Source organism: Rhodococcus sp. 3258, from assembly GCF_031456475.1.
GTDB lineage: Bacteria > Actinomycetota > Actinomycetes > Mycobacteriales > Mycobacteriaceae > Rhodococcoides > Rhodococcoides fascians.
The window spans coordinates 1-56,558 of the sequence record NZ_JAVDUT010000012.1; the positions used below are offsets into that span (position 1 = coordinate 1).

Sequence of the window (56,558 nt, forward strand, 5' to 3'; positions counted from 1 at the left end):
CCCATTCCGAACCCGGAAGCTAAGCCCTCCAGCGCCGATGGTACTGCACTCGACAGGGTGTGGGAGAGTAGGACACCGCCGAACACAACATCCCAGAATGCCCCTGACCCTCCACGGTCAGGGGCATTCTGCATTCGAAACCAACACCCACACAACACAATCGAAAGAAGGCGTGCGCACTGTGTACCGCGCTGGATTCGTGTGGCACAGTCGTGTTCGATGAAACTTCCCGTCGACGGCCAGCGCGTCCACAAGGTTCTGCTCGATTTCGACCTGACCATCGAATTCGACGGCGGTGCCACTGTCGCGTTCAGTGAAGTCGTCGTCGATGATCTTGTCGTCGACGAAGACAATCAATTCGAGGGACTTCGTGCGTTCGCCGTGTTGCTCGGTCTCGTCTGCGATGATGCCGAGTTCGACGAATCCGGTGTTCTCCGTCTGACTTTCGACGGACGGACGCGAGTTGTGGCTCATCCACGACCGGAGGTCGAGTCGTGGGAATTTTGTGCGGCCGACGGGTCGACCGTTCTGTGTGGTGCCGAGGGCACCGTCGAATCGTGGCCGGCACCGCCGCACCGAAGCGACGAAGTAACCACTCGGGAGGGTCTGCCCTCGATCGGTGCGACCGTCGTTCGTATATCTACCGGCGACGATGCTTCCGTAGAATTCTCCGACGGAACTTGCCTGAATTTCGATCTACCGCTCGACGCGGGTTACTTGGTGCTTCGGGAGAGCGTTACTGCCAGTTCCGACGCGGGCGGGGACTGGGTCGTCGAGTTGTCGTCGGGGCACGTCATCTTCTACCGACCACGCAGCACATAGGGCTTGCCGAACTGAGTTGCGACCCCGTCCGAGTACAGCACCGAGTCGGGTGGTCGAGTACTGACCCCCGGTAGACCCGCAGCCTCAACCAACTGATCCGAGCAGTGGGTCAGTTCCGCGTCCACCAGGGCCCAATGTCGATGCACGTTCGGCACGTACAGCAGGCGTCCGCCCAGCGCGGTGTGCAGTCCCCACCGTGCGGTGAGGAAGACCGCCAGCGGGTCGTCGGACATGTCGCGTGTGCCCCGGACGATGCCGAAGTCCGTCGTCGCACCGCGTTTCGGCGGTGCCAGCCGCCGGCTTCGGTAGGAAATTGCTCGCTTGTCGTCGTCGATATCGATCGATGCCCACCGGTAGGGGATTCTTGCGGCATTGGTGCCCACGACGACTGCGAGTCGGGTCGCCTCGAGGGAGCGAAAGACGACACCGCGTCGGCCTTCTGCGTCGATCGAGTACAGCCGTACATTGATCTCGCCGAAGGTCCCGAAGTACGGCACCGGGTGCCGATATCCGAGACCGGCACCGACCATGTGGAACCCGATGAGACCGACCCACGACGAACCGTCGAACTCGTCCGGTACGCACCCGTCCGGTAACAGCGGCGCTACGACCGAACTCGGTACTCGCCAGTGCAGGAAGACGAGTCGTTCCCACCGCTGGTCCATCAGAATCGGACGAGGCAACAGCGGTGGCCGGGGCCAGAGGCGTCGGGCATCGTCGCGGTTCATGATGTCGAGGGTAGGCGCGCCACGTCAGGAGGCGGTGAACCTGGCGTGCACGCTGGCGGAGATCGTGATGTTCTCGGGCTTCAGGGCGAACGCGGCGGGCCCGGATCGTGCGGCAAGCATGCGGTGGGACGGCTCGGTGACGCCGCGTTCGGCAGACCCCGTCAGCAGCCCGGGATCGGCAACGGCCACAGCCTTCACATTTACCCTCCCCAGGCTCGACGCATAGGCCTCTGCCTTGGACACAGCGTCTTGCACTGCACGTTCGCGAACCTCATGGGTGTGGGCTTTCCTGCTCGGTTCGGTGAGGTCCCAATCGAAGTGCTCGATCGAGACCCCGTCGAGAGCGGATGCCGCGTACACGAAGGCATCCACCAGGTCGAGTTGGCTGAACTTCACTTCGACGGACGCCTCGGCCTGGTAGACGTACGGAAGTTGTTCGCCATCCTGGTTGAACGGGCGGTGACGGGAACGCCGAACCTGATCGATGGTCCATCGATCGATCGGCCCGTGTTCACTGTTGTAGAGGGGTTCGATGAGGCGAGTGAGCTCACGTACGAGTTGCCCCGCCGGCTCCGACGCGGACTCGGCGCTGCGGCCGTCGGTACGCACCGTCAGGGACAACGTGCATTGTTCGGGTGGGTAGGTCACCTCGCCGTGACCGACGACGGTGATGTCGAGTGCTTCCGGGCTCATGACGTCCAGGCTGGCATCCAGGCACGGGGATTCATCGAATCTCAACACTGCTGGCCGATGCGTCAGGTGCGGAGGACAATCGGGTCATGCTCCCTGTTCTCGATCTCGAGTCGTCCGAAGACGACCCACAGACCTTCCGACGGGCTCTGCGCGAGGCAGCCCACGACTCGGGGTTCTTCTACCTCGTCGGGCACGGCATCGGCACCGACCGGATGGCCGACGTGTTGCGTTCGGCGCGGGCATTCTTCGCGGTGCCCGACGCCGTCAAGGACGAGATCAGTCAACTGAAGAGCCCACACTTTCGCGGCTATTCGCGAGTGGGCGGCGAGCTGACCAACGGTCGGGTCGATTGGCGCGAGCAGATCGACATCGGTCCCGAGCGGCCGGCGATCGAGCATGCGCGGGGCTACTGGAATTTGCAGGGACCGAACCTGTGGCCGTCCGAACCCGAGGGCTTCCGCGAGACGTTCGAGCAGTGGGAGCGATCGGTGTCGCAGATCGGACTCGCGCTGCTCCGACATTGGGCGGCCTCTCTCGGCGCGGACGAGCACGTGTTCGACGACGCGTTCGGCACCGCGCCGGCAACGTTGATGAAAGTCGTGCGCTACCCGGGGACGCCGGATCACTCGCAGGGTGTGGGTGCGCACAAGGATTCGGGGGTGTTGACGCTGCTCCTGGTCGAACCGGACTCGGCCGGTTTGCAGGTGGAGACGGCAGCGGATACCTGGGTCGATGTACCGCCTCTGGAGGGCGCGTTCATCGTCAACATCGGTGAGCTGTTGGAGGTGGCGACGGGCGGCTACCTCCGCGCGACACGGCATCGGGTGATCGCCCCCGGGCCGGGTACCGACCGGGTATCGGTGCCGTACTTCCTCAGTCCCGCACTCGATGCCGTCGTACCGATCATCACGCTGCCACCGGAACTGGCACGGCACTCACGTGGCGTCGAGGACGATCCCGACAACCCCATTTACGACACCTACGGGGAGAATGCCTGGAAATCCCGTACGCGCGCACATCCCGACGTGGCTCTGTTGCACCATGGAATCGTTCCGGCCGGGCACAGCTCCGCTCAGTGACGCCGGCTGCGACGCCCACTCGAGGCGCGCCATTGTGCCCAGGCACCGGTGCACCACAGCGCCCACACGATCAGAAGGGGTTGGAACAGCAGTCGGATGCCGCGTGCGGCATCCGAGTCGAGACCGAACGCGTCGGTGTGCGTGACGAATTGAGAGATGTTTCCTGGGAAGACGGCGACGAAGAAGGCGGCCACCACCCATCCCACGAGTGCTGAGCGAGCAGTCCAGAACAGGAGAGCAAGACCGAGAACGATCTCGACGACGCCCGAAGCCAGGACGACGAAGTCGGTGTCGACGGGCATCCATGTCGGTACCTGGGCCGCGAAGGTGCTGCGTGCCCAGAACAGATGGCTCAGACCGGCGAAGACGAGAAATGCTCCCAGCACGATCCGGCCGATGGTCCGAGATATCGATTTCGTCATTGCGCCATGAGACACCACGGGCACACTGGTGACCATGACCGGGACCACCACGGCCGAGCATGCGTCGACCGATGCCACTCGGCGGCGCTGGGTACTGCACGTCGATCTCGACCAATTCATCGCAGCGGTCGAGGTGCTGAGGAACCCCGACCTCGTGGGCAAAGCCGTCGTGGTCGGCGGCAGGGGAGATCCGACCGAGCGTGGGGTGGTGTCGACGGCGTCCTACGAGGCGCGGGCGAAGGGCGTCGGATCCGGAATGCCGCTGCGGATCGCAGCGAAGAAGATTCCCGACGCCGTCTTTCTTCCCGTCGACAAGCCGGCATACGACGAGGCGTCGGCGACGGTGATGGACACGTTGCGTTCCCTCAGGGTGGTGGTGGAGGTGATCGGCTGGGACGAGGCCTTCCTGGGCGTCGAGACCGACGATCCGAGGACATTCGCCAGGACCGTGCACGACGCGGTGTTCGATGCGACCGGGCTGCATTGCTCGGTCGGGATCGGGGACAACAAGCTTCGAGCGAAGATCGCCACCGATTTCGACAAGCCTCAGGGTATCTACCAACTCACCCAGGACAATTGGTACGAGGTGATGGGAGAGCGCGGCACCGATGCGCTGTGGGGAATCGGCAAGAAGATCTCCACCCGGCTTGCTGCACTCGGTATCACCACCGTCCGTGAATTGGCCGATGCGGACGACGCAGACCTTGCCGCGGCGTTCGGGCCGAAGATCGGGCCGTGGCTCGGTACGAAAGGTAGGGGGATCGAGCTGTCCCCGGTGACATCCGAACCGTGGGTCGCGCGATCTCATAGTCGGGAAGTCACGTTCCAGACCAACGTCGCCGACTGGACCGTGATCAGGGACGAGGTCGCGAATTTGACGTCGAAGGTGCTCGCAGACATCGAAAGCGAGAACCGACCTGCGGTCCGCGCAGCATTGAAGATCCGGTATGCCCCGTTCGAGACGCATACCGTCAGCGCGCCGATCGCGGGCCCGCCAACCTTCGATGCAGCGACTCTCACGTCGGCCGCGGTGGCCCTGGTGGACCGGCTCGACCACAGTCGAGAGGTTCGCTTGATCGGTGTGCGACTGGAAATGGTTCCGCCGCAACCGAAACCAGCGTCCTAGGTCACTTTCGGCCGGCAGCCCACTTCATTCCCCAGCCGTACTTCTTGTCGAGATCGGCTTGGCTGCCCTGGATGTACTCCACCTCGCGCGTCACGGTGATCCCGGCGGACGTGTTCTGCAGCAACGCGATCGAGCAGATCCGTGCCGAGTTCTCGGCCGAGTCCAGGCGAACCTCCACCTGTGGACCGCTGGTGGGGTACAGGGTCACCACGCCGTCGACCGCAGCCCAGTTGGGCGCGCCGTCGTAAATCATCGCGAAGATCAGAATGCGCGTGAATTTGTCGGGGTCGGCGAGATTGATGTGCATGTTCTCTCCGCCGCTGACCGAGCCCGAGCGGTCGTCGCCGTCGAGCGCGATGAACGGCGGCTGCTGCAACGACCCGAAGCTGTTTCCCAGTGCCTGAACGACGCCCTTGGAACCGTCGCGCAGCTCGTAGAGGCAGCCGAGGTCGAGGTCGACCCCTCCGGTGCCGTACGACGCGGCGGCCAGCTTCGCCAGAAAGCCCTTCTTCTTCGGTTGCGCGGCAGGTGCCCCGCTCGACCAGTTGAGATTCACCCGCATCGACCCCTGCTTCTCACCGGACTTGGTCAAACTGATGGTGGGCGACGCCTTGGACAGCGTCACCTTGCTCAGGTTGACCGACGCGGCGGGCTGGGCTGGCTGGGAGGGCTTGCGGGTGTAGTCGATGGCCATCGTGGAGCCTTCCGAAACGGTCGAGTTCCGGATCGCGATGTCCGGTTTGGGCGGTCCGTCGAGAATAACCGCAACCGGAGTCGACGACGTGGGCCGGGCGTGCACTATGGAGTTCTCACGTTCGAAACCGAAAGGAACCGATGAACCCGGTCGTAGAGGTCGCGCAAGGGAAACTCAGTGGTCGCACAGTTGCGGGGGTGAGCGCCTTCAAGGGAATCCCGTACGCAGCACCGCCCTTCGGTGCACACCGCTTTCAGGCACCACAGCAACCCGAGTCGTGGGAGGGCGTCCGGCAGGCCACCGAATTCGGCCCGACGGCTCCCAAGCCCGGATTTCCCAGCCCGATCGACCAGATTCTGTCCGAGGTGGCGATCGACGGAGACGATTGCCTGAACTTGAATGTCTGGACGCCCGACGTCGAGGCTGCGGGGTTGCCGGTACTGGTATGGATTCACGGTGGGTCGTTCACCAACGGCAGCGGCGCGGTACCCACGTACGACGGCACCGCCTTCGCCCGCGACGGAATCGTGTGCGTCACCATCAACTACCGATTGGGCGTCGACGGATTTCTGGCGATCGACGGAGCGCCCGCCAACCGCGGTCTGCTGGATCAGGTTGCGGCGCTCGAATGGGTGGCCGCCAACATTGCGGCGTTCGGCGGCGACCCCGCCCAGGTGACGGTTGCGGGGGAGTCGGCGGGCGCGATGAGTGTGGGCACGCTGCTGTCGATGCCTCGCGCGAAGGGGCTGTTCCGCCGCGCCATCCTGCAGAGCGGCGGCGGGCACCATGTGCTGACGGAGGAGACCGCGAAGAAGGTCACCGCGGCGTTGGCGTCGGACCTCGGTGTGGAACCCACCGTCGACGGTTTCGGTTCGGTGCCGGTGGTGGACTTGACGGCCGCGCAGACCGCGCTGTCGAATCGTATTGCCAAGCAACCCGATCCGCGTCTGTGGGGCGAGCTGGTCCTCAATGTCATGGCGTACGAGCCGCACATCGACGGGGACGTGGTGCCGGCCCGGCCGATCGATGCGATCGCCGCCGGCTCCACCGCAGACGTCGAGATCATGGTCGGATCCAACTCCGACGAACATGCGCTGTTCTTCGTACCCAGCGGGGTGTTCCGGCACATCGACGAGAATCTGCTGCGCATGGCCATGGCGGGCATGGGCGCCGACGCGGACCGGGTGCTCGAGCTCTACCGCGCCGACACACCCGACGCCACCGCAGGTGAGGTCATGATGGCCGCGATGACCGACTGGTTCTTCCGAATTCCTGTCATTCGTATCGCCGAGGCTCGTTCGGGTTCCGCGACGTATATGTACGAATTCGCTTGGCCGTCACCGTCGTACGAGGGCAAGCTGGGTGCCTGCCATGCAATCGAGATCCCGTTCGTCTTCGACAACCTCGCCGAGGGCACCGGTGGGTTGCTCCTCGGGCCGAACCCTCCGCAGAAACTCGCCGACCGGACTCACCGCGCCTGGGTGGACTTTGTCACGGCAGGCGACCCGGGCTGGGCCCCGTACGGGTCGGAGCGAACGGTCATGACATTCGACGAGGAGTCGGCTTCGGTGCAGGATCCTCGTGCGGCGCAGCGGGAGCTGTGGGACAAGATCCGGTAGACGACAGCACCGGTGGTATATGCCGTACCACCGGTGCGGGGTCTCGATCAGGGACGCGGAACGTTACGCAGGTTCGACTTCGCCATCCGAACTGCTTCTCCTACACCGCCGTTGAGAACCACCTTGCTCATCGCGAGCGCGAAGCCCTTGAGCTGCTCGCCGGTGAGGGTCGGCGGCACCGACAGTGCCAGCGGATCGGTGATCAGTTGCACCAGGGCAGGCCCGTCCGTGGCGAACGCGGTTTCGAGTGCGCCGCGAATATCACCCGGCTGGTCGACACGCTGCGCGTGAATGCCCGCAGCCTTGGCGATTCCGGTGTAGTCGACCTGTGGCACGTCTACGCCGAAGTCGGGGAGTCCGTCGACGAGCATCTCGGCCTTGACCATGCCCAGGGTCGAGTTGTCGAACATGACGATCTTCACCGGCAACTTGTACATCGCCACGGTGAGGAGTTCGGAGAGCATCATCGAGAATCCACCGTCACCCGAGATGGAGACGACCTGACGGCCCGGGTGCGCGAACTGCGCCCCGATGGCGTGCGGTAGCGCGTTGGCCATCGAGCCGTGCAGCATCGATGCGACGAAAGCTCTTCTGCCGGTGGGGTTGATGTATCGGGCGGTCCACACGTTGCACATACCGGTGTCGGTGGTGAACACGGCATCGTCATCGGCCAGATCGTCGAGCACGGACGCGGCGAACTCGGGATGGATCGGGACGAGCTTCTCGGCATTGCGGGTGTACGCGCCGACTGTCTTACCCATCAGATCGTTGTGCTTGTCCAACCACTTCTCTGCGTAGCGGCGATCGGTCTTGCGAGTGACCAACGGAGCCAACGCGTTCAGAGTTGCACGCACGTCTCCGTGGATGGGGTACTTCACCGAGGTACGGCGACCCAACTTGGTCGGATCGATGTCGATCTGCGCGGTCGCGACATCCTCGGGAAGAAACTGTTGGTACGGAAAGTCGGTGCCGAGCAGGATCAACAGATCCGCGTCGTGGATACCGGCGTGCGCAGCTCCGTAGCCGAGCAGACCGGTCATGCCGACGTCGTACGGGTTGTCGTACTGGATGAACTCCTTGCCGCGCAACGAATGTCCGACGGGAGCGCCGATGGTGTCGGCGAATGCGACGACCTCGTCATGGGCACCCTTGACGCCGTAGCCGGCGAAGATCGCGACCTTCTCGGCATTGTTGATGGCGTCGGCCAGCTGTTGGATGTCGGCGGCGGGCGGAGTGACGACGGGAGTCGACGGAATGGCGATGGGATCCATTGCGCCGGCAGCGGACAACTCGGCGATGTCACCGGGGAGCGTCACCACCGATACTCCGCCGCCGGTGATCGCTGCGTTGATCGCAGCGCGGAATACGCGCGGTGCTTGCTCGGCAGTGGAGACGAACTCGTTGTACAGCGAGCATTCGACGAACAGGCGATCGGGGTGCGTCTCCTGGAAGTACCCCGACCCGATCTCGCTGCTGGGAATGTGGGATGCGATCGCGAGAACCGGTGCGCCGGAACGGTGTGCGTCGAACAGTCCGTTGATCAGATGCAGGTTGCCCGGGCCGCAGGAGCCGGCGCAGACGGCGAGGGTGCCGGTGGTCTGCGCGTCCGCCGATGCCGCGAACGCCGCGGCTTCCTCGTGGCGAACATGGATCCAGTCGATGCCGCCTTTGGCCGATCCTCCGGTCCGACGCACCGCGTCGACCACCGGGTTGAGACTGTCGCCGACGATTCCGTAGATGCGCCGAACTCCGGCGTCGACGAGTCCGCGAACGAGTTGATCGGCCACTGTGGTGGACATAGTTTTTCTCCTCGGATGTAGTAGCGCGCCTCGGGGTCGATGTGCCCTGTGCGCATTCTCGACGCCTTCCCTGCGCCGAGGGTGTACGAAACATCCTGGGTAGGTACGCGTGAACCGTCAAGAGCGAAGGCCCTGGTCACAGCTGACGCGATCTTCGTCACGTGGGCTTTTTCCCGTCAGCACCCAACCGAATGTGGGGGTGGCCTTACGCCGACATCCGCAGTATCCGCACAGAAGCCACGGTTCCCAGCACCAGCACTCCGGCCGCGATGGCGAAGGCGATCGCGTACGAATCGCCGATTGCGGGCGCAACCACCAATGGCCCCACTACTTGTCCGACGCCGTAGACGGCGGTCAGTGTCGCCGCGGTACGGCCGATGGGAAGTGTGTGCGCTGTGCTCATCGTCAGCATCGTGATGCCCATGAACGTTCCCCCGAACAGCAGCGCCGAAAATACTGCGGCGACGGGGTTCGCCGTCAAGGCGGGAAGTACTGCGGCAACGGACTGTAAGGCGAACGCTGCTACCAGAGCTTCGCGCAGGCTGGTTCGGCGTGCCACCCCTTGCCACAGCACCGTCGCCGGCACCGCAGCCAATCCCACGACGATCCACACCGCTGGACCCACCGACGTGCTGCCGTGGCCACCGACCGCTGCCACGAGAAACGTGCCGACGACGATGTACCCGAGGCCCTCGAGGAAGTACGCGACGAGCAATGTCCGCCACACCGCGCGGGTTCCGGCGTTCACCTCGCCCGCCTCGGACCGCCCTGCAGGCTCGGGGTGTACCCGAAGCGTCCATGCCGGGGCGACGAGCACCGCAGTCAGTATCGCCGAGCACAACCACAGCGCCTCCCACGACAGATGTGGCCCGGCGAGCAACGTCAGAATGCCCGACGCTGCAATACCTGCACCGACGCCGCCGAACGCGATTCCTGGTGACGCACCGTCGGCTCTGTGCTTGGTGACGGTGCTCGCGCAGGCGATGAACACCGCGGCACTCGCCAGGCCGGCCAGGAACCGCAGCGCCGAAAACGTTGCGGTGGAATGCACTGCAGCCATCGCCAATTCGCTTGCGATGAGCACGAGCGTCCACAGCCTGAACGACGTCGTCGTATTGATCGACGGGCGCACCGACAACACGATCGCGCCGACGAGGTAGCCGGCATAGTTCGCGGTTGCGATGACGGCACCGCTGCTCGGGGTCACCTCCGCCGCGTCGACCATGATCGGTAGCAGCGGCGTGAACACGAATCGTCCGACGCCCATCGCGGCCGCGAGTCCGGCCGCGGCAGCGAACGATAATCGACGGCCGTTCATTGCGATCGCCCTCCTAAGTCGTTAGCCGCGCCAACGGTACGCGTTGGATCCCCGTCTCATCGAACCGAGCAGCAGGGAACCGATCGCACCACCGGTGCGTCCAATACCTGATACCGACTGTGGGGGACGCATGAGTGAGACGAAGTACACCGACGCAGAACGACCTATCTGGGTCCCGTACTGGCCGAACACGTTGGGCCGCCTGTGGCAGGCCGTCATCGCGATTGTCGCGGTGGTAGCCATTGCGATCTATCGCGGACGGCTCGAGGTGCACGGAAGCGACAATGGGCACACGATCGGATCGATCGCTCTACTTGCCCTCATGGCTTGCGTTTGGATCGGGCTCAACGACAACGTGATTCGATGGGGAATCCCCGTCCGATTCGTTCGGCGCGTCGAGGACCACGCGCTCGGTAGCGGCGTCTGCATTCCGCCTCGGACCGCCAAGCTCTGGTTGATCACGGTCGCGTCCCTCTTGGTGTCAGGAATGGGGGTCGCCCTGTCGAAGAGTGACGTGTTCGGCGCGGCCGGTATGCCGATTGCTGGAATTGCCATCGTTGTACTGGTGGCGACGCTCGGCTTCCGCAGCAGCGTCGAACTGCGCTTGTTCGCGGACGGATTTGTCAGACGCAGACGGTCGTGCATGTTCTTCTTTCCGCGCACCCACGACATCCTCGTGCGCTGGGACGATGTGGAGCAGTACGAGGCCTCGACGTACCGAACGTCAGAGAAGCGGGGGAGTGGGTTCACCGAGCCCGTACTGTATGTCCGAGCGACTGGGCTCGATATCGAGCGTCCCCGCGACCGGCTGGATCAACCGGACCGGATGGCGATTCGCATCCATTTGCTCGCAGCCGAGCCGAATGCCGTTCTGGCATTGATGAAGTGGTGCACCGACGGCCCGGTCAACCGGATCCGCATGACCGGCTACGACTCACCCGACCTGCTGGTGCCACCACCGCTTCGTGAGCGACTGGAACTGTCGCGGTCCTAGCTTCGGCACGGAACCGATAACGGGCTCGCTGCGTCAAACCCGATGACGCCGATTCACCGGGCGTCGATACGGTGCGACTCGGGGGAGCGTCATGACAGTGAATGTGGATCCAGTGATCCTGCGGCAGTTCTCGAATGTGCTGTCGGGAACGGGGGAGGTGATCGCCGAGTTGGACACCCTCGCCCCGTTCCGAGCATCCGAGAATGCGCTGCAGGGTACCGACTTTCGCGCAGCGTGTGCGGCAGCGTCCGCAGCGGCCGCGGGAGCTGTTGCCGCTCTGGCAGGCCGAGCCGAATGCGTTGCGGACATCGCCCGTGGTGTCGCGCAGAACTACGAGATCACCGACGACGACCTTGCCCGCCGCCTCGCTGCGATGGACCAGCCGAAATGACCCCGACCGTGCCGCACGTCGCCGGCTGGGAGCCGCAGTCGATGCGCAAGACGATGATCGAACTGGCCGAGATAGTCGAACGCGTCAACGGCCAACGAACCGGGGTCTTGGAAGAGCAGGACACACTGGCCGAGACGTGGACCGGCGACGCGGCACGCGCCGCAGCCGATCGCGTGGTGGCCGAATGCTCCCGGATGAGCTCCGTCTGCAGTGAAATCGACTCGCTCGGAGCCGCATTCGAAGGTGCGGCCGACATCGTCGAGGCCGCCCAAGCGCACGTGCGGGCTCAGGTGTCCGCGGCTACGACGAGCGGGTTCGCGGTACGGGCCGACGGTGTGGTGAATCCCGAAGGGATGATCGCGCTGATTCCCGACAGCCTGGGTGACGAGAAGACACGTCGAGCCGACGAACTCCGTTCTGCAGCATATCAATTGACCCAGGACATCCAGAGTGCTCTGCGCCAGGCCGCGAGTGTCGCTCTCGACGCTGCGCAGCAGCTGGCCGAGCCCACCGAGCGGTTGACCGCGCTCGCCCTCGACAATCCCACCGGAAAGTTCGTCGAGAACCCGGACGGGTCGTTCTCCTGGATGCCGGACTGGCCGTCGACCATCGCAGCGTCGGTCGTCGGAGGCATGGCCGCCGTGACGAGGCGGGCGCTGGAAATACCCGGTGTCGAATCCGTCGACGACGTTGCCAAGAACATCGGACGCGGGCTCGGGGTCTTCGGAGTCGTTGCCGGTGCGATTCCCGGAATTGCGGGAAAAATCGACGAGGGCGTGAACCCGGCCGAGGCCGTGATCGTCGAGGCGACGCCGATAGTCGCGGGAGCAATTACGACCTGGGCGTTCGGAGCCGTGGGTGGCATGGCGGGTTCCATTTTTCCGGGGCCCGGCACGGTGGCAGGCGCTGCTGCCGGGATCGCACTGGGCCAAGTCGTCAGCTACGGCGTGGAGAAGTTGTTCGAGGCGGCAGGAAAATGAGCGAGATCAGAGACGATCGCACGCCCCAGACCGAGGACGTGCTGCGTAAGAGCCTGGTAGCGCAGAAGTATCCATTGTGGGTGCGGACGTGGCGCAGTGTTCACCTGGGTTGGCTGGTAGCTCTCGGAGTTTCGTCTGCAGTCCTTGCCGCGACGATCGTGGCTCCGGTTCTCCTGTTCGGGACGCTTTCCGGGGAGACCGTTCTCCTCGTGTCGCCGCTGGTGCTCGCGGTGCTGATACCGCTCGCAGCGGCCGAGGTGTTGTCCGGCATCGGGTCTGCGCGGCTGTCGCTGTTCGTGCGACCGGTGACTGTCGCCGGAGTCGGCCGAGGCGTGGCAGTGCCGGGGCGGGGGACTGTGTTGTATCGCAGCGGAATACTCGCATTCGCGTTGGTGTCCGGCCTGTCCTACATCCACTTGGGAGGAGACGCACGGGTAAGTACAACGCGTCACGACCTGGGCGTCGTAGTCATGTCGCACTTCGGCGCTCCGATATGTCTGCTGTTTTTCGCACTGAGTGTGCTCGTCGTCAACCGGACCCGAATTTCACTGCATCCCGATGGCCTCGTGGAGGAGATCTACCGGCGCCGCGGATGGAAGGCCACCACTGCAATCACGGTTGTCCAGTGGGACGGGATCGTCGAGCTGCAGCCGCGGACGCATCCGAATCCTGCGGTATCGCATTCACATTGGTACCCCACCATCCGAGTCGTGTATCGCGACCCTGCCGGTGGAACGGATCAGGTGCTGGTCCTGATGGCGTGCGAGAAGAAGGTCGAACCCAACGCGCTGCTGTCCGTACTGCAGTGGTGTCGGGCCAATCCCTGGGGCCGTGCGCAGCTTGCCCACGACGACGCGCGAGAGCTACTTCGACCGCCTCGATTCCTCGATCGCATCGAAGCAGACCGAGCGGCGTCGATGTCGGGTCGACGGGACGTCCAGTGACAACGCGGGAGCAATCGATGCAGAGCGTTCTGCAACAGCAGGATGTCGAGCTCGTGTCCGTACATCTCGACGAATGCGCAAGGTTCGGTCTGGAGCTCTCCGCGCTGCCGGGGTGGGATCTCGTTCCTGCACACCTGTTTCCGCACGCCACCGCGGTGCTGTGTTCTCCTGCAGATGCGGTCGACGGGTTCGTTCCCAACGCGGCAGTCTTGACCGGAAAGTTGACGCGGTCACTCGATCCGCAGACCCTGCTGGCTTGTGGGTTCGGCGACTCCCGGGCACTTCCGGAATGGATCGACGTCAGCTACGACCGCGACCCGTTCTGCGGTCTACCGTCCGTTTCGATTGCGGGTCGATACGAGTGGGACGGTCGGACGCTGTTCGCTCGGACCAGGTATGTCGTGGTCCACCACATCGTCGATCAGTACCTCGTCCAATTGACGGTCACCTTGCCGGAACGGGTCAGGTCTCGATTGGCTTGGGCAGCAGACGAATTCGTGGACGAGGTTCGTATCGGGAGAAACTAGGTCGTAGGCAGCCTGCGCAGTTCACCGGCAACGTCGTCCGTCGTGCAGATGGATTCGATGATGCTTTCAAGCTCTGCTGCATCCTTTTCTCCCACCAGGCGGGCAATTTTGGCTCTGATGTCGCCGTAACTCATCGGGAAGTGGTCGACATCTCCGACGGGATTCGGGGTCGAGGCAGACATGGCAGTTCCATCTCGGAATTCGATCGTCACCTCGGCAGCCCGGCGCTCGGGTAGAAGCTCATCGAATTCTTCGGCCGAGGCGACATCGACCCGGGCGCTGAATTGTTGCGCACGAGAGAAAGCGGGACCATCCGGATCGAGCGCGTCGACGTCGATCGCGTCGGACAAGAACGCAGCAGCGACGACGAACGGTAGCGAGAACATCGCGCCGAGGCGAGTGCTCGGATTGCGTTGGAACAGCGGCTCCGCCAGTGAATGTGTACGCACGACGACCCTTGCGATGTCGTCGGCTGACCAGTCGGCATGGCTGCGCAGACTCTGCACGGTGTCGATGGCGGCATGTGTGTAGGAGCAACTCGCATGCTGCTTGGAATAACCTTCGAGAGTCAGCCATCGCTCACCGAGATTCCCGGTGAGCTTCGCCAGGTCCAGCGTGCCGATGATCGAGCCCAGTGAATGCTCGATCGCACCGGTGTTGCCCACCACGCCCGCACTGGCCAGTCGTGCGGCGTTCGTACCGGCCCGCGCCGCACCGCCGACCCAGAGGTTGCGTGCAAAGTTACCGTCGAGCACCACAGCCCACGGCGCGACCTGTACCAACGCCGCGGACGAATCGATTGCTGCAGCAACGGCATCGAGGTCGCATCCGTGAACGACGGCGGCCGCAGTCGCCGCACCGGTCGCACCCCAATGCCCATGGGTGTGCCATGCGTTGTTCCGCGTCAGCGCATAGCCGAACCTGGCCGCCACTTCGTATCCGGCAACAACGGCGGTGAGGAAGGTGCGGCCGGAGACCTGCTGGGGTGCAAGTCGCGCTGCGGCGATCGCTGCAGGCACCACGTGCGCGGCGGGGTGTCCAGCGGCGTACTTGTTTCCTTCGTCGAGTTCCAGGCAGCACGAGGCAATCGCGTCGAGTTCGGCAGCCGATTCGACCGTGGTGCCGCGGGGTCCGCCGAGCGGGTGCGTCGAGCCGGGTTCGGCGTTCCAGTGGGCGCGTAATCGTGTCATCTCTGTGGTGCGCGCCCCGGCCAGTGTCACGCCCAGTAGGTCCAACAGAACGAGCTTGGCGCGCTCGGCGAGGTCGTCCGGCAAGGGCCGGCCCCGAAGTGTGTCGACTTCCTGGGCGAGCCGCGCGACGGAGTTCTCATGTTCCGGTGAGCGAAACGATAGTGAACCGTCCATTGTTGAAGGTTAGAAGTAACAAGATCTGATCGTCAATGACGCAACCGATAATGCCTGGGCTGTTACTCTGACGGTAACGCTTCGCTGTGAACTGGGTCGCTCCACGATGTTCCGCTTAGCGAAACGAACGCATTGCTGACGTGATCGGCGCGCTCAGCGAGTAGAAGGAGACAATCAATGTCCGATCAACTCCTCGATGCCGTCCAGCAGGGCGTGCACACGGTGGATCTCGGGAGGCAGTTGCGGGTGGGAATGCCGCAGTCGCCCAATCACCCGCAGTTCTGGCACACGCTGCCGCGCAGACACGGGGACATGACACGGTCGGACGGCGGTAGTGCAGCCAACGACATGATCACCACGGGTACCCACGTCGGAACCCACATCGACGCGCTTGCGCACGTGAGTCACAACGGGAAACTGCACGGCGGTGCCGACGCGGGCCAGTCCTGCCTCGGTGGAAAGTACGTGGAGCACGGCGTGCACACCATCGCACCGATGATCCGGCGCGGTGTACTGCTGGACATCCCCAGGCTTCTCGGTGTCGGTCGCTGCGATGGAGGTTACGAGATCACGGTCGACGATCTCGAATCTGCCTGCGCTGCACAGTCGGTCGAGATCGGTACCGGCGACGTAGTGCTGATTCGCAGCGGCTGGGGTCAGCTCTTCGACGAAGGCCTGCCCTACGTCGGAGGCCCTTCCGGCGTGCCGGGGGTCAGCGAAGCCGGGGCTCAGTGGCTCGCTGCCCTGCAGGTGCACGCGGCTGGTGCCGACACCATCGCGTTCGAACGACTCGCCCCCGGCGGAGGTCACGCCCTCCTGCCCGCGCACCGAGTGCTGTTGGTGGAGAGCGGAATCTACATCATCGAAGCGTTGGACCTCGAAGAACTGTCGCGTCAGGAGATCTTCGAGTTCACGTTCCTGCTGGTGCCGCTGAACATCTTCGGTGCAACCGGCTCGCCGGCTCGCCCTCTGGCGGTGACGTCCGCATGAGTGAACTCACCCTCGCGCAGCAGGTGGCGCGGTTCGCTGTGAACACGCGATACGAGGATCTGCCCGAAGATGTGGTGGCCTCGGTCGGTATGCGCGTTCTCGACACTCTCGGAATCGCGGTCGCGGCCACGGACCTCGATACCAGCCGCGCCGCCATCGCATGGGCGTGCGAACAGGGTGGCACTGCGACGGCGACAGCCATCGGAGTCGACGTCGCGCTACCGCCCATGCTCGCCGCATTCGTCAACGGGGTGCTCGCGCACTCCTTGGACTTCGACGACACACATCTGCCCTCTATCCTGCATCCGAGCGCCAGCGTGGTTCCCGCTGCCTTGGCGGCTGCCCAAGAACACGGTGCCGACGGCCGCGCCCTGGTGCGCGGCATCGCAATCGGCCTCGAGGTCTGCGTTCGGCTCGGCATGGCAGGTTTCGACCCGGACGCCAAGAACTCAGTGTTCTTCGAGCACGGCCAACACGCAACCTCCATTTGCGGCGCGATGGGTGGTGCCGTAGCGGCTGCCGTCATCGGGGGTGCCTCCGAGACCGGGATCGTCGACACCATGGGCATTGCGGCGTCCATGGCATCGGGCATCATCGAGGCCAACCGCACCGGCGGGACCGTCAAGCGCATGCACTGCGGGTGGGCCGCACATTCCGCACTGTCGGCCGCGGGACTGTCCCGGCACGGGATCACCGGCCCGCCGACGGTCCTGGAGGGCCGGTTCGGGTTCTTCCAAGCCTGGTTGCACGAACCGGGCCGGGCAAACGAAATAGTCGCCGGCCTCGGTACCGAGTGGGCGGTTCCGGCCATATTCTTCAAGCCGTATCCGGCCAACCACTTCACCCACGCCGCCATCGACGCAGGGGCTGCGCTCCGCAAGCGCGGAATCATGTTGGAGGACATCGGCACATTGGAGCTGGGTGTCCCGGCCGCGAACCTGCGCACGATCGGTGAACCCATCGAGGTCAAGCGCACTCCTGCAACCGGTTATATGGCTCAGTTCAGCGGCCCGTACGCCGTGGTCGTCGGACTGCTGGGCGGTGGGGGACTCGGTGCCGCTCTCGAGGACTACTCCAACGAGTTGGCCAACGATCCGCAGCGGCGAGAGTTGATGGCAAAGATCTCGGTGGTGCCGGATTCACGGTGCGACGCCATTTTCCCCCATCAGTTCCCGGCGGTCCTGACGGCCACGATGACGGACGGTTCCGTACTCGTCGAAGAAGTCCTGACGACTCGCGGTGGTCCGGAAAGGCCGCTGTCGTTCGAGGAGGTGTCGGCCAAGTTCACCAGCAACGCGCAACAGTTCCTGAGCGAGCCCGAGCTCGGTGCGTTGGCCGGTCGTTGCCATGCACTCGGCGACTTGTCGAGCATCACCGAACTGCTTGCGCCCCTGACGGTATCGAAGAACCAGTAGAAGCGCTGCACCGCCCAGTTCTCGGCTGGGCGGTGCAGTAGTTCGGCTGATTACGCGCGAGCCAGGACTTCCCGAGCTCCACGAACCACGGCTTCGTCGACGAATCGGCCGGAGTCGTCGACTGTCGGTCCTCCGTGAGCTGCGTCGTACAGCTCGAGCAACCTCCGAGCGGCGTTCACATCTTCGTCGGTGGGTGTGAGTGCGGCGTTGATGATGGGCACCTGGCTGGGGTGCAGTGCTGTTCGGGCTCGAAAGCCCATCTCGACAAACCGTGCGGTGGTGGTCTCGAAGCCGGCGAGGTCTCGAAAGTCCGTCGATGTGGGTGCGATCGGGGCTGCGATACCAGCTGCAGCGCAGTCGATCACGATGCTCGTGCGGATTCCGTCGATCACCGTCGCCGTGTCCTCGGAGCGGGTGATGCGCAGGTCTGCCAAGAGGTCGACCTCGCCTATCCCGAACGTGCGAATTCGGTTGCAGCGGGCCATCTCCGGCAAGGCACGCAGTGCGTGGGCGGTTTCGACGAGACCGATCAATTCGACATCGGGGAGCCCTCTCTCGGAGAGAATTCGGTCGGCATGGGTGAGCGAATCCACCGAACATTTTGCAACCATGATGCCGGTGATCCCCACCCTGCCTACCGCGTCGAGATCCTCCTCGAGGAATTCGGGGGTGACGCGAACCCATACTTCGGTGGCGGTCGGCTCTGTGATGTCGAGCCACTGCGCGACGTCGTGGCGAGCTCGTTCCTTGTACGGCAACGGAACTGCGTCTTCGAGGTCGATGATGACGGCGTCGGCCGCGCCTCGTACTGCCTTGTCGAACAGCTCGGGCTTGACCGCAGGAACATAGAGAAACGACCGGGCGGAGGACAGTGTCATCGGCTTGTACGAGCTTCCAGGATCTGGGTGATCGATGTCGCGGCGGCGACCACCTGGCGGGCATGAATCATGTGTTCGTCGTCCGCCGAGGACGAGTAGCGGAAGGCCGGACCGGACGAACTGACAGAGCCGAGTACATGTGCGGCCCCGTCGAAGAACGGTGCCGCAATGGAGGCAGCTCCGGTGTTCCGCTCGTTCGTGGAGGTGGCGTACCCATTGGTGCGGATGTCCTGAAGTCCTGCGTGGAAGCGACTTTCGTCGGCATCGGGGGAGTGTGCCCGCAGCTCTTGGAAGGCCTCCACCGCAAAGCGTTCGGGCAGGAAGGCCAATATCGCGCGGCTCGATGCTCCTGAGTGCAAGGCGTACTGGGGCCCGATCTCGACCACCATCTTCACCTCTTGCGGGCTCTCGTATTGGTCGAGGTACACGCGTCGATGCCCGACGAGGACCGACAGAGTTGCGGTCTCACGGGTTTGAGCGCGCAGGGAACGCAGGACCGGGGCAGCGACGGACCTGACGTCCAGCTGGCTCCACGCCTTGGTTCCGAGGCCGATAGCCGCAGGACCGAGGGCGTATGTCGACTCTCCCACGACCGGCTGCACGATCGAGCGTGACGCCAGCGATTGCAGGATTCGGTGCACGACGGCCTTGCTCAGTTCGAGTCTGCGTGCGATCTCCGAAACCCCCAGGGCCCGATCGGATTGTGCGAAAGCAATGAGCACATCGGCGACACGATCTGCCGACTCCGTGCCCGTCGATGTTTCCAGTACCGGCTTGCTGACCATGTGTGTCACCTTTCGGATGTTCCAGCGTTCCGCTGGGCGAACCATACCCGTAACAAGAATTTGACGAAAGGTCCTGTTCTGAGCGCGTGATGCATGACATACTCGGTTCCAGCGAGAAAAGTCATCAATCTGATGGTGCGCTCAGCGGAACGATCGAGTTCCGCCCTCTTGTTCGACTCGGCGCCGGTGGGTGCGGAAGGCAGACACAACAATGAAGAAGCTCGTAGGTGTGCTGACAGCGGTTGCGGTCGTGGGTGCGGCAGCGTGTGGATCCTCATCGGGTTCGGACGATTCGGGGCCGATCAAGATCGGCTCGGTGCACCCCACCACCGGTGCGCTCGCCGGTGTGGGTGGTCTGATGAACGACGGTGCAGCGCTGGCAGTTTCCGACATCAATGCGGCAGGCGGCATCGCTGCCCTCGACGGGCGGTCACTCGAACTGGTGTCCGGTGACAGCCAGGGCAAGGCCGAAGTCGGCCAGAGCGAGGCACAACGCTTGATCGACGACGGTGCCGTGTCCCTCGTCGGTACGTACCAGAGCGACGTGACGCAGAACGTCGCGTCGGTCGCCGAACGGTCTCGTGTGCCCCTGGTCATCGACGTCGCGGTGGACGACAAGATTCTCGAACAGGGTTACCAGTATTCGTTCCGTATGCAGCCGAATGCCTCGAGCATGGGCACCGACGGTGCCAAGGCGCTCGCCGCGATCGAGGAGCAGACCGGCCAGGCCATCGACAGAGTGTCGTATCTGCACATCGAAGGCTCGTTCGGCGACAGCGTCTTCGACGCCTTCGAGGCCGAAGCAGCAAATCAGGGAATCTCCTCCGTGCAGGAAATCACCTATCCGGCAACGAACTTCTCGGACGCGACCACCCAGGTTCGGGAGGCAGCCGTGTCCAATCCCGATGTCATCGTCGCCACCGGTTACTACCCGGACGGGTTGTTGATCGCTCGCGCGGTCGAGCAGTTGAACCTGAACGTCAAGGGCGTGTACGGAATTGCCAACGGCGCGTTCGACGACAGCTCCTTCCCGAGCGATGCCGGTGCTGCCGGCGCAGGCGTTCTCAGTGCCAATTACCACTTCGATGCCACCAGCGACCGCGTCACCGACATCCGTGCACGCTTCGAGGCTCAGTACGGGCGACCCATGGAAACGGCAGCGATGTTGTCCTACCAGGCAGTCGAGGTTATCGCGGCCGGCTTGGAAGGCGGCGCTTCGACCGACCCCGAGGATCTGCGGGACGCGATTGCGGGCGTCTCGATCGAGGATCCGTTGCTCGCGTTCAGTGGGCCGATCGAGTTCGACGAAACCGGTGAGAACAAGAACGCGACCGTCATCGTCACCCAGGTACGCGACGGTGCGATCGCCCAGGTCTTCCCCGAAGAGTTCGCAACGGACGCAATCGAGTTCCCGGTAGGGGCGGGACAATGACGTCCACGGCCCCCACCGTCGACAAGGCGGGAAAGCGCGGACTCTCGGGTCTCGGCCCCGGTGCTCCCGTGCTGGCCGCGATCGTCGTCGTCATGGCGGTCATCTATTTCGTCGGTGGTAAGGACCAGGGACTGGTCACCCAGGCGGTCGTCTCCGGTCTGCTGCTCGGCGGCGTCTACGCATTGATCTCGGTCGGGTTGACGCTCATCTTCGGCGTTCTCGGCATCGTCAACTTCGCCCAGGGAGCGATGCTGACGATGGCCATGTACATCGTCTACGCCTTGTCCACGGCAGGCCTTCCGGTCTACGTTGCGACACTCGTGGCGGTTCCGCTGATGTTCGTCTTCGGCATGATCGTGCAGGCGACGTTGCTGACCAAGCTGACGATCAGCGGGAGCCACGACGGCCCGCTGCTGGTCACTCTCGGTCTGTCGCTGTTGATCATCAACGTGCTGTTGATGATCTTCGGCGGACGTCCACAGTCGGTGCAGGCACCGATCGACGGATCGCTGAACGTGCTCGGGGCCGTCGCATCATGGCCACGTGTGGTGGCGTTCATCGGTGCTGCGCTCGTCGCCGTTGCGTTGACCGCCGTGTTGAAGCGGACGCCGCTCGGCTTGTCGATCAGGGCAGTTGCGTCGAACTCGGAGGGGGCCAAGCTCGTCGGCGTCGACATCGGCCGGGTCTACGCTCTCACCTTCGGAATCGGCGCGGCCTGTGTGGCTGTGGCCGGCGGATTGATGACGCCGTTCACCAGCCTCACACCGTCGGTCGGCGAGCAGTTCACGATTCTGGCGTTCGTCATCGTCGTTCTCGGCGGACTCGGCAGCGTCGTCGGTGCCGTGGTCGGCGGGCTGATCATCGGGCTCGTGCAGACGGTCGGCGCGCTCTACCTACCCGGAACGGGGTCGCTGATCCTCGTGTTCGCGGTGTTCGTCCTCGTCCTGTTTCTCAAGCCCGAAGGATTGTACGGAGCTCGCCGATGACAACGACCGGTACCGCACCCACCCCGGTGCACGACGATTCACGACTGAAGGACACGTGGCTTCGTCGCCAACTGATCACGCTGGCAATAGGATTCGTCGTCGTCGCGGCATTGCCGTTGATGCTGGGCGAGCAGGCGCAGACGGTGGCCGTCCGCACGTTGATCTTCGCGATCATGGCAGTGGCCTGGAACATCATGAGCGGCTTCGGCGGCATGTTCAGCTTCGGCCACGCCGCGTTCTTCGGCATCGGTGCGTACACCGGTGCGTTCCTGCTCGTCGAACACGATGTGTCGCCGTGGATCTCGATGATCGTGGCCGCGTGTATAGCCGCTGTGGTGGGCACACTGATCGCCTATCTGTGCCTGCGTTACCGGCTTGCCGGTTCGTACTTCGCGCTGGCCACGTTCGCCTTCGCTCAGATGTTCCTGCTGTTGGTGCAGAACCTGGAGGTCTTCAACAAGACCGAGGGCTTCAATGTGCCGATCCTGCCTCGTGATTCGTGGTGGATGCTGCAATTCGAGAAGGGCAGCGCCAACTACCTCTGGATCCCGTTGGTGATACTTGCTCTCGCAGTTCTCGGCACCATCTTCTACACGCGTTCTCGTGCAGGCCAGTTCGTCCAGGCCACCCGCGACGACGAGACAGCCGCAGCATCGCTCGGTATCGACACGATGAAGTATCGGCTGATCGCCGTCGCGGCGAGTTGTGCGCTGACCGCCGTCGCCGGCGTCTATTACACGCAGTACTACTTCTTCGTCGGCCCCGAGCAGGCCTTCGGCTCGGCGGTATCCGTCGAAGCCATCGTGCCGGCGGTCATCGGCGGAATCGGAACGATCTGGGGTCCGGTGATCGGTGCCGCCGTCATCGGGCCGCTGTCCGAGTTGATCAACCAGTTGCTCAGAAATCCGCCGCAATTCCTCGAATTCCTGCAAGGAACAATCGGTTTGGACGTCGCCGCCTACTCGGTGATCCTGATTCTGATCGTGATCTTCCTGCCCAAGGGAATCTTCGGGACAATCCGTGAGAGGTGGAACCGATGAGCCTGTTGAGCATCGAGAACCTGAGCAAGTCCTTCTCGGGAATCCACGCGGTACGCGAGGTCAGCCTCGACGTGCCCGAGCACGAATTCCTCGGCATCATCGGCCCCAACGGGGCAGGTAAGACGACGCTGTTCTCCCTGCTGTCGGGTGAGCAGCCCCCGACAGCAGGCCGAGTGATCTTCGACGGAACGGATATCACCGGATGGCCGGCGAGCAAGATCGCGCGGGCCGGTCTGGTTCGTACGTTCCAGTTGATGCGCCCCTTCGAGTCGATGTCGGTACTCGAGAACGTCACTATTGCCGCACTGTCGAAGCGTAAGTCACGCAAAGATGCTCGACGCCACGCGCTCGAGGTGCTCGACCGGGTCCAACTGTCGGATCAGGTCGGCGGCAAGGTCTCGACCATGTCCACGGCGGGGTTGAAGCGACTCGAACTCGCGCGGGCTCTCGCGATGGAGCCGCGGGTCGTCCTCCTCGACGAAGTACTGGCCGGGCTCGTCCCCGCCGAGCGCGCACCCATGATCGAGCTGTTGCGCAGCGTGCATCAGCAAGGTCAGACGGTGATGTTCGTGGAGCACATCATGGCAGCGGTGATGGCGTTGTCCGAGCGTTTGGTCGTCATGCACGAGGGCGCTGTGTTGACCTCGGGCGACCCGCGCACTGTCGTCGCCGACGAACGAGTCGTCGAGGCCTACCTCGGTGAGGAGAAGACCGCATGATGCTCGAAATCGACGACCTCCACGCCGGCTACCGCAGGCTGGAGATTCTGCACGGACTGACGCTGGGGGTCGACAAGAACGAGATCGTCTCGCTCATCGGTGCCAACGGTGCGGGTAAGACGACGACGCTACGTGCGTTGTCCGGCCTCGTCACCACGTCGGGTGGCCGAATCATGTTGGACGGAAACCCCATTCACGGCATGCGTGCCGATCGAATCGTCAAGGCGGGTCTGGTCCACGTGGCGCAGGACCGCGCGCTGTTCGGTAGCCTCTCCGTAGCCGAGAACCTCGAGATGGGTGCCTACTCGCAGAAGCACGGAACCGTACCCTCGTCGTTGGATTCGGTCTTCGAGTTGTTCCCCATCCTCGCCGAACGCCGGGAACAACGCGCCGACACCATGTCCGGTGGGCAACAACAGATGTTGGCCATCGGACGAGCCATGATGGCCCGTCCCCGGGTGCTGACGCTGGACGAACCGTCCGTCGGACTGGCACCGAAACTCGCCGCGGAGGTTCTCGACGCTATCGTGCGCATCCGCGACTCCGGCGTGACGGTGCTGATAGTCGAACAGAACGCCGCGCAGGCACTGGCGATCTCCGATCGCGCCTACGTGATCGAGAGCGGCTCGATCGTGTTGACCGGCAGCGGTTCCGAACTGGCACACGACGAACGCGTCAAAGCGGCGTACCTCGGCATTTAGGAGCCCCACGCACATGCACCTCTTGGCTTTCACCCCGATCGACGTCGACTCGGCCGAACTGGCTCGTCGGCAGCGTCGGTACGACCAGTTGGCCCCGTCCGGCGTCACTGTCGAACTCCGCAACATCGGACCCGACGCGCCCGATGCGCTCGACACGGAATTGGACATCAGACGTTCCGAGGATGTCCTGTCTGCGGCCTTTCATGCTCTACGCGACACCGAAGCAGACGGCTTCCTGCCCGACTGCGTGCTGGATCCGTGCGCAGAGGAAGCGGACTCGTTTGCTGTACCCCTGTACGGATTGACTCGACTGACCGCGTCGTTCCACGCGTCCCAAGGAAGCCGCATCGGCGCTCTGGCCCGAAACGAGGCCATCGCCGCCGAACTGGACCGCAGGCTCGGCTTCTATGGACTCGTCGCCGAGGCCACTGTTGTTCTGGGACTGGGTGTTCACGACATCGCCGATACTCGGGCGTGGGGACGAGCAGTGTCCGAGCACGCGCGCGAGTTGCACTGCGACGTCGCCATCAACGCCTGTTCGGCAGTCGACCTGACGAATCCTCCGGTGTCTCCGTGGGTAGTGGACCCCACAGCAACGGGGCTACGACTGCTGGGACTTCGCAGCGAATTGAAGGTCCTCGCATGAGCGCGGAGGGCCCCGATCTCGTCGTTGCAGGTGCGGGCGGCGGACTCGTCGCGGCGCTCAGGGCTGCCCAGCTCGGTCTCGACGTATTGGTGGTCGAGGCGAGCGAACACTTCCGGCGCGGCAACAACACGGCGATGTCCACCGCGATGATCCCGGGCGCGGGCTCGCGGTGGCAACGCGACGCGGGAATCGACGACTCACCGCAGCAGTTCGTCGACGACGTGATGCGCAAGACCAAGGGCACAGCCGACGCTCGGTTGGCCACGGCGCTTGCCGACGTCAGCGCTCCCTTGGTGGAATGGTTGGCAGATCATCTGGATCTTCCGCTGGCGTTGGTGACCGACTTCGCGTACCCGGGGCACTCCCGATTACGTTGTCACACAGTCGAAGGCCGACACGGTAGCGCGATGCTCGATCACCTCGCCCGCGCTGTGGCGGCCGAGCCTCGGATCGACATGCTGGTTCCGGCGCGCCTCACCGATGTGTCGGTCGACCTCGACGGTGGAGTGGACGCGGTGACTGTCACGCTGCCCGACGGCAACACCGAGGTCATCCCTACTCGCGCAGTACTGTTGGCCACCAACGGATACGGCGCGAACGAGGCTCTCGTGGAGCAGCACGCTCCGGAAATATCGTCGGCGCGGTACCACGGCAGCGAGCACTCCACCGGAGATGCTCTCGCCATCGGGCGCAAGCTGGGAGCGGATGCGGCGTACCTCGACGCCTATCAAGGGCACGCGGCACTGTCGAAGAAGGCGACGACGCTCGTCGGCTGGGCCACTGTGATGCACGGCGGAATCGTGCTCGACGCAACGGGCCGCCGATTCGGTGACGAAACCACCGGCTACTCCGAATATGCCGCCGCTCTCGCGGCTCGGCCCGGATCCGAGGGCTGGGTCGTCATCGACAGGGAGGTCTACAACAAGTGCCTGTCGTTCAAAGACTTCGAGCAGACGGTGGCCTCCGGTGCGGCAGTGTGGGCCGATGACGCTGCAACTCTGGCCGACGCGACCGGCCTGCCGGCCGAGGCGGTGGCAGAAGAACTCGCGGCTGTGGCAGGGTATGCACAGGGCGACGTGCCGGATCCGTTCGGCCGCAGCTCTTTCGGGCACACCCTGACCGAACCGTACGCGGCCATCAAAATCGTCCCCGCGTTGTTTCACACGCAGGGCGGCCTCGTCGTCGACGAGAACGCGCGAGTACTGCGGCCCGACGGGTCTGCAATCGACGGACTGTTCGCCTCCGGCGGTGCGGCAATGGGCATTTCGGGCCACGGGGCCGCCGGTTATCTGGCGGGCAACGGGTTGTTGCCCGCGCTCGGGCTTGCGTACCTCGCGGCCAGTTCTCTCACAACTTCCTAACTAGTGAAAAATCTCGAAAGGACAATCATGTCAACGTTGTTGATCACCAACGCCCGAGTCGTGCGACCGGGATCGGCCGCTCCCGACGAGGGGGAGTTCCTCGACCTTCTCATCGAAGACGGCAAGTTCACCCGCATCGAAGCGGGAATCGATGCTGCCGGAGTCGATACGGTCATCGACGCCGCAGGCAAGGTTGCGTTCCCCGGTGTGGTCGACGCGCATCAGCACTGGGGTATCTACAACTCACTCGGTGAGGACGCCGAAATCGAGTCGCGGGCCTGCGTGCAGGGCGGCGTCACCACCTCGCTGTCCTACATGCGTACCGGGCAGTACTACATGAACACCGGCGGCTCCTACGCCGACGTCTTCCCGACCGTGCTCGAGGCCACCGAGGGCCGACCGTACGTGGACTACGCCTACCACCTGGCACCGATGTCCAAGGGTCACATCGACGAAATCCCGGCACTTATCGCCGAGCACGGCGTCACCTCGTTCAAGATCTTCATGTTCTACGGCAGCCACGGCCTGCACGGCCGCTCGACCGACCAGAGCCAGTTCCTGATGACGCCCAAGGGTGAGCGTTACGATCTCGCGCACTTCGAGTTCGTCATGCGCGGAATTCAGGCTGCGCGAGAACAGTTCCCGGACAAGGCCGATCACATCTCGCTGTCGCTGCACTGCGAGACCGCCGAAATCATGAGTGCGTACACCAAGATCGTCGAAGAAGAAGGCACATTGCAAGGCCTGGCCGCCTACAGCGCGTCACGGCCACCGCACTCCGAGGGCCTCGCCGTCACGATCGCGTCGTTCCTGGCCGACGAGACGCAGCTGCCGAACATCAACCTGCTGCACCTGTCCTCGCGCAAGGCGCTGACGGCGGCAATGCGGATGGCGAAGGCCTTCCCGCACGTGAACTTCCGTCGTGAGGTGACCATCGGGCACCTGTTGGCAGATATCGACACCGCCTACGGGCTCGGCGGCAAGGTCAACCCGCCGTTGCGTCCTCGAGACGACGTCGAAGCGTTGTGGGAGCACCTGCTGGCCGGCGATATCGACTGGGTTGTCAGCGATCATGCGTGCTGCAAGGACGAGAAGAAGTTCGCCGAGGACCGCGGCGACATCTTCGCCGCTAAGTCCGGCTTCGGCGGGGCCGAGTACCTGCTCCCCGGTTTGGTCAGCGAAGGCCGCAAGCGCGGGCTGAGCTGGCGCCGGATCGCCGAGCTCACGTCCCTCAACCCGGCGTTGCGCTACGGCCTGCCGGGCAAGGGCGACATCGCCGTCGGGATGGATGCAGACCTCGCGCTGGTCGACCCCGATCACACCTGGACCGTGAGCCCCGAAGACTCCGAGTCGGCCCAGGAATACACGCCGTTCCAGGGCTTCGAACTCGGTGCCAAGGTGACCGACACGTTCGTCCGCGGACAGCGTGTGCTTGCTGACGGTGCCGTCTCCGGCGCGCCCGCCGGTCGCTACCTGCACCGCCCGTACCTGTGACGGGGCCGCTCGAGGGCGTCAAGGTACTCGATATCTCGACGATCCTCGCCGGGCCGCTCGTCGCGCAGATCCTGGGTGATTTCGGTGCCGAGGTTATCAAGATCGAGCACCCGACGAAGCCCGACGGGATGCGGGGACACGGTCTGGACAAGGACGGACACCCGCTGTGGTGGACGATGATCAGCCGCAACAAGCGGACGATGACGTTGAATCTCGGCAACGAGCGCGGAGCGGAGATCTTTCGGCGTCTCGCGGCAGAGGCCGATGTGGTGGTCGAAAACTTCCGGCCGGGCACACTCGAGCGCTGGGGGCTGGGATACGACGTCCTGTCCGAAGTGAACCCCGGCCTGATTCTGTTGCGTGTCACCGGTTTCGGGCAGACCGGGCCGTATTCCACCAGGCCCGCATTCGGAACACTCGTCGAGTCGATGAGCGGCTTCGCCCACCTGACCGGTGAAGCCGACGGCCCGCCGACGCTCCCCGCATTCGGGCTCGCCGATTCCCTCGCCGGAATAGCGGGCTCGTCGGCGGTGTCCATGGCATTGCTGCATCGCACCAACAACGGCGGCAAGGGGCAGGTCATCGACCTCGACCTGTTGAGCCCGATCATGGCCGCGGTGGGCCCGGGCGTCATCTACGCCGACCAGTTGGGTATCGACCAGGAGCGCACCGGAAACAGGTCCAGCAACAACGCACCACGCAACCTGTACAAGACGGCGGACGGCCATTGGCTGGCGATCTCCACGAGCGCCAATTCGATAGCCGAACGCGTCCTGGTGCTGGTGGGTCACCCCGAGGTGCTCGACGAACCCTGGTTCGCGACCGGCCGGCAGCGCGCCGCGCACGCGGATTTGTTGGACGATTACGTCGGGGGCTGGATCGCCGAGCGGACGCGGGACGTCGTCATCGACGAGTTCGAGAAGGCAGGTGCTGCAGTCGCTCCCGTGTACAAACCCAGCGAACTGCTGTCGGATCCGCAGGTCAATGCCATCGAGATGGTGACGACCGTGGAAGACGACGATCTGGGGCCGGTCCGTATGCAGAATGTCATGTGGCGGATGGGCGGTAGCCCCGGCCGAATTCGGCACACCGGTCGACGGCACGGGGCCGATACCGACGTCGTACTGTCCGAACTCGGCTGTACGGCGGACGAGATCGAGGCCATGCGACGCGACAGCGTGGTGTAGATCGATCCCGCGGTAGCGGGTGTCGGAACGCCGCGGCGGGTCAGGCGGGGAGCTGTCGAATCACCGAAGCGACGGCCTCTGCCTGGTCTGCGATACGAGGGCCCCATCGACTCGACAGGTCCTCGTCCATCGGGAAGATCCGGCCGTCGCGGACGGCGGTCATCGACCCCCAACCCGGTCGCGACGAGACGGAAGCGGCTGTGACGCCACAGCATTGGGCGTCGGCAAGAAACACCACATCCGGGTTCGACGTGATCACGGCCTCGGCGGCGAGCTGCGGGTAGTCGCCGGCATCGGAACCGTCGGCGATGCTGGTGAGTCCGAACAGACCGTAGATCTGCCCGACGAAGCTCGCACTCGTCACCGTGTACAACGTGTCGTCGAGTTCATGGAAGTACGTCAGCGGCGCCTCGCGGGTCGGGACGCTCGCGACGGCCGCATCGATCCGGGCACGAGTCCGGGACACGACGGCATCGCCGTCGGCGTCGTGGCCGGTGGCGTCTGCGACGCGCTCGATCTGCGAGTAGGCATCGTCGATGCTCGTCGCGGCAGGCAGCACCAGCGTCGGAACGCCTGCCTCGGCCAGTGTCGACGTCACGAGGCCCAGGTCGGTGGAGGCGATCACCAGATCGGGGTCGTACGCCACGATCGCTTCGAGGCTCGGGGTGAACGCCGACAACCCTGTCTTCGGAGCATCGGCGGGGAAGTCCGATTGATCGTCCACGGCGACCACCTGGTCGCCCGCCCCGACGGCGTACAGCGTCTCCGTCGCGGTCGGGCTCAGCGACACGATCTTCTGTGGAGCAGCGTCGATGGTGACCGAGCCGCCGTCCGAGCCGGACGTGATCGTCCTCGGAAACTCGCCACTCGCCGCGGGTGCCGGATCGGCGGCGGGTGGCGCGTCCGTTTCCGTGGTGCTGCATCCCGCCGCTACGAGCGCGACGACCGCGAACCCGGCTGAGATCATTCGTGCCGATCGACGCTGCACTGCCACTCCTGTGTTGTCCGGTGTCTCTTCGGACGCCAACACTATCGGGGAGCGGTCAACGCCCCAGGCTCCGTGCCAAGTACCTACCGGTGTGAGTGTCCGAGGCCACCAGCTCGTCGACCGTCCCGGTGAACGTGATCAGCCCGCCGTTGTGGCCGCCGTCGGGACCTAGATCGATGATGTGATCCGCCGCGGCGACGACGTCGAGGTTGTGTTCGATGACGATCACCGACCTGCCCTCATCGACCATCCCGGACAGCAACGCGATCAAGTTCGACACATCCGACGGGTGCAGACCTGTCGTCGGTTCGTCGAGCACCAGCACCGAAGACGACCCGATCAGCTCGGTGGCGAGTTTGAGACGTTGCCGTTCGCCGCCGGACAGGGACGACAAGTTCTGACCGAGCGAGAGGTAGCCGAGTCCGACGTCCCGGCAGCGGCGCAGAATGTCTCGAATCTTCTTGACCTCGAAGAAGTCCTGCGCATCCCCGACGGACATCTCGAAGATGTCGGCGATGCTGACGCCGTCGACGGTGTGCCGGATTGCCCCGGAGCGAAAGCGCCTGCCCTGGCACGTCTCGCAGGTACTCGTCACGGGATCGGTGAATCCGAGTTCGGTGAAGATGACACCGCTGCCCTGGCAATCGGGGCACGCGCCGTCCGAGTTGGGGGAGAACAGCGACGGCGGTTGCCCGGTCTTCTTGGCGAAGTACGCGCGGATCGGATCGAGCAGACCGGTGTAGGTCGCAGGGGACGAACGGCGTGAGCCCCGGATCGGTGCCTGGTCGATGACAACGGCGTCGGGCGCGGCCTCGCGCAGGTGTCCGTGGATGAGGCTCGACTTTCCGGAACCGGCGACACCGGTGACGGCTGTCAGTACCCCGAGCGGGATGTCGACGCTGACGTCGCGCAGGTTGTGGGTGGTGGCACCGGAGATACTCAGCCAGCCCGAAGGCGCACGGGGACTGCGTATCTCGGCGTCATCACGCCGGAGCGCAGAGCCGGTCCTGGTGTCGGCTCGGCGGAGCTCGTCGAAGGTTCCCTCGAACACCACTGTGCCACCGGACTTTCCGGCACCCGGTCCGATCTCGACGATGCGGTCGGCGATGGCCATCACCTCGGGGTCGTGCTCGACGACGAGGACGGTATTGCCCTTGTCGCGCAGCGCGAGCAGCATGTCGTTCAGGCGGTGGACGTCGCGAGGATGCAAACCGGTCGTCGGTTCGTCGAAGACATAGAGCATGTCGTTCAGCGTGGCTCCGAGGTGACGAACCATCTTGATGCGCTGGGATTCACCTCCCGAGAGCGAGGACGTCGCACGGTCCAGGCTGAGATACCCGAGACCCAGGTCGACGAGCCTGGTCAACTGCGTGACGATTTCGGCGGTGACGGAGTGCAGGCCCTTGATGTCCCATTGTTCGATACGGTCGGCGAGTTCGGAAACCTGCATGGCGAACGCGTCGGGCAGGGACAGTCCTTCGAGAGTGGCACCGCGGATGGTGTCGTTGTAGCGGGAACCGCCGCAGGCCTCGCAGACGCCGCGCGTGACGATGCGCTCGAACGCGGCTTTCGCCTTGCCCTTGAGCGCATCTGCGTCCTTGGCGAGGTAGCTTCGCCGGAACCTGGACACAATGCCCTCGTAGCTCTTCATGACGGCGTCGGGATTGGTCACCTCGACCTCACCGGGCTTGGCGTCGAAGAAGAGGTGACGCTCGCGCGCCGAGTACTGCTCGATCGGGACGTCGAGATCGAACAGGCCCGAGTCGGCGAACACCCGGTACGGCCATTTGCCGACCTCGAAGTCGGGATGCTTGAACGGGCCCTCGCGCAACGACTTCGACTCGTCCACCAGTTCGCCGAGGTCGACGACCTTTGCCTCGCCGAGCCCCTCGCATTCGAGACACATTCCGGCGGGGTCGTTGAACGAGAAGGCGTTGGCGTAGCCGATGCTCGGCGTGACGGCGCGGGACCACAGCATGCGCAGCCAGTCTCCGATGTCGGTGATGGTGCCGACCGTCGACCTCGGGCCACCGAACAGTCGCTTCTGATCGACGATGACGACGGCCGACAGGTTCGCGATCAGGTCAGCATCCGGTCGGCCGTAGGACGGCAGAAACGTCTGCGCGAACGCGGTGAACGTGGAGTTGATCTGCCGCTGTGCTTCGGCAGCGATGGTGTCGAACACCAGTGACGACTTGCCCGACCCGGAGACGCCGGCGAACACGACCAATGAGCGTTTCGGCAGATCCAGGTCGACGCCGCGCAGGTTGTTCTCTCGGGCTCCACGCACGACGATCGTGGACAGTTCTCGTTCGGGTGTCGTTCGTTCGTCGGCAATCATCGGCTGGACTGCGTTCATCGCTTTGGCCACCTTTCGCTGCCCCGACGTTGGTTCGCCCTGGGCCGACGCAGTTTACCGTACAGCGTACGGAAACGGTGTGAGACGCTTCCGAAGTAACAGACTCCTTGGTCTGGCGATGTCATATGGGCATCGACCGACGGTGAGCGTCGGTCCTACCGAGAGGCTTTCATGTCGAGCAATACCCGGTTCACCGTGCGATCGGCCATCGTGCTTGCGATGTCCGCTGTGGCCCTTGCGGGCTGCGGATCGGATAGCCCGAGTGAGTCCGATGTCCGAACCGAGGTCCGTACGGTCACGGTCGAGGCGACCGCAGCCGCGCCGACCTCGGCCGCCATAACCGGTGCCCCAAGTGCCGCCGCGTCCGAGCCGGTCGTAACCCAATCGCCCGCGCCGGAGCCGGTCCTCGTTGCCATGCCTCCGGTTGTGTGTATGAATCTGCAGTCAGCGCAGAACGCGATACAGGCGGCCGGTGTCTTCTACTCCCGCAGCGCTGACGCGTCGGGGGAGGGCCGTATGCAGGTCAACGATTCGAACTGGATTGTCGTCGAACAGGATCCGGCTCCCGGCGTCCTCATCGGCGAGGGCGAAGCCGTGTTGTCGGTGGTCAAGATCGGAGAACCGAACAACTGTTGACGGGTCAGCTCGGCAGGCGGTGTCGAGCTTCGGACTCGGCCTCGCTGCCGGGGGTGCTGTAGGCGAGGTGCCCGCCGATGAGTCCACCGAGTCCTGCGGCTGCGAGGCCGGCCGCCGCCAGAGCTTTGGCGACTCCGTCGGTCTGCTTCCGCCGACGGAGGTAGGAGCCCAGAAAGAGGAACACCCCGGTTGCGTTCGATGCCGCGTGGATGATGCCGACCCGACGCTGAACAGTGTTCATCGTCGACCAGTCGGCCCATCCGGTCGCTATCGCCGGCGGCGCGGACGCGAGACCCAGCGCGACGACAATTTTGGCCGCCCTGGACTGGTTCTTGACTAGATCGAGCGCGACGGCGCTGGTCCAGCTGCCGATGGTCACCGTCACCAGCGCAGGGTGGATGGGGTGCCCGATCCACCGGCCGTGCAGCGCTGATCCGACGGCACTGTCCGCTACCGCACGTGCAAGTACGCCATGGATCGCGTCGCTGGGTCCGTCGAGAAACGAGGCAGTCTCGAGACTGTCGAGTGCTTGTTTGATTGTCATGCAACACCGAATGCCCCGTCATCGGCGAGCGAACCATCGACACCGAAGTCGAGGCGAGAAGCTTGGACGTCCTATAACGTCGTTGGCATGACGAACGGCACCCGAGTCAGCACCGTCGACGGCGTTCTGCGCAGGTCGGCCGCGAAATTTCCCGACCGTCCGGCTGTGACGTTCGAAGGCCGCAGCCATAGCTACCGCGAACTGGACACCGCCGTGACGCGAGCCGCCCGTCGGTTGATTGCGATGGGCTTGAACAACGGTGACCGGGTGGCGGCGTACGGCGTCAACTCCGACGCGTACGTGGTGGCATTTCTTGCCTGTGCGCGAGCAGGATTGGTGCACGTGCCCATCAACTACGCACTTGTGGGCGACGAGCTGCTGTATCTGCTCGATCAGTCGGGCGCACGGGCAGTGCTCGTCGACCCGGAATTGTCGAACACGCTCGATTCCGTTCGGAGCGGCACAGACGTCGAATTCGTGGTGTCGCTTCCGGATCTGCTCGACGCTGCTGGGGATGATTCGGTCCTCAAGCCGGCCGCGGACTCCGCGGACCTGGCGCAGTTGCTCTACACCTCCGGCACGACGTCGAAACCCAAGGGCGCGATGATGTCTCACGGCGCGCTCGTTGCCGAGTACGTCTCGTGTGTGATCGCTCTGGGGTTCACCCGAGATGACGACCCGCTGTTGGTGATGCCGATGTACCACTCGGCGGGGATGCACGTGTTCATGCTGCCGTATCTGTCGGTCGGGGCGACCGTGCGACTGATGCGCAAGCCCGACGTCGCGGAGATTCTGCGGCGGATCGAGGACGAGAAGATCAAGTCGTTGTTCCTGGCACCGACGGTGTGGGTTCCGCTCGCCAATCATCCCGACCTCGATACCCGCGATCTCTCGTCGCTGAAGAAGGCTCAGTACGGGTCGTCGATCATGCCCGTCACCGTGTTGACCCGGCTGCGTGAGCGATACCCGGACATCGAGTTCTACAACTGCTTCGGGCAATCCGAAATCGGTCCGCTGGCAACGGTTCTGCAGCCGTCCGAGCACGAGGCCAGACCGGCGTCGTGTGGTCGTGCGGTGTTCTTCGTCGAGACACGCGTCGTCGACGCGGACGGTAACGATGTGCCGGACGGTGAGCCCGGTGAGATTCTCTACCGCTCGCCTCAATTGTGCGACGGTTACTGGGACAAGCCGGAGGCGACGGCGGAAGCGTTCTCGGGTGGGTGGTTCCATTCGGGTGATCTGGTGACTCGAGACGCCGAGGGGTTTATCACGGTCGTCGACCGGATCAAGGACGTCATCAACACGGGCGGAATTCTGGTTGCTTCTCGTGAGGTCGAGGACGCGATCTACACCCACCCCGCCGTTGCCGAGGTGGCGGTCATCGGGACTCCGGACGACAAGTGGATCGAGGCGGTGACTGCTGTCGTCGTGCTCAAGGACGGAAGTCAGGTGTCGGCGCAGGAGTTGATCGACCACGTGAAGGGCAGGATCGCGCCGTTCAAGGTTCCGAAGACCGTCACTTTCCTGGACGAGTTGCCCCGCAACCAGAGCGGAAAGTTGCTCAAACGCGCGTTGCGCGCCTGAGTTGTTCAGGCGGCTCGCTGTTTTCGTCGGTGGTAGCTCGGGAGGGGTTGCTGTTTGGGGTCGACGGATTCGGGTGGGATGGCGTACGGGTGTCCGTCGTCGCCCATGAGCAGTTGCCAGTCGCCGTGATGGACGAGGCGGTGGCATTCTCCGCAGACCAGCGCGAGGTTGTTCAGGTCGGTGTGGCCGCCGTGTTCCCAGAATTTGATGTGGTGGGCTTGGCACCACTGGGCTGGGCGGCCGCACATGACGCAGCAGGTGTCGCGGATGGTCAGGGCGATGCGTTGGTCGTCGCTGGCGAGTCGTGTGGTTCGTCCGAGCGCGAGTGGTACGCCGTGGTGGTCGACGATGACCGGGGTCAGGTCGGCGTCGCAGGTGACGAGTTCGGCGAGGAAGCGGCTGATGGGGCCGGTCCAGTCGAGGTGGAACGGCCAGTCCGCGTCGCCCGGCTTGGGGACAGGCTTCTGCCCGCCGTTCCTGTCACCGCCACGACGGGCCGCGGCATCGCTGCGAGGACCAGCGTCGCCCGGCTCGGACACAGATTCTTGCCCGGCACCACCACATCCGGATGTCGCATCGCCGCGATCAGCGATATCCCCTCGAGCCACTCCATCCGAATGCGAGCCGTTGCTGTCGCCGCCGTTCGAGGAGCTCTTCGCGACCGAACCCGTGTCGACCGAATCCGTTGCAGTGCTACCCGTTTGCTTGTTGCCACCGTGGGCGAGCAAGTCCCGCAGGGCAACGATCAGGTGCACCGACGCCCGCGACCCGCCCGCCGACCCACGGGTGCTGCCGCGGAGGTGTCGGTCGAGGATCTGATCTAGTGCATCGGCCCGGCGCTTCGACGGGCTGCGTGGGTCGCGCTCCCCGCCGGGACCGGGCCGAGGTGCCGTCAACGGCGACAGAGCGGTGAGAAGCTTCTCGGCGAGCAACCGGTCGATGTCGCCACCGAACTGGAAGCGGCCGTTGGCCAGAGGGTGCAGGTCGAACCGGTTCAGTGCCGGGTTCTCCGACACCGGTCGCGGTGCAGGTGTCGGCGGAACAGGCTCGGGTGCAGGCGGTTCCGGATCCGGTGTCGGGTCGCCGTGTCGGTCGGAGGACGTGGCGGTGTCGGCGGCGCGACGCTCCTGTTCCCGCTGTTCCTGCTCTCGGCGTTGTTTCTCGGCTTTCGCGTGTCGTGCCCGGGCGTCGTCCGCGGCCGCATGCGCCAAAGCCTGCGCGCGTCGGGTCGGCCACCAGGACGACGTCGTAATCCCTCGGCGATGGCGGCGGCGTGCGCGGCATGGATGCGGCCATCAGCGAGGGCGTCGAGCACGGTGGGGTGATCGAACAGCCAGTAGCCCAGTGCGTTCTGGCGGGCGGCGGATCCGTCCGTGATGCGCACCGACTTCGCGTACCAGCGGGTGACGGACGAGTGCCCGAGTTTCATCGCCAAGCCGCGGCGGTCGATCTCGGCGAGCAACGTCAATCTCTTTGCTGCGAGAGCGTTTTCGAGTGAAGCCACGTCAGCAAGCTCGGAGACCAACTCCTGGTCTCCGAGCCCGAACACATCCCCCCATGTCTTCACACCACGAAAGCTATACCCACCCACCGACAGGTTTCCGTCAACGCTTCCAGCGGATCCGGATCGGTCCTTTTGCGGTCGAGGGATCTATGACCGACCCCTTCTGGGTGATCTCGACTTCGCCGGCGTCGACCATACGTCGGGCCGCGCGGCGAACGGGCTCCATCAAGTCGCGCCAGGCGTCGTCGGACAGAGCTCGTGCCACATCCGAGGGGCAGATCGTGGCGTCGCGTGATCGGGCGTCGAGCAAGGATCGGATTTTGTCTTCGAGTTCCTTGTCGGTTGCACTCACTTTGCGCCGCCGGCAGGTGTCGCTGCAGTACTTGACGTCATCCCAGTTCTTCTCCCATTTCTTGCGCCACTCGATCCGCCGACCGCACGACGCGCAGACCTTGTCTGCGGGGTGCGCGGTGGAGGTACGACGGGAGTGGGCCACAGATCGACAGTAACCTCGTTGCCCGGGGCTCCGCCGCTCTCGGAGCGAAACTATCCTCATCTCATGGCGATTCGACCGATCCTGGTTGCCGGGGATCCCCGGCTGACAACTCCGGCCGCACGCGTGACGGTGTTCGATGACGAGCTCGCAACGCTGGTCGAGGACATGTTCGAGACCAATACTGCTGCACCCGGTGCGGGTCTGGCGGCCAACCAAATCGGCGACCCACGTTCGGTCTTCGTCTACGACCTGCGGGACGGCGGGGTCCGTCACCGCGGACACGTGATCAACCCGGTGCTCGAGACCTCTGGAATTCCGGAGACGATGCCCGACCCGGACGACACCGAGGGATGTCTGTCCGTGCCGGGGGAGCTGTTCCCGACCGGGCGTGCCCACTGGGCTCGTGTGACAGGTGTCGATGTGGAGAACAACCCGGTGACGGTGGAAGGCACGGGCTATCTGGCGCGGTGTCTGCAGCACGAGTCCGACCATCTGGCCGGGCTCCTCTACCTCGACCGCCTGCTCGGCCGCCACCGACGTGCGGCGAAGAAGATGATCAAGGAAAGGGGGTGGGTCGGGCCGGGCACCAGTTGGTTGCCTGGGGCCGACGCGCATCCGCTCGGGCTGTAATCGCGGCTGTGCCTTATTCGACTGTCAGAACGGGTTGTAGACGTAGAGCATTCGGTAATCCCATTCCGACGATCCGGCCGGAATGCGGATGTCGGTGAGCGCGTGGCCGTTCTGAGTGCACCAGGTGCGGGCATGGAACGAGGAACAGTCGATTTGTCGTGTGGTCCCGAATGGGCTGATGATCAGCGACTTCTCGCTCGCGCTGCCGTAGGCCGCGGGGTCGAATGCGTTGACGAAGCTCGAAGTGGAGTCTTTGGGGCCGAACGGGTTGTCGTCGGGCACCGCGGATGCCGTCGGTGCCGCGACCACCGCTACGCCGATCGTCAGTGCAGCGCCTGCGAGGATCTTCTTCAGCATGGTGACTCCGTTCGTTTCGAGCACGAATACCCGGTGCTCGATGATCGGCAGCAACGGACCGCGCGTTACGTGCCACCTTCGGTGTCGGGCCCGGCACACTGGAGCGATGACTCGTATGGAAGCTCCCGCCGTCGCCCAACTACTCGGTCGGCGTCTCGCCGTGTGGGGCGGTGTGAGTGTGCTTGCCGGAACGGTGTTGGCGGTGCGCGGCTCGTCGCCTGCCCGTCGTGCATTCGGCCAGCAGACCGCGGGTTGGGGTGCGATCGACGTGGCGATCGCAGGGGCGGGAGCGCTCAACTCCTCGGTCCCGACGTCGAAGAGTCTGAGCAAGTTGCTGTGGATCAATGCGGGGCTCGATGTTCTCTATGTCGCGGCCGGTGCGCACATCGCCGTCCGGAAGCCCAGCTTCGGCCGTCGAATCACCGCTGACCAGGCGATCGGTCACGGAACGGCGGTCGTCGTGCAGGGCGCTGCGCTGCTCGCACTGGATACGACTCACGCGCGCATGATTGCCGGCTAATCACACGAGTGTCATTCTCGCCGTAGGCGTTTTGTCAAGTACCAACACGCCCGATTTGTTGCGCGATCAGTAGATTTGCGTAACACTCGTCCCATCAGTCACATCAGTATCGTGGGTCACACGGGAAACGGTGGGTTCGTCCATGCGTGTACGTAGTCGGCAGATCGCGGTCGGGGCTGTCCTGGCACTGGCAGCGAGCGGACTCAGCGCTCTGACCGCGCCCACCGTGTCGGCCGAGCCGTGCGGCGGCCTCGGTGGGCCGGGCTCCTCACCGCTGTTCGGTTCGTCGGGCAGCGCAGGAATGTCGGGCAAGAACCCGCAGGGCCCGCAGGGTCCTCTGCCGCGCATCACCGGCAATACTCAGAGCATCGCCTGGGTCACCGGTCCGCAGAGCGTGAACGACACCTACGACAACCTGGCGATGTCCGGAACCGACCTCGGTATCACCTGGGACAACGGAGCGGGCCAGATCTTGATGGCATTCGGTGACACGTTCGGTGATTGCTCCTCCGGCAATGCCCAGTGGCGTAGCAATGCACTCTTCCGCTCGGACAAGGCGTCGACGAACCTGTCGCAGGGCATCACGATCGGTCCGGCCGACCCCGCGAACACCACCTCGGGTGCGGTTGTCAGAGCGAACAATCCGCGTTACGCCGCCGAGATCATCTCGAGCGCAAAGCTACCGAGCGTCGAGGACACGACCATCCCCACGGCCGCTATCGCGATCGGCAGCACCCAGTACATCAACTACATGTCGGTGCAGAGCTGGGGCACACCCGGTCGCTGGATCACGAACTACTCGGCGACGGCCAAATCGACCGACAACGGCCAGAATTGGACGACGGATCCCAAGACGATCCGCGTCAACAAGGGTGTCACGATCCCGGGCTTCACCAACGTCCACGAAAGCCAGGGCAAGTTTCAGCAGAGCGCCTACGCTCTGGGACAAGACGGTCGGTACCTGTACCAGTTCGGTACTCCCAACGGACGATTCGGCGACGCGTTCGTCTCCCGAGTCGCGCCCGATCAGATCGAGAATCTCGACGCGTACGAGTATTCGACGCAAGATCCCGATCCGGCCAAGCAATGGTCCAAGAACGTCGGCGATACCGTGGCCGTAGTGAAGGGCCCGGTCAGCGAGATGTCGGTGGCGTGGAACGACTACCTCGGCCGGTACGTCATGATGTACGGCAACGAGAACAACCGGACGCTGGTGGCGCGCACGGCGGAAAACCCGGAGGGGCCGTGGAGCGAACCGAGGACGATTCTCGACGCCAACCAGACGGCAGGCGGCATCTACGCGCCGTTCATTCACCCGATGTCGAGCGGAAAAGACCTGTACTTCACGGCTTCTCGGTGGTCCGATTACAACGTCATGCTTCTGAAGACGAACCTCGACGCGTTGAAGTGACGCGTCCGGCGGCAGCGTCGAGGTAGGCGTCGGCGTCCATGTCGACTCCTGCGGACAGCAGTCCACGCCGGATCGTCGAGAGATACTTGCTCGACGGTTCGCCGTGCTCTCGCACGATCGAACTCGTCAGTGTGAACGCGGGCAGTCCGTCGATTTCCGGAAGCCGTAGCAGCGCATCGTATTTCCCTCGGTAGGCTTCACCTCGGCGGTCGATGTCGAGTGTGGCCCACTCGCCGATGCTCAGTGATTCCACAGCCGAGATATCGACGGAATCGACCACGTTCTCCACCGAGGCGACGTGCGCCAACTGCACACTGTCGATCAGGTATCCGTGTACCAGCGACGGATACGCGGGATCGGTGTTCAGCGACACGAAGGCCGACGCCCCGGTCCACCGTCGGGACACGCCTGCGAAGTAGAGGGCGTGATCGATCCACAACCAGCGTTCCGCCTCGACCGCTGCCGTCGAGGGTGCCGGTGGATGTGCCCCGAACTCCGAGCCGTCCTCGGAGCCCGTCAGGTAGACGGAGAACCTCTCTCGCAACAGGTTCGAGCCGTATGCGACGTACCAGAGGCGGTCGGTCACTCGGCCTCGAACAGCTGCCGGTATGCCTCGGCGAGTAGGTCGGCCGCGAGATCGTTGTTGTGTGCCGCTGCGCCCGTTGAGTTTCCGGACCGCATCAGCCGCGCGTTGAGGCCGTACGCGAGATCGTCGAACGTGTCGTCGTCGATGCCGAGATCGACATCCACGTCTTCTTCCAGCAACGCGCCGAGGTCGATCGACCACGACCACACCCGTTCGTCTCGGTACGGCCCACGTCCGGCGCTGACGGTTTCGTTGGAGACCTCGAGCTGCTCGTCGGTCCGGTCGCGCGGAACGTTGGTGTTGATGCGCAGGTCGAGTTCGATCGTGTCGTCGTCGTGCACGATTTCGTCGACTCGCAGGGTCTCGAAGCCGCCGCACGTCAGCGTCAGCAATCGTCGCGGACCGGTGTCGTCCTGTACGTCGGACAGAGCGGTTGTCTGCCACAGGTATTTCGCGGTGTTGGCCGGGTCGGGGATCGACGAGTTGATGTAGTCGGCCACGATGCTGCGGATGGCGGGGTACGCGATGTGGTCGGACAGTTCCCAGAACTGGCGACGACTGCGTCCCACGGCCGCGTCGAGGAGCGTCGTGCGCTTGGCTCGTTCTTTGGGCAGTGCCGTCTTCACTCCCGGAGCTTCGCCGATCGCGGTGGGCTCCGACGGGCGTTGTCGCAGTGGGTGGAGCTGGGACACGAGATCAGTGAGCTGCTGCAGACGATCTGCGGCACCGGGTGCAACCTCGAGGGCCTCGATGTCGGGCCATATCTCGCGGTCGGCATTCACTCGGGCCGCGAGTGATTCGGAGTAGCCCACGAAGGCCGCGTTGTCTGCGAAATGCAGAACGTAGAGTCCGTTTCGGTAGTCCTTGGCGGCGAAGATCGTGGCAATGGCCCCGGAATCGGTCATGTCGAAGCGTTCGAGAGCGAATCCGTCGGGTGTGGAATCTGTCGGCATGGCACTGAATCTACCGACGCGTGCGAGCACCGCCTATTCGTCTCCTGTCCGCATTGTCGCGAATGCGTTCTGTGAGCCGATGAATTAGGCGACCCTACGACAGCCAGGTCGTCAGACTCGTTCTGCGACCGATGATTCCGCATTGTCCGAAGTGTCGGTAAGAGTTTCGCAACCGTCATCGAAATACGAATTCCTGGTGCTATCTTGAGGATTGTCCGTTTCCACCGCTAACGAAACACGCAGGAAACAAGCGGTGTGAACAATGCCGAGAGCAGTGCCGTCGGGCACGGCCGTGGTGCTCGATGGAAGGTGGTTGCGCGTGGGCGGTTATCTTGCACGCAGGTTGCTGAATTACGTCGTCCTGCTGATCATCGCGACGTTTCTCACGTACTTGCTGGCCTCGCTCACGTTCGATCCACTGTCGAATCTGCTCAGCCGCAACCCGCCGCCGTCGGATGCTGTACTCGACGCCAAGCGCGCGGCACTGCACCTCGACGACAATCCGGTGTTGCGGTATCTGAAATGGCTGTGGGCGGTACTGCACGGAGACTTCGGGCAGACCATCGCTGCAGGCTCGGTCAACGACGAACTGTGGCGACGCATCCTGGTCTCGCTGCGGTTGGTCGTGCTCGGCACCGTCCTCGGTGCGGTACTGGGAACCCTCGTCGGCGCGTACGGTGCCGTCCGGCAGTACAAGATCTTCGACCACGTCGCAACGGTGGTGACGTTCATTCTCATCAGCACCCCGATCCTGGTTTTGGCCCCGGTGCTCAAGTACCTTGCTGTGCAGGTCAATCAGAGCACCGGCAGTCAGTTCTTCCAGTACACCGGCGAAACGTCGACGACGCTCGCCCCCGGTCTGATGAACGAAATTGTCGACCGCGCACAGCATCTGCTGCTGCCGACCGTCGTCTTGATGCTGTTCACCATCGGTGGGTACAGCCGGTACATGCGCAGTTCGATGCTCGACGAGCTGAACATGGACTACATCCGTACTGCCCGCGGCAAAGGGCTCACGCGCGGGCGCGCAATCTTCAAGCACGGCTTCCGTACTGCGTTGATCCCGATGGCCACACTGTTCGCATTCGGTATGGGTGCGGTGATCACCGGCGCGACGTTCACCGAGCGCGTGTTCGGCTGGTACGGCATGGGTGACTGGCTGATCTACGGCATCACCAGTCAGGACATCAACATCACGCTCGCGGTCTCGCTCTTCACTGCGCTTTCGGTCCTGGTTTCCGGAATGTTGACCGATATCTTCACTGCTGCTTTGGATCCGCGCGTTCGCTACGCGGACTGACCCGCCACTTCGAGTAGAGGAAAGGACCGGCGATGGCGACACCTGTGGTTCCCGAGATCGCTGCGGTCGAGGGCCCGATCGATTCGTCTGCCCCGATCACGCGTCGGCGGTTGGTGCTGCGCCGGTTCCTGCGTAACCGGCCGGCGCTGGTGGGCATCGTGGTCCTTCTCGCGATGTTCGTCGGCGCGTTCGTGCTCCCGCATTTCATCCCGTTCACCTACGAGGAACTCGACGCGTACGCGCTCAACTCGCCGCCGACCACACGACACTGGTTCGGCACCAATCAGATCGGCCAGGATGTTCTGGCTCAGACGCTGCGCGGTCTGCAGAAGTCGCTGATCATCGGCATGCTCGTCGCGCTCATTTCCACGGTGCTTGCCGGCGTCGTCGGCGCGGTGGCGGGGTACTTCGGCGGTTGGACCGACCGTGCGCTGATGTGGGTCGCCGATGTATTGCTCGTCGTACCCAGCTTCCTGGTGATCGCTATCTGCTCTCCGTTGTTCCGTGACAAGAGCTTCTTCATCCTGGTGCTGCTGCTCGCGGCCTTCGCGTGGATGATCACCTCACGCATCATTCGCGCGATGACGCGGTCCCTACGTGAACGCGAATTCATCCGCGCCGCAAAGTACATGGGCGCAACACCGAGCAGCGTGATCGGCAAGCACGTGCTGCCGTCGATGGCCTCCATCCTCATCGTCGACGTCACGCTCAATGTGGGTATCGCCATCATCGGGGAGGCATCGCTGAGCTACTTCGGCTTCGGTGTCCAGCGACCCGACGTCTCGCTCGGCACGCTGATCGCAGACGGTACGTCGTCCGCGTTGACGTATCCGTGGCTGTTCGCGTTCTGCTGTGGCGCACTGGTACTGATCGTGCTGGCGACGAATTTCGTCGGCGACGGCCTGCGCGACGCATTCGATCCGAATTCGACGAGGGGACAGGCACGTGGCTGAGACAGTGCCGGTGTTGAAGGTCAGCGGACTCGAGGTCAGCTTTCCCAGCGAGGAGGGGCGCGTCACCGCAGTGCGAGGCTTGGACTACCAGGTCGACAAGGGCGAGGTCATGGCCATCGTCGGCGAGTCCGGCTCGGGCAAGTCGGTGTCGTCCCTCGCGATCATGGGTTTGCTCCCGGAGTCCGCACGTGTCACCGGATCCATCGAGCTGAACGGGCGACAGTTGCTCGGCTTGTCCGACCGCGAGATGTCGCGTGAGCGTGGACGTTCGGTGGCGATGATCTCGCAGGATCCGCTGACGGCGTTGACGCCCATCTACCGCATCGGCGACCAGATTGCCGAAGCGATCTCCGTGCACAACCCGTCGCTGAGCAAGGCGAAGGTCCACGACCGCACCCTGGAACTGCTCGATCTGGTCGGCATCGCCGATCCGAGAACACGGGCAAAGTCCTACCCGCACGAGTTCTCCGGGGGGATGCGCCAACGCGTCGTCATCGCGATGGCTATCGCGAACGATCCCGATCTCATCATCGCCGACGAGCCGACCACGGCCCTCGACGTGACGATCCAAGCCCAGATCCTGGATCTGCTGCGCACGGCCCGCGACGTCACCGGCGCAGGCGTCGTATTCATCACCCACGACCTGGGAGTCGTTGCCGGCGTGGCCGATCGGGCCATGGTGATGTACGCCGGGCGCGCGGTCGAGACCGCACCGGTCGACGAGTTGTACGCACACCCGTCGATGCCCTACACCGTCGGCTTGCTCGGCTCCGTGCCTCGCCCGGATCGTCCCGCGCAGGAGCGACTGGTGCCCATCGAGGGCACGCCGCCCGCTCTGGTGAATCTCCCGACGGGCTGCCCGTTCGGGCCCCGGTGTCCGTTACACACGGAGGCCTGTAACGAGGGCGAACCGCCGTTGGTTCAGGTGGCACCGAATCACAGGGCGGCGTGCATCCGCGTCGACGCGGCGACGGCCGAGTCGGTGGAGGCCGAGTTCGAGGGTGCCCCACGGTCGGAGGCCCCCGCGGAGCTCGTGGTGACGGTGTCCAAGGACGCTCCGGTGCTGTCGGTGACCGACCTGCACAAAAGCTACCCGATGTTCAAGGGTTCCGTGCTGCGGCGTCGGGCTGGGGAAGTGCCTGCCGTGCAGGGCATCAGCTTCGATGTGCATGCGGGGTCCACGTTGGCGATCGTCGGTGAGTCCGGGTGCGGAAAGTCCACGACTCTCCTCGAGATCATGGAATTCGTGAAGCCTCAGCAGGGTTCGAGCAAGATCAACGGCGTCGAGCCCTACAGCCTGAGCCGCGCCGAGCAACGAAAGTTGCGCGCCCACATCCAAATCGTGTTCCAGGATCCGATGGGCTCGCTAGACCCGCGCATGCCGGTGGGGGAGATCATCGCCGAGCCGCTGAAGATCAACGGCGTCCCGGTCGACGAGCGAACCCGCCGAGTTCGAGAACTGATGGACACCGTCGGAATGCGTCCCGAGCTCGCGGATCGGTATCCCACCCAGTTCTCCGGCGGGCAGCGCCAACGAGTCGGCATTGCACGGGCTTTGGCGCTGAAGCCGTCGATCCTGGTGCTCGACGAGCCCGTGTCTGCTCTCGACGTGTCGATCCAGGCGGGTGTGCTCAACCTGCTGCAGGATCTGCAGGAGGAGCTCGGTCTGGCGTATCTGTTCGTCTCGCACGACCTTTCGGTGGTGCGTCACCTCGCCGACGAAGTAGCGGTGATGCGCAACGGAGTGTTCGTCGAGAAGGGTCCGACGGAGCAGATCTTCGACGCACCGAAGGACCCGTACACGCGGGCGCTGCTCAAAGCCATCCCCATTCCCGATCCCGTGCTCCAACGAGCCCGAATCGCCGAGGCCGCAGCACTGGCCGACGCCATCTGACCCTGCAGGTTACGTGCACACTGAGAAAGGTGAATTGATGAGAGCCAAGCTATTTCGGGCACTGGTCCCGATCGCGGTGGCCGTGACCACTGTGGGTCTGATGGCGGGGTGCAGCTCGGGTGACACCGGGCCGAACCCCGATGCGCCCGCGTCCTTCGAGAGCGGAGCGCAGATCAATCCGCATCCGATCAGCGATCTGCAGCAGGGCGGAAACATGAACTTCCCGCTCACGCAGGTGACAGCCAACTACAACTACTACCAAATCGACGGCACCACGGTCGATACCTCGCGGTTTTACGCCGCGCTGATGCCGAGGTCGTTCACCGCCGCAGCCGACGCAAGTCTGACGGTGGACACGGACTTCTTCACCGACGTCACCGAGTCGGAGGTCGACGGCAAGCAGGTCATCACGTACAACATCAATCCCAAGGCCAAGTGGAGCAGCGGGAGGCCGCTGGACTACACAGACCTCGTGGCGACGTGGACGTCGAACAGCGGTAAGGACCCGGCTTACGAGGCGTCATCCACGGCCGGGTACGACAAAGTGGAATCCGCGGTGCGCGGCGAGAACGACCAACAGGTGATTCTGACCTTCGCCGAGAAGTTCGCGGACTGGCCATCGCTGTTCTCCCCGCTGATGCCCGCCGAGTCGGTGAACAGCGTCGACGCATTCAACACCGGATCCGTGAGCACGATGCCTGCCACCGCAGGCCCGTTCCGTATCCGGAACATCGAGCCCGGTGGCAAGCGCATTGTCGCCGAGCGGAATCCCGATTGGTGGGGCGAAAACCCAGCGGTGCTCGACACCATCACGTTCCTGCCGCTCGATTCCACGGCCTCCGTCGGGGCGTTACAGAGCGGTGAGATCGACTACTACGAGCTGGGCAGCAGCGCTGACGCATTCAAGGTCGCCCGGGGTATCCCGAACATCGACCTGCGGCAGAGCCTGGGTCCGCAGTACCGCCACTTCGATTTCAACGGCGCGCCCGGACGCATCACGTCGGACAAGGCGGTACGGCTGGCTCTGATGAAGGCGATCGACCGCGATTACCTGGCTACCTCCCAGCTGGGCCAGATCACCTCCAACCCGACGGTGCTGAACAGTCACATTTACGTCGATGGCCAGAAGGGTTACCAGGCCAACAACGGAGACATCACGTTCGATCCCGAGAAGGCGAAGTCCGAGCTCGATGCCGCAGGCTGGACGATGAACGGAGACTTCCGGTCCAAGGACGGCCAACAGCTCGATCTGCACGACGTCATTCCGGCCGATACCCCGAATGCGACGCAGGAAGCGCAGATCATCCAGCAGAACCTCAAGGCTGTCGGTGCCAACCTCATCATCGATGCGGTGCCGTCGGACGACTTCTTCGAGAAGTACATCTTGGTCGGTGCTTTCGACGTCACCCACTTCACCTGGGAGGGAACGCCGTACACGTCCAGCGCTGACGGCATCTTCCGCCTGACGCCCGGCAGCACGCTGCAGAACTACGGCCAGGTCGGGTCCGAGGAGATCAACGGACTACTCGACAATGCTGCGGGCGAGCTCGACGACGAAGCACGTATCGCCGACTACAACGAGGCGGACAAGGCGATCTGGGCCGAGGGCCACAGCCTGACGATGTTCCAGCGCCCTTCGACGTACGCGACGAAGTCCAATCTCGCCAACTTCGGTGCTCCAGGATTCGGCGACATCGACATGTCGAAGGTCGGGTTCCTGAAATAGACAACGGGCTCGGATATCCGGTCGGTGTCGCGGCAATCACGCTGGTTGTCGCGGCATCGACCGCTGTCGTTACCCCGCTCGGCCTGGTGGTTGCGCTCGTCGTGCTTATCTGGACGGGTTGGTCGGTGGGCTCGGCCTTGTTGGCCGAACGATCCGCAGCACGCTCTGGGAACCGAATCGCCGTGCGTCGTGTTCGGTTTCAACACCGCATGCGCTCGCGTGGGTACCTGGAAGTCCACGAGAACGGCGGGCGGGCCTGGTACCCCGTCTACTTCCACACCGGTCTTCTCGGATTGGTCCCCGACGCCGAAGCGAAGGTCGGTAGGTCGTTTCTCGGACGCCGCGCTTTCGTTGTCGAACCGGGGACCGTTGCGTTGCCGTCGGGTCGGCGTCGATCGTCCATGCCTCCGGGAACACCTCTCGATGCCCCGCGCCTGAACGAGTCCGATCTCCGCATGCGCAGCGCCAGATTCGGTTCTGTGCGCCGCCGAATCATGCTCGACGCCCCCGCAGCGGTGGCCGGCCCGTTCATCGGGCTGCTGTGGCTGATCGTCGACGGTGGGGGCTTTGCTCAATTTCTGGCAGTGAGTCTGTTGGCAGCTGTCACCGCGATCTGGTGGTCGGCGATCGCCGGCAGCGACCCCAGTTGAGTCGCTGAGCAATTCGCGTGACGCGCGTTCGTAACTGCTGAGAAACACCCCTGATCTACGTTCGATATTCGGACAATTCAGGAGGCAGCATGGCGCAGTCGATGGCAGAGCACGCAGCGGAAACGATCAGCAAAGGAATCGGTCGACGCGGCTTCATTCGGGCGGTGGCAGCGATGAGCGCAGGGGCTGGTTTGGCAACTACAGCAGCGTGTTCGACGTCCTCGACCACTACCGCGGCAACAAGCTCATCGGCTCCGGTAGCGCCCGCGGGTGCCATTCTCAACCCAGGATCGGGCGACATCTCGGGAGACCACTACCTGAGCTCGGAGGTCGACAAGGTTCTGTGGGGCTACGTCCCGACGGTCGAATCGGAGTCGGTACTGCAGATGAAGTCCGGCGAGACTGTCACCATCGATGCGCTCAGCCACGAGGGCATTCTCGAGGACCAGGGCCGCGATCCCGTCGAATTCTTCGGCGGCAAAGGCGTTTCGGAGTCCGACGTCCTCCAGGACGCCATCGACATCGCCGGCGGATACGACAGGACGGTACGCAACTTCGACGTCGACGGACCGCACGTAGTAACCGGTCCGGTGTTCGTTGAGGGCGCGCAGCGCGGAGACGTTCTCAAGATCGAGACACTCGAGGCCGTTCCGCGGGTGCCGTACGGCGTGGTGTCGAGCAGACATGGCAAGGGCTCTCTGGCAGTTACGGCGTCCGGCGAGGCACCTGCGGGCATCGGCCTTGATGAAGTCATGCCGCCGATCGGAGGCGACGGCAGGAAATCGGGTGATCCGACGCAGTACGGCAATGTATCCACGTTCACGGCCGTCGAGGACGGGCAGGGCGTGATGCGGTACGGCGATGCGGCCGTGCGCTTTCCGTTGCGCCCGTTCATGGGCATGATGGGCGTGGCGTTCGCCAGCGACCCGGGTCTGACATCCCCGAATGCCAACTCGATTCCCCCGACGCTCGGCGGCGGCAACATCGACGTCGGTCTGCTCGGCGTCGGCTCGACGTTCTACCTTCCCGTGTTCGCGGAGGGCGCGCTGTTCTATGTCGGCGATCCACACATGGCGATGGGTGACGGTGAGGTGGCGCTGACTGCGATGGAGGGGTCTCTGCGCGGCACCTTCCGTCTCACCGTTTGCAAGGCGGGCAGTGGTGATGCGCCGTCCGTCGCGTACTCGTATCCCTTTGCCGAGAACGAGGACTCGTGGATTCCGATCGGCCTATCAGATCCGGACGGGGCCGTCGGCGGCCAGAGTTCGGACCTGAACGCAGCGATGCGTCGGGCTGTGGTCAATGCTCTCGACTTCTTGGAGACCGATCTCGGCATGGATCGAGCGACGGCGTATGCGTACCTCTCCGCTGCCGCGAACTTCACCGTCTCGCAGGTGGTCGACAAGACCGTCGGCGTGCACGGACAGATCTCGAAGGCGCACTTCGACCGGTAGTAGTGCGCCTGCGGCGCAGTGGTGCGGGTAAGTGCCTCTGCGGGCACATAATCACGCCACTGCGCGTAGCGCACCTCAGCGGTGCGCGGTTGCGATGAAGTGACGTGTTGCGGCGTCGACGATGTCTGCAGGTGCGATGTCGATTTCGTCGTTCAGCCAGGCGATCACGAGTTCGGCCAATCCGCCGATGAACAGCAGTCCGTTGATCTCCGACTGTGGTTGCGGCCAGGCCTTCTCGCCGTAGAGTTCGCGCGACTGTTCGGCCACCAGATGGGCGAAGCCGCGCAATGACTTTCGTCGGTATTCGCGGAGGGAGTCGACGGCCAGCGATTCGATCATCGCGACCCGGCCCTTGCGGCGGTCCTCGGTCAGGACGCCGACGAACGCGGTCACCGCGTTGTGTACCTTCTCGTCGACGGTCCGGGCGGGGGAGTGCAGTGCATCCAGCGCTGCGGTCCGTATCTCGGCGGACACCGATTCCACGACCTGCTCGAGCAAGTCGTCTCTGCTGGTGAAGTTTTGGTAGAAGTAGCGCTCGGTGAGCTTGGCGTGTGCGCAGATCGCGGTCATGGTCGCACCCTTCGCTCCGGCTGCCGCGAATACCTCGAGGCCGGCGTCGAGCAATCTCGCTCGGCGGTCGGCCGCGCGGTCGTCGGCGCTCATGCCGTTGTAGCGACGCGTCGTAGGGGGCATGGGTAGATCTTGACAGAGACCGTGACTGTGACGCAGACTACATCTCATCTGACATGACGCCATGTCAGATTGACGGAGGTCGACAATGGCACGTGCTCTGGCTGCTCCACCCGCAGATTCAGCTCTCCAACCGGTGTTCGGCGACGGCGGTCTTCCCGTCGTCGGGCACACGCTCGAGTACATTCGCGACCCCTTGAAGCTGCTCGGTAGTCGGTGGGACAAGTACGGCGAGGTCTCGTGGATGACGATGGCCGGGCAGAAGTGGATCACCGTTCTCGGTCCCGATGCGTGTCAGCAGGTGCTGCAGAACGCGGACAAGGCGTTCGCCAACGGTGACGGCTGGTCGCTGTTGATCGGGCCGTTCTTCCACGGCGGGCTGATGCTGCTCGACTCCGAGGAGCATCTACGTCATCGACGAATCATGCAGCAGGCCTTCACTCGGGACCGGCTGACCAAGTCCGTCGCAGCGTTGAATCCCGTCACGGCAACAGGATTGGACGCATGGCAGCCGGGCCGCGACTTCCAGGTCTACCCGGCGCTCAAAGCGCTGACGCTGGACGTCGCGACGAGCATCTTCATGGGCGGTGCCGAGGGAACGACGGACGCCGACATTGCGGAGCTCAATGCGAGTTTCATCGCCTGCGTGCAGGCTGCCACGTCGATCGTGCGCTACCGCGTTCCGGGCACGCGGTGGAAGCGGGGTCTGGACGGCCGAGCGGTGCTCGACCAGTTCTTCCGCCGCTACCTCCCGGCCCGTCGAGCCACCGAGACCGACGACCTCTTCTCGGTGTTGTGCCACATCGAGGGTGACGACGGAGAGCATTTCTCCGACGACGAAGTGATCGACCACATGATCTTTCTGCTCATGGCTGCGCACGACACGTCGACGATCACGCTGTCGACGATGATGCAGTACCTCGGCCAGCATCCGGAGTGGCAGGACACGTGCCGGGCCGAATGCGAGGCGCTGGGCACCGATGCTCCCTCGTTCGCGCAACTCGACGAGCTGACCAACGTCGATCTGGTGATGAAGGAGTGCTTGCGCCTGGTCTCGCCCACACCGGTAGTGGCCCGCCGCGCCGTGAAGGACACAGAGGTGCAAGGCAAGTTCGTCCCCGCGGGAACGTATGCCTCTGTCGCGCCGCACTTCACGCATCACATGGAGCAGTACTGGCCCAACCCCGAGCAATTCGATCCCGGACGGTTCGCCGCCGATCGCCGCGAGGACAAGGTGCACCGCTATGCGTGGGAGCCGTTCGGCGGCGGCGTCCACAAATGCATCGGCATGTTCTTCGCCGGCGCGGAGATCAAGACGATCATGCATCACTTGCTGCTGCGGTTCGACTGGACGGTCGACCCCTATTACGTTGCACCGCTGAACTTCACGTCGCTGCCCTTCCCCGAGGACGGGCAGCCTGTGCAGCTTCGACGGCGGTAAGTATTACCCGGCGCGCTCGGTGAGCCAGCCGATGATGTCGGCGGTGACCTCGTCGCGATTGGTCTCGTTCAGAATCTCGTGGCGCGCGCCGGGGTAGAGCGTGACGGTCACATCGCTCATGCCGGCCTCGCGGTAGCGGGACGCCAGTGTCTCGATCAACTGCCCACCGCCGGCGAGTGGGTCGTCCGTTCCCGACGTGATGAGCAGGGGGAGGTCCGAGCGGATCTGCTCCAGGTTGCGGGGATCGGCGAGCTTCTCGGCCTCACCGAACAGCGCGGGCACCGTCGACGCCGGAAGGTCGAAGCCGCACAGTGGATCTGCGACGTAGGCGTCCACCTCGGCCTCGTCGCGCGAGAGCCACTCGTATCCGGTGCGGTGCTCGAAGGCGGCGTTGAACACGCTCAGGTCGCCCGCTGGGGCGTCGGCCATTCCTGCGGCGAGTACGTCGAGTGTCGTCGAGCCCGACAGCACCACGCCCTCGTACAGATCCGATCGCTCGATCAGAACATGCTGGGTAGCAAAGGATCCCATGGAATGAGCGAACAAGAACAGAGGCAGGTCGGGGTACTCGGTCAGCAGTGATTCGCCCAGTTGCTCGATGTCTGCCCACAGGCCGGCGAATGCGGCGGCCCCGAAATCGCCGGGGGTGTCCACGATCGACTGGCCATGGCCGCGGTGGTCCGACGCGACGACGTGGAAGCCAGCGTCGTTCAGGGCGGCAGCGAAGCGTGCGTAACGACTGCCATGCTCGGCGAGCCCGTGTGCGATCTGTACGACACCGCGAGCAGGATCGGCGGACGTCGCCCAGGTATAGGTGCTGATCTCGAGGTCGTCCTGCTTGGATACGAACGACGAAGCGTTGGCCACGAAAATCTCCTCGGAGCGGTGATAAGGACGAGACTCGAACTTATCTCCTAGGCCTGCAGTATCGGGTCGAAATGCTCGACGAGGGAGAACGACAGAGCTCCCCAGGCAATTGCCCGGGGAGCTCTGTCAGCGGAGCCTATTTCGCGGAGACTCGGACGAGCTTCTTGTTCACGAATTCGTCCATGCCCCACGGTCCCAGCTCGCGGCCGACGCCGGAGCGCTTCACGCCGCCGAACGGCAGGCCGGGCAGTGTGGTGCCGTGTTCGTTGACGAAGGCCATGCCCACCTCGAGGCGTTCTGCTACGTCCCGGGCCTTGTCGAGGTCTGCGCTCCACACCGACCCGCTCAGTCCGTAGGGGGAGGAGTTCGCCAATTCGATTGCCTCGTCGGCGTTTTGGATCTTGTAGATGACGCCTGCGGGGCCGAACAGTTCCTCGGTGTAGGCCCGCATGTCCGGCGTCACATCCGTCAGTAGGGTCGGCTGCACGTACGCACCCGGTCCGTCGATCTTCTTCCCACCGGTGAGCAGTGTCGCGCCCTTGGACACCGCGTCGTCGATCTGCTCGATCAACGTGTCGGCAGCGGTCTGCGACGACAGGGGACCGAGGGTGGTGTTGGCATCCAATGGATCGCCGGTTTGCACAGCCTCGAAGGAGGTGACCAGTTTGGCGACGAATTCGTCGTAGACGTCCTCGGCGACGAGTATGCGCTTGGCGGCATTACAGGCCTGGCCTGCGTTGGACAGGCGCGCGCGGGTTGCGGATTCGACGGTGGCGTCCATGTCCGCGGAGTCGAGCAGGATGAACACATCCGAACCACCGAGCTCGAGCACGACCTTCTTGAGGTTGCGCCCGGCCGTCTCGGCTACGGACGTTCCGGCCCGCTCACTTCCGGTGAGCGAGACGCCCTGCACGCGGGCGTCGGCGATCATGTCGGCGATCTGCTCGTTGGTCGCGAAGATGTTGATGTACGCGTCTTCGGGCAACCCGGCCTGCCGGAAGATCTCTTCCATCAGCAATGCCGATTGCGGGCAGTTCGGTGCATGCTTGAGCAGAATCGTGTTGCCCACCATCAGGTTCGGGCCGGCAAATCGGGCTACCTGGTAGTACGGGAAGTTCCACGGCATGACGCCGACGAGCGCGCCCACGGGCTTGCGCTGCAGCACACTGATTTCCGCTCCGGGCACGTCGAGTGTCTCGTCCTCGAGCAAGCGTGGGCCGTTGTCGGCATAGTAACGGTAGATGTTCGAGGACAGTTCGACCTCGCCCTGAGACTCGGTCAGTGGCTTGCCCATCTCGAGCGAGATGGTGCGGGCCAGTTCGTCGGCGCGCTCGACATACAGGTCGGCGACCTTGTGCAGGATGTCTGCGCGATGCTCGGGTGAGGTCTTGCGCCACGTCTGGAAACCGGCGTGCGCATCCGCGAGGGCGCGCTCGATGCCGGCCGTGTCGAGAGTTTCGAATTCCTTGACGGTTGTGCCGTCGGCAGGATTGACAGTCTTGTAGGTCGTCATACTCGGTTCAACGGACGGCGAGGCCGATGTTGTTCCTAATCGGGCAAATCGGATGGCCCGACGGTGGTCAGGGGCGGGACCGAGCACGGTCTCGAAATCCATTGAGCGCCCTACTGGTCGGTAACTTGGATGCGCAGATGGAGTGATACCCCACTGCCCCCCACAGCGGCGAGAACGAAGATTAAAGTTGAGGACGAACGCATCCAAAAGACGACGTCGAAACTGAGGCAAAGGCGAAACATGACAGCGAAGAAGCCGACCATCATCTATACCCTGACCGATGAGGCGCCGATGCTGGCGACTCACGCGTTTCTGCCGGTCATACGTTCTTTCGCCAGCGCGGCCGGCATCGACGTCGAGTCCAGTGACATCTCGGTTGCGAACCGCATCCTCGCCGAGTTCCCCGATTACCTCAACGAAGACCAGCGAGTGACCGACAACCTCGCCGAGCTGGGCAAGCTGACGCAGCTGCCCGACACCAACATCATCAAGCTTCCCAACATCAGTGCCTCCGTTCCGCAGTTGCTGACCGCGATCAAGGAACTGCAGGACAAGGGCTACGCGATCCCCGACTTCCCCGGGAACCCGAAGACCGACGAAGAGCGCGAAATCCGCGACCGCTACACCAAGTGCCTCGGCAGTGCGGTCAACCCCGTTCTGCGCGAGGGCAATTCGGATCGCCGCGCACCCAAGGCCGTCAAGGAATTCGCGCGCAAGCACCCGCACAGCATGGGTGAATGGTCGCCGGCGTCGCGCACCCACGTCGCGCACATGCGCCACGGCGACTTCTACCACGGCGAGAAGTCGATGACCGTCGAGGGCGACCGCGAGGTCAAGATGGAGCTGCTGACCGAGGGCGGCGAGACCATCGTCCTCAAGGAGAAGGTGTCGCTCACCGACGGCGACGTCATCGACAGCATGTTCATGAGCAAGAAGGCGCTCATCGAGTTCTACGAGGAGCAGATGGAGGACGCCTACAAGACGGGCATCATGTTCTCCCTGCACGTCAAGGCCACGATGATGCGGGTCTCGCACCCCATCGTCTTCGGGCACGCCGTCAAGGTCTTCTACAAGGACGCGTTCGCCAAGCACGGCGACCTGTTCGAGGAGCTCGGCGTCAACGTCAACAACGGCCTCTCGGACCTCTACAGCAAGATCGAGGCACTCCCCAGCGCGCAGCGCGAGGAGATCATCGACGACCTGCACAAGTGCCACGAGACTCGTCCGGAGCTGGCGATGGTCGACTCCGCCCGCGGAATCTCGAACTTCCACTCGCCCAGCGACGTCATCGTCGACGCGTCGATGCCTGCGATGATCCGCAGCGGCGGCAAGATGTGGGGCGCGGACGGCCGGCCGAAGGACACCAAGGCCGTCAGCCCGGAGTCGACCTTCTTCCGTATCTACCAGGAAATGATCAACTTCTGTAAGACCAACGGCCAGTTCGACCCGACGACGATGGGCACCGTTCCCAACGTCGGCCTGATGGCGCAGAAGGCCGAGGAGTACGGCTCGCACGACAAGACGTTCGAGGTCCCTGCCGGTGGCGTCGCGAACATCACCGACCTGGCGACGGGCGAGGTTCTGCTGACGCAGGACGTCGAAGAGGGAGACATCTGGCGTCTGTGCATCGTCAAGGATGCGCCGATCCGCGACTGGGTTGCGTTGGCAGTGCGCCGCACCCGTGAGTCCGGGATGCCGGTCGTCTTCTGGCTCGATCCGTACCGCCCGCACGAGAACGAGCTGATCGGCAAGGTGCGCAAGTACCTGAAGGATCACGAGACCGAGGGCCTCGACATTCAGATCATGTCGCAGGTACGTGCGATCCGCTACACGATGGAACGTCTCATCCGCGGGCTCGACACCATCTCCGCGACCGGCAACATCCTGCGTGACTACCTCACCGACCTGTTCCCGATCCTCGAACTCGGCACCAGCGCGAAGATGCTCTCCATCGTTCCGCTGATGGCCGGCGGTGGACTGTACGAGACGGGCGCTGGCGGCTCGGCCCCCAAGCACGTCAAGCAGCTCATCGAGGAGAACCACCTCCGCTGGGATTCGCTGGGTGAATTCCTGGCTCTCGCGGTCAGCCTCGAGGACCTGGGAACCAAGACCGGTGACGTCAAAGCGACCATCCTCGCCAACGCACTCGACTCGGCCACCGGCAAGCTGCTCGAGAACAGCAAGGGCCCGTCGCGCTCGACCGGTGAACTCGACAACCGTGGCAGCCAGTTCTACCTCGCCCTCTACTGGGCACAGGAACTCGCCGAGCAGACCGAGGACACCGAGCTGGCCAAGCACTTCGCAGCTCTGGCAAAGACCCTCTCGGAGAACGAGGAGAAGATCGTCGGCGAGCTCAACGCGGTACAGG

At 64.1% G+C, this 56,558-nt stretch carries 53 protein-coding genes, 1 rRNA gene and 1 pseudogene (1 of these 55 running past the window's edge); 34 read left to right on the forward strand and 21 right to left on the reverse strand.

Translation table 11 applies throughout. From position 1 onward, the window contains the following. Positions 1–84 (forward strand): 5S ribosomal RNA (gene rrf / locus J2X62_RS23740); the annotation flags it as partial. Between the two features lie 135 nt (positions 85–219). After that, entirely contained in the window at positions 220–822 is a 603-nt protein-coding gene (locus J2X62_RS23745; RefSeq protein WP_310183829.1) for a DUF6188 family protein, read from the forward strand. Here the strand turns inward: J2X62_RS23745 and J2X62_RS23750 are convergent. After that, complete coding sequence (locus J2X62_RS23750) at positions 801–1,550, reverse strand: DUF2071 domain-containing protein (RefSeq protein ID WP_310183832.1); 750 nt, start codon at positions 1,548–1,550, stop codon at positions 801–803. The two genes, J2X62_RS23745 and J2X62_RS23750, sit on opposite strands and share 22 nt — an antisense overlap. Before the next feature lie 24 nt (positions 1,551–1,574). After that, the gene (locus J2X62_RS23755) at positions 1,575–2,243 is read right to left on the reverse strand and encodes an SIMPL domain-containing protein (RefSeq protein WP_310183835.1); all 669 of its coding nucleotides are present in this window, start codon (positions 2,241–2,243) and stop codon (positions 1,575–1,577) included. 86 nt (positions 2,244–2,329) lie between these two features. Here J2X62_RS23755 and J2X62_RS23760 point away from each other — a divergent pair, with 86 nt between their 5' ends. After that, positions 2,330–3,322, forward strand: coding sequence for a 2-oxoglutarate and iron-dependent oxygenase domain-containing protein (locus J2X62_RS23760; protein WP_310183837.1), 993 nt, complete (start codon positions 2,330–2,332; stop codon positions 3,320–3,322). On the opposite strand, the gene J2X62_RS23765 is transcribed toward J2X62_RS23760, so the two are convergent. Further along, complete coding sequence (locus J2X62_RS23765) at positions 3,316–3,744, reverse strand: DoxX family membrane protein (RefSeq protein ID WP_283315311.1); 429 nt, start codon at positions 3,742–3,744, stop codon at positions 3,316–3,318. The genes J2X62_RS23760 and J2X62_RS23765 overlap by 7 nt on opposite strands. A 34-nt stretch (positions 3,745–3,778) precedes the next feature. On the opposite strand from J2X62_RS23765, the gene J2X62_RS23770 reads away from it, so the two are divergent. After that, complete coding sequence (locus tag J2X62_RS23770) at positions 3,779–4,870, forward strand: DNA polymerase IV (RefSeq protein WP_201011515.1); 1,092 nt, start codon at positions 3,779–3,781, stop codon at positions 4,868–4,870. Position 4,871: 1 nt separating this feature from the next. On the opposite strand, the gene J2X62_RS23775 is transcribed toward J2X62_RS23770, so the two are convergent. Further along, complete coding sequence (locus tag J2X62_RS23775) at positions 4,872–5,564, reverse strand: Tellurium resistance (protein WP_032369113.1); 693 nt, start codon at positions 5,562–5,564, stop codon at positions 4,872–4,874. Positions 5,565–5,704: 140 nt separating this feature from the next. On the opposite strand from J2X62_RS23775, the gene J2X62_RS23780 reads away from it, so the two are divergent. Next, on the forward strand, positions 5,705–7,183 hold the full coding sequence (locus J2X62_RS23780) for a carboxylesterase/lipase family protein (RefSeq protein ID WP_310183843.1): 1,479 nt from the start codon (positions 5,705–5,707) through the stop codon (positions 7,181–7,183). A 47-nt stretch (positions 7,184–7,230) separates the two neighbouring features. Here J2X62_RS23780 and J2X62_RS23785 read toward each other — a convergent pair whose 3' ends face one another. Both J2X62_RS23785 and J2X62_RS23790 read right to left on the reverse strand, forming a co-directional pair. Then, positions 7,231–8,982 (reverse strand): pyruvate dehydrogenase, encoded by a 1,752-nt coding sequence (locus J2X62_RS23785; protein WP_032384069.1) that lies wholly within the window; start codon positions 8,980–8,982, stop codon positions 7,231–7,233. A gap of 205 nt (positions 8,983–9,187) precedes the next feature. Further along, positions 9,188–10,300, reverse strand: a complete 1,113-nt coding sequence (locus J2X62_RS23790; protein ID WP_310183846.1) for a YbfB/YjiJ family MFS transporter — start codon at positions 10,298–10,300, stop codon at positions 9,188–9,190. Between the two features lie 130 nt (positions 10,301–10,430). On the opposite strand from J2X62_RS23790, the gene J2X62_RS23795 reads away from it, so the two are divergent. The 5 genes from J2X62_RS23795 to J2X62_RS23815 all read left to right on the forward strand — a co-directional run bounded on the left by J2X62_RS23795 (position 10,431) and on the right by J2X62_RS23815 (position 14,136). Beyond that, a complete protein-coding gene (locus J2X62_RS23795; RefSeq protein ID WP_027497872.1) occupies positions 10,431–11,294 on the forward strand; it encodes a hypothetical protein in 864 nt (287 codons plus the stop codon). Positions 11,295–11,385: 91 nt separating this feature from the next. After that, positions 11,386–11,685, forward strand: coding sequence for a type VII secretion target (locus J2X62_RS23800; protein WP_032388477.1), 300 nt, complete (start codon positions 11,386–11,388; stop codon positions 11,683–11,685). Then, on the forward strand, positions 11,682–12,665 hold the full coding sequence (locus tag J2X62_RS23805; RefSeq protein ID WP_310183852.1) for a hypothetical protein: 984 nt from the start codon (positions 11,682–11,684) through the stop codon (positions 12,663–12,665). The genes J2X62_RS23800 and J2X62_RS23805 overlap by 4 nt, the downstream gene beginning before the upstream one ends. Beyond that, positions 12,662–13,609, forward strand: coding sequence for a hypothetical protein (locus J2X62_RS23810; protein WP_310183855.1), 948 nt, complete (start codon positions 12,662–12,664; stop codon positions 13,607–13,609). Before J2X62_RS23805 ends, J2X62_RS23810 begins: the two co-directional genes overlap by 4 nt. A gap of 17 nt (positions 13,610–13,626) precedes the next feature. Then, the gene (locus J2X62_RS23815; RefSeq protein WP_310183857.1) at positions 13,627–14,136 is read left to right on the forward strand and encodes an LpqN/LpqT family lipoprotein; all 510 of its coding nucleotides are present in this window, start codon (positions 13,627–13,629) and stop codon (positions 14,134–14,136) included. On the opposite strand, the gene J2X62_RS23820 is transcribed toward J2X62_RS23815, so the two are convergent. Continuing rightward, entirely contained in the window at positions 14,133–15,500 is a 1,368-nt protein-coding gene (locus tag J2X62_RS23820) for an MmgE/PrpD family protein (protein ID WP_310183860.1), read from the reverse strand. The two genes, J2X62_RS23815 and J2X62_RS23820, sit on opposite strands and share 4 nt — an antisense overlap. A 177-nt stretch (positions 15,501–15,677) precedes the next feature. Here J2X62_RS23820 and J2X62_RS23825 point away from each other — a divergent pair, with 177 nt between their 5' ends. Then, positions 15,678–16,490, forward strand: coding sequence for a cyclase family protein (locus J2X62_RS23825; protein ID WP_310183863.1), 813 nt, complete (start codon positions 15,678–15,680; stop codon positions 16,488–16,490). Continuing rightward, on the forward strand, positions 16,487–17,905 hold the full coding sequence (locus J2X62_RS23830; protein ID WP_310183865.1) for an MmgE/PrpD family protein: 1,419 nt from the start codon (positions 16,487–16,489) through the stop codon (positions 17,903–17,905). The genes J2X62_RS23825 and J2X62_RS23830 overlap by 4 nt, the downstream gene beginning before the upstream one ends. Positions 17,906–17,955: 50 nt before the next feature. Here J2X62_RS23830 and J2X62_RS23835 read toward each other — a convergent pair whose 3' ends face one another. Together J2X62_RS23835 and J2X62_RS23840 are read right to left on the reverse strand one after the other, a co-directional pair. Then, positions 17,956–18,783 carry a CoA ester lyase gene (locus J2X62_RS23835; protein ID WP_094623272.1) on the reverse strand — a complete coding sequence of 276 codons (828 nt, stop codon included), beginning with the start codon at positions 18,781–18,783 and terminating at the stop codon, positions 17,956–17,958. Beyond that, the gene (locus tag J2X62_RS23840) at positions 18,780–19,568 is read right to left on the reverse strand and encodes an IclR family transcriptional regulator (RefSeq protein WP_032384779.1); all 789 of its coding nucleotides are present in this window, start codon (positions 19,566–19,568) and stop codon (positions 18,780–18,782) included. Before J2X62_RS23840 ends, J2X62_RS23835 begins: the two co-directional genes overlap by 4 nt. 211 nt (positions 19,569–19,779) lie before the next feature. Here J2X62_RS23840 and J2X62_RS23845 point away from each other — a divergent pair, with 211 nt between their 5' ends. From J2X62_RS23845 to J2X62_RS23885, 9 genes are read left to right on the forward strand one after another with little or no spacing between them, the layout of a single operon-like run. Further along, positions 19,780–21,000: an ABC transporter substrate-binding protein gene (locus J2X62_RS23845; protein WP_027497866.1), complete on the forward strand. Its 1,221-nt coding sequence runs from the start codon at positions 19,780–19,782 to the stop codon at positions 20,998–21,000. After that, positions 20,997–21,986 (forward strand): branched-chain amino acid ABC transporter permease, encoded by a 990-nt coding sequence (locus J2X62_RS23850; protein ID WP_027497865.1) that lies wholly within the window; start codon positions 20,997–20,999, stop codon positions 21,984–21,986. Before J2X62_RS23845 ends, J2X62_RS23850 begins: the two co-directional genes overlap by 4 nt. Next, complete coding sequence (locus J2X62_RS23855) at positions 21,983–23,026, forward strand: branched-chain amino acid ABC transporter permease (protein ID WP_052056402.1); 1,044 nt, start codon at positions 21,983–21,985, stop codon at positions 23,024–23,026. The genes J2X62_RS23850 and J2X62_RS23855 overlap by 4 nt, the downstream gene beginning before the upstream one ends. Then, positions 23,023–23,745: an ABC transporter ATP-binding protein gene (locus tag J2X62_RS23860; protein WP_027497863.1), complete on the forward strand. Its 723-nt coding sequence runs from the start codon at positions 23,023–23,025 to the stop codon at positions 23,743–23,745. The genes J2X62_RS23855 and J2X62_RS23860 overlap by 4 nt, the downstream gene beginning before the upstream one ends. Next, positions 23,742–24,446, forward strand: a complete 705-nt coding sequence (locus tag J2X62_RS23865) for an ABC transporter ATP-binding protein (protein ID WP_310183871.1) — start codon at positions 23,742–23,744, stop codon at positions 24,444–24,446. The genes J2X62_RS23860 and J2X62_RS23865 overlap by 4 nt, the downstream gene beginning before the upstream one ends. Positions 24,447–24,459: 13 nt before the next feature. After that, positions 24,460–25,092, forward strand: coding sequence for a hypothetical protein (locus J2X62_RS23870; RefSeq protein ID WP_032369047.1), 633 nt, complete (start codon positions 24,460–24,462; stop codon positions 25,090–25,092). Next, positions 25,089–26,453, forward strand: a complete 1,365-nt coding sequence (locus tag J2X62_RS23875; protein ID WP_310183874.1) for an FAD-binding protein — start codon at positions 25,089–25,091, stop codon at positions 26,451–26,453. Before J2X62_RS23870 ends, J2X62_RS23875 begins: the two co-directional genes overlap by 4 nt. Before the next feature lie 27 nt (positions 26,454–26,480). After that, the gene (locus J2X62_RS23880; protein WP_310183877.1) at positions 26,481–27,947 is read left to right on the forward strand and encodes a dihydroorotase family protein; all 1,467 of its coding nucleotides are present in this window, start codon (positions 26,481–26,483) and stop codon (positions 27,945–27,947) included. Beyond that, positions 27,944–29,134, forward strand: a complete 1,191-nt coding sequence (locus J2X62_RS23885) for a CaiB/BaiF CoA-transferase family protein (protein ID WP_094718730.1) — start codon at positions 27,944–27,946, stop codon at positions 29,132–29,134. The genes J2X62_RS23880 and J2X62_RS23885 overlap by 4 nt, the downstream gene beginning before the upstream one ends. Positions 29,135–29,174: 40 nt before the next feature. Here the strand turns inward: J2X62_RS23885 and J2X62_RS23890 are convergent, their stop codons facing one another. Together J2X62_RS23890 and J2X62_RS23895 are read right to left on the reverse strand one after the other, a co-directional pair. Next, the gene (locus tag J2X62_RS23890; protein WP_094652342.1) at positions 29,175–30,101 is read right to left on the reverse strand and encodes an ABC transporter substrate-binding protein; all 927 of its coding nucleotides are present in this window, start codon (positions 30,099–30,101) and stop codon (positions 29,175–29,177) included. Between the two features lie 76 nt (positions 30,102–30,177). Then, entirely contained in the window at positions 30,178–32,481 is a 2,304-nt protein-coding gene (locus tag J2X62_RS23895) for an excinuclease ABC subunit UvrA (RefSeq protein WP_310183879.1), read from the reverse strand. A 171-nt stretch (positions 32,482–32,652) separates the two neighbouring features. Between J2X62_RS23895 and J2X62_RS23900 the strand changes: the two genes are divergently transcribed. After that, entirely contained in the window at positions 32,653–33,117 is a 465-nt protein-coding gene (locus J2X62_RS23900) for a hypothetical protein (RefSeq protein WP_310183881.1), read from the forward strand. Positions 33,118–33,121: 4 nt separating this feature from the next. Here J2X62_RS23900 and J2X62_RS23905 read toward each other — a convergent pair whose 3' ends face one another. Further along, complete coding sequence (locus tag J2X62_RS23905) at positions 33,122–33,661, reverse strand: DUF2231 domain-containing protein (protein ID WP_222059792.1); 540 nt, start codon at positions 33,659–33,661, stop codon at positions 33,122–33,124. An 87-nt stretch (positions 33,662–33,748) separates the two neighbouring features. Between J2X62_RS23905 and J2X62_RS23910 the strand changes: the two genes are divergently transcribed. Next, positions 33,749–35,245: a fatty acyl-CoA synthetase gene (locus tag J2X62_RS23910; protein ID WP_310183885.1), complete on the forward strand. Its 1,497-nt coding sequence runs from the start codon at positions 33,749–33,751 to the stop codon at positions 35,243–35,245. A gap of 5 nt (positions 35,246–35,250) precedes the next feature. Here J2X62_RS23910 and J2X62_RS23915 read toward each other — a convergent pair whose 3' ends face one another. The 3 genes and pseudogenes from J2X62_RS23915 to J2X62_RS23930 all read right to left on the reverse strand — a co-directional run. Further along, positions 35,251–36,456 carry a DUF222 domain-containing protein gene (locus J2X62_RS23915; RefSeq protein ID WP_310183888.1) on the reverse strand — a complete coding sequence of 402 codons (1,206 nt, stop codon included), beginning with the start codon at positions 36,454–36,456 and terminating at the stop codon, positions 35,251–35,253. A 393-nt stretch (positions 36,457–36,849) separates the two neighbouring features. Next, positions 36,850–37,101, reverse strand: a complete 252-nt coding sequence (locus J2X62_RS23925) for a DUF3253 domain-containing protein (RefSeq protein WP_228139420.1) — start codon at positions 37,099–37,101, stop codon at positions 36,850–36,852. A gap of 15 nt (positions 37,102–37,116) precedes the next feature. Continuing rightward, positions 37,117–37,305, reverse strand: a pseudogene (locus J2X62_RS23930) (DUF2256 domain-containing protein); the annotation flags it as partial. A 3-nt stretch (positions 37,306–37,308) separates the two neighbouring features. Between J2X62_RS23930 and J2X62_RS23935 the strand changes: the two are divergent. Then, positions 37,309–37,875, forward strand: a complete 567-nt coding sequence (locus J2X62_RS23935; RefSeq protein ID WP_310183890.1) for a peptide deformylase — start codon at positions 37,309–37,311, stop codon at positions 37,873–37,875. Positions 37,876–37,899: 24 nt separating this feature from the next. Here the strand turns inward: J2X62_RS23935 and J2X62_RS23940 are convergent, their stop codons facing one another. Beyond that, on the reverse strand, positions 37,900–38,232 hold the full coding sequence (locus J2X62_RS23940) for a hypothetical protein (protein WP_032369107.1): 333 nt from the start codon (positions 38,230–38,232) through the stop codon (positions 37,900–37,902). A gap of 106 nt (positions 38,233–38,338) precedes the next feature. On the opposite strand from J2X62_RS23940, the gene J2X62_RS23945 reads away from it, so the two are divergent. Both J2X62_RS23945 and J2X62_RS23950 read left to right on the forward strand, forming a co-directional pair. Next, positions 38,339–38,752, forward strand: coding sequence for a DUF6992 family protein (locus J2X62_RS23945; RefSeq protein ID WP_201247421.1), 414 nt, complete (start codon positions 38,339–38,341; stop codon positions 38,750–38,752). 142 nt (positions 38,753–38,894) lie between these two features. After that, on the forward strand, positions 38,895–40,163 hold the full coding sequence (locus J2X62_RS23950; RefSeq protein WP_032369106.1) for a DUF4185 domain-containing protein: 1,269 nt from the start codon (positions 38,895–38,897) through the stop codon (positions 40,161–40,163). Here J2X62_RS23950 and J2X62_RS23955 read toward each other — a convergent pair. Continuing rightward, positions 40,126–40,749, reverse strand: coding sequence for a hypothetical protein (locus J2X62_RS23955; RefSeq protein WP_032369036.1), 624 nt, complete (start codon positions 40,747–40,749; stop codon positions 40,126–40,128). The two genes, J2X62_RS23950 and J2X62_RS23955, sit on opposite strands and share 38 nt — an antisense overlap. Next, the gene (locus tag J2X62_RS23960; RefSeq protein ID WP_230592876.1) at positions 40,746–41,702 is read right to left on the reverse strand and encodes a hypothetical protein; all 957 of its coding nucleotides are present in this window, start codon (positions 41,700–41,702) and stop codon (positions 40,746–40,748) included. The genes J2X62_RS23955 and J2X62_RS23960 overlap by 4 nt, the downstream gene beginning before the upstream one ends. 319 nt (positions 41,703–42,021) lie before the next feature. On the opposite strand from J2X62_RS23960, the gene J2X62_RS23965 reads away from it, so the two are divergent. The 6 genes from J2X62_RS23965 (at position 42,022) to J2X62_RS23990 (ending at position 49,679) form a co-directional block, all read left to right on the forward strand. Next, on the forward strand, positions 42,022–43,002 hold the full coding sequence (locus J2X62_RS23965) for an ABC transporter permease (RefSeq protein WP_032364425.1): 981 nt from the start codon (positions 42,022–42,024) through the stop codon (positions 43,000–43,002). Between the two features lie 32 nt (positions 43,003–43,034). Next, positions 43,035–43,955, forward strand: coding sequence for an ABC transporter permease (locus J2X62_RS23970; protein WP_027497844.1), 921 nt, complete (start codon positions 43,035–43,037; stop codon positions 43,953–43,955). Further along, positions 43,948–45,849, forward strand: a complete 1,902-nt coding sequence (locus tag J2X62_RS23975; RefSeq protein ID WP_310183898.1) for an ABC transporter ATP-binding protein — start codon at positions 43,948–43,950, stop codon at positions 45,847–45,849. The genes J2X62_RS23970 and J2X62_RS23975 overlap by 8 nt, the downstream gene beginning before the upstream one ends. Before the next feature lie 37 nt (positions 45,850–45,886). Continuing rightward, on the forward strand, positions 45,887–47,575 hold the full coding sequence (locus J2X62_RS23980; protein WP_310183901.1) for an ABC transporter family substrate-binding protein: 1,689 nt from the start codon (positions 45,887–45,889) through the stop codon (positions 47,573–47,575). Positions 47,576–47,784: 209 nt separating this feature from the next. Next, complete coding sequence (locus J2X62_RS23985) at positions 47,785–48,225, forward strand: hypothetical protein (protein ID WP_310183904.1); 441 nt, start codon at positions 47,785–47,787, stop codon at positions 48,223–48,225. Between the two features lie 89 nt (positions 48,226–48,314). Beyond that, positions 48,315–49,679, forward strand: coding sequence for an acetamidase/formamidase family protein (locus J2X62_RS23990; RefSeq protein WP_310183906.1), 1,365 nt, complete (start codon positions 48,315–48,317; stop codon positions 49,677–49,679). Positions 49,680–49,754: 75 nt separating this feature from the next. On the opposite strand, the gene J2X62_RS23995 is transcribed toward J2X62_RS23990, so the two are convergent. Continuing rightward, a complete protein-coding gene (locus J2X62_RS23995; protein WP_179274414.1) occupies positions 49,755–50,372 on the reverse strand; it encodes a TetR/AcrR family transcriptional regulator in 618 nt (205 codons plus the stop codon). Between the two features lie 85 nt (positions 50,373–50,457). Here J2X62_RS23995 and J2X62_RS24000 point away from each other — a divergent pair, with 85 nt between their 5' ends. Beyond that, positions 50,458–51,810, forward strand: coding sequence for a cytochrome P450 (locus J2X62_RS24000; RefSeq protein ID WP_310183908.1), 1,353 nt, complete (start codon positions 50,458–50,460; stop codon positions 51,808–51,810). Between the two features lie 3 nt (positions 51,811–51,813). On the opposite strand, the gene J2X62_RS24005 is transcribed toward J2X62_RS24000, so the two are convergent. Then, a complete protein-coding gene (locus J2X62_RS24005) occupies positions 51,814–52,677 on the reverse strand; it encodes an alpha/beta fold hydrolase (protein ID WP_156158489.1) in 864 nt (287 codons plus the stop codon). Positions 52,678–52,813: 136 nt separating this feature from the next. Beyond that, positions 52,814–54,190: an NAD-dependent succinate-semialdehyde dehydrogenase gene (locus J2X62_RS24010; protein ID WP_204847974.1), complete on the reverse strand. Its 1,377-nt coding sequence runs from the start codon at positions 54,188–54,190 to the stop codon at positions 52,814–52,816. 240 nt (positions 54,191–54,430) lie between these two features. On the opposite strand from J2X62_RS24010, the gene J2X62_RS24015 reads away from it, so the two are divergent. Then, on the forward strand, positions 54,431–56,558 hold the 5' portion of the coding sequence (locus J2X62_RS24015; RefSeq protein ID WP_048320079.1) for an NADP-dependent isocitrate dehydrogenase. Its footprint extends 110 nt past the window's final position; 2,128 of the gene's 2,238 nt are visible here — the first part of the coding sequence; the start codon lies at positions 54,431–54,433; the stop codon falls past the right edge of the window.

Bases quoted from the DNA above. Each gene is read 5' to 3' on its own strand.
- J2X62_RS23950 (WP_032369106.1), top strand. From the start codon at position 38,895: ATGCGTGTACGTAGTCGGCAGATCGCGGTCGGGGCTGTCCTGGCACTG.
- J2X62_RS23940 (WP_032369107.1), bottom strand. From the start codon at position 38,232: ATGCTGAAGAAGATCCTCGCAGGCGCTGCACTGACGATCGGCGTAGCG.
- J2X62_RS23845 (WP_027497866.1), top strand. From the start codon at position 19,780: ATGAAGAAGCTCGTAGGTGTGCTGACAGCGGTTGCGGTCGTGGGTGCG.
- J2X62_RS23880 (WP_310183877.1), top strand. From the start codon at position 26,481: ATGTCAACGTTGTTGATCACCAACGCCCGAGTCGTGCGACCGGGATCG.
- J2X62_RS23765 (WP_283315311.1), bottom strand. From the start codon at position 3,744: ATGACGAAATCGATATCTCGGACCATCGGCCGGATCGTGCTGGGAGCA.
- J2X62_RS23910 (WP_310183885.1), top strand. From the start codon at position 33,749: ATGACGAACGGCACCCGAGTCAGCACCGTCGACGGCGTTCTGCGCAGG.
- J2X62_RS23825 (WP_310183863.1), top strand. From the start codon at position 15,678: ATGTCCGATCAACTCCTCGATGCCGTCCAGCAGGGCGTGCACACGGTG.
- J2X62_RS23865 (WP_310183871.1), top strand. From the start codon at position 23,742: ATGATGCTCGAAATCGACGACCTCCACGCCGGCTACCGCAGGCTGGAG.
- J2X62_RS23970 (WP_027497844.1), top strand. From the start codon at position 43,035: ATGGCGACACCTGTGGTTCCCGAGATCGCTGCGGTCGAGGGCCCGATC.
- J2X62_RS23770 (WP_201011515.1), top strand. From the start codon at position 3,779: ATGACCGGGACCACCACGGCCGAGCATGCGTCGACCGATGCCACTCGG.
- J2X62_RS23795 (WP_027497872.1), top strand. From the start codon at position 10,431: ATGAGTGAGACGAAGTACACCGACGCAGAACGACCTATCTGGGTCCCG.
- J2X62_RS24000 (WP_310183908.1), top strand. From the start codon at position 50,458: ATGGCACGTGCTCTGGCTGCTCCACCCGCAGATTCAGCTCTCCAACCG.
- J2X62_RS23870 (WP_032369047.1), top strand. From the start codon at position 24,460: ATGCACCTCTTGGCTTTCACCCCGATCGACGTCGACTCGGCCGAACTG.
- J2X62_RS23790 (WP_310183846.1), bottom strand. From the start codon at position 10,300: ATGAACGGCCGTCGATTATCGTTCGCTGCCGCGGCCGGACTCGCGGCC.
- J2X62_RS23785 (WP_032384069.1), bottom strand. From the start codon at position 8,982: ATGTCCACCACAGTGGCCGATCAACTCGTTCGCGGACTCGTCGACGCC.
- J2X62_RS23875 (WP_310183874.1), top strand. From the start codon at position 25,089: ATGAGCGCGGAGGGCCCCGATCTCGTCGTTGCAGGTGCGGGCGGCGGA.
- J2X62_RS23805 (WP_310183852.1), top strand. From the start codon at position 11,682: ATGACCCCGACCGTGCCGCACGTCGCCGGCTGGGAGCCGCAGTCGATG.
- J2X62_RS23860 (WP_027497863.1), top strand. From the start codon at position 23,023: ATGAGCCTGTTGAGCATCGAGAACCTGAGCAAGTCCTTCTCGGGAATC.
- J2X62_RS23760 (WP_310183837.1), top strand. From the start codon at position 2,330: ATGCTCCCTGTTCTCGATCTCGAGTCGTCCGAAGACGACCCACAGACC.
- J2X62_RS23980 (WP_310183901.1), top strand. From the start codon at position 45,887: ATGAGAGCCAAGCTATTTCGGGCACTGGTCCCGATCGCGGTGGCCGTG.
- J2X62_RS23985 (WP_310183904.1), top strand. From the start codon at position 47,785: ATGCGCTCGCGTGGGTACCTGGAAGTCCACGAGAACGGCGGGCGGGCC.
- J2X62_RS23890 (WP_094652342.1), bottom strand. From the start codon at position 30,101: ATGATCTCAGCCGGGTTCGCGGTCGTCGCGCTCGTAGCGGCGGGATGC.
- J2X62_RS23960 (WP_230592876.1), bottom strand. From the start codon at position 41,702: ATGCCGACAGATTCCACACCCGACGGATTCGCTCTCGAACGCTTCGAC.
- J2X62_RS23745 (WP_310183829.1), top strand. From the start codon at position 220: ATGAAACTTCCCGTCGACGGCCAGCGCGTCCACAAGGTTCTGCTCGAT.
- J2X62_RS23990 (WP_310183906.1), top strand. From the start codon at position 48,315: ATGGCGCAGTCGATGGCAGAGCACGCAGCGGAAACGATCAGCAAAGGA.
- J2X62_RS23840 (WP_032384779.1), bottom strand. From the start codon at position 19,568: ATGGTCAGCAAGCCGGTACTGGAAACATCGACGGGCACGGAGTCGGCA.
- J2X62_RS23775 (WP_032369113.1), bottom strand. From the start codon at position 5,564: ATGGCCATCGACTACACCCGCAAGCCCTCCCAGCCAGCCCAGCCCGCC.
- J2X62_RS23935 (WP_310183890.1), top strand. From the start codon at position 37,309: ATGGCGATTCGACCGATCCTGGTTGCCGGGGATCCCCGGCTGACAACT.
- J2X62_RS23780 (WP_310183843.1), top strand. From the start codon at position 5,705: ATGAACCCGGTCGTAGAGGTCGCGCAAGGGAAACTCAGTGGTCGCACA.
- J2X62_RS23855 (WP_052056402.1), top strand. From the start codon at position 21,983: ATGACAACGACCGGTACCGCACCCACCCCGGTGCACGACGATTCACGA.
- J2X62_RS23800 (WP_032388477.1), top strand. From the start codon at position 11,386: ATGACAGTGAATGTGGATCCAGTGATCCTGCGGCAGTTCTCGAATGTG.
- J2X62_RS23820 (WP_310183860.1), bottom strand. From the start codon at position 15,500: ATGGACGGTTCACTATCGTTTCGCTCACCGGAACATGAGAACTCCGTC.
- J2X62_RS23900 (WP_310183881.1), top strand. From the start codon at position 32,653: ATGTCGAGCAATACCCGGTTCACCGTGCGATCGGCCATCGTGCTTGCG.
- J2X62_RS23850 (WP_027497865.1), top strand. From the start codon at position 20,997: ATGACGTCCACGGCCCCCACCGTCGACAAGGCGGGAAAGCGCGGACTC.
- J2X62_RS23945 (WP_201247421.1), top strand. From the start codon at position 38,339: ATGACTCGTATGGAAGCTCCCGCCGTCGCCCAACTACTCGGTCGGCGT.
- J2X62_RS23755 (WP_310183835.1), bottom strand. From the start codon at position 2,243: ATGAGCCCGGAAGCACTCGACATCACCGTCGTCGGTCACGGCGAGGTG.
- J2X62_RS23810 (WP_310183855.1), top strand. From the start codon at position 12,662: ATGAGCGAGATCAGAGACGATCGCACGCCCCAGACCGAGGACGTGCTG.
- J2X62_RS23750 (WP_310183832.1), bottom strand. From the start codon at position 1,550: ATGAACCGCGACGATGCCCGACGCCTCTGGCCCCGGCCACCGCTGTTG.
- J2X62_RS23830 (WP_310183865.1), top strand. From the start codon at position 16,487: ATGAGTGAACTCACCCTCGCGCAGCAGGTGGCGCGGTTCGCTGTGAAC.
- J2X62_RS23815 (WP_310183857.1), top strand. From the start codon at position 13,627: ATGCAGAGCGTTCTGCAACAGCAGGATGTCGAGCTCGTGTCCGTACAT.
- J2X62_RS24010 (WP_204847974.1), bottom strand. From the start codon at position 54,190: ATGACGACCTACAAGACTGTCAATCCTGCCGACGGCACAACCGTCAAG.
- J2X62_RS23995 (WP_179274414.1), bottom strand. From the start codon at position 50,372: ATGCCCCCTACGACGCGTCGCTACAACGGCATGAGCGCCGACGACCGC.
- J2X62_RS23895 (WP_310183879.1), bottom strand. From the start codon at position 32,481: ATGAACGCAGTCCAGCCGATGATTGCCGACGAACGAACGACACCCGAA.
- J2X62_RS23905 (WP_222059792.1), bottom strand. From the start codon at position 33,661: ATGACAATCAAACAAGCACTCGACAGTCTCGAGACTGCCTCGTTTCTC.
- J2X62_RS23835 (WP_094623272.1), bottom strand. From the start codon at position 18,783: ATGACACTGTCCTCCGCCCGGTCGTTTCTCTATGTTCCTGCGGTCAAG.